Source organism: Geotalea toluenoxydans JCM 15764, from assembly GCF_001311985.1.
Lineage (GTDB): Bacteria > Desulfobacterota > Desulfuromonadia > Geobacterales > Geobacteraceae > Geotalea > Geotalea toluenoxydans.
The window spans coordinates 57,672-113,291 of the sequence record NZ_BBCJ01000004.1; the positions used below are offsets into that span (position 1 = coordinate 57,672).

54 protein-coding genes, 2 tRNA genes and 14 pseudogenes (2 of these 70 running past the window's edge) are annotated in these 55,620 nt (G+C 54.6%); 28 read left to right on the forward strand and 42 right to left on the reverse strand.

Annotated elements, in window-relative coordinates:
• From JCM15764_RS21585 to JCM15764_RS03400, 3 genes are all read left to right on the forward strand, one after another.
• Positions 1-1,993: the 3' portion of a CxxxxCH/CxxCH domain c-type cytochrome gene (locus JCM15764_RS21585; RefSeq protein WP_243688279.1), read on the forward strand. 20 nt of this gene lie to the left of the window's left edge; 1,993 of the gene's 2,013 nt are visible here — the last part of the coding sequence; its start codon lies off the left edge, out of view; its stop codon occupies positions 1,991-1,993.
• A gap of 485 nt (positions 1,994-2,478) precedes the next feature.
• Positions 2,479-2,736, forward strand: a complete 258-nt coding sequence (locus tag JCM15764_RS03395) for a type II toxin-antitoxin system prevent-host-death family antitoxin (protein ID WP_243688280.1) — start codon at positions 2,479-2,481, stop codon at positions 2,734-2,736.
• Positions 2,723-3,049, forward strand: a complete 327-nt coding sequence (locus tag JCM15764_RS03400; protein WP_054692622.1) for a type II toxin-antitoxin system RelE family toxin — start codon at positions 2,723-2,725, stop codon at positions 3,047-3,049. Before JCM15764_RS03395 ends, JCM15764_RS03400 begins: the two co-directional genes overlap by 14 nt.
• Positions 3,050-3,060: 11 nt before the next feature.
• Here JCM15764_RS03400 and JCM15764_RS03405 read toward each other — a convergent pair whose 3' ends face one another.
• The 7 genes from JCM15764_RS03405 to JCM15764_RS03430 all read right to left on the reverse strand — a co-directional run bounded on the left by JCM15764_RS03405 (position 3,061) and on the right by JCM15764_RS03430 (position 5,795).
• A complete protein-coding gene (locus JCM15764_RS03405; RefSeq protein WP_054692624.1) occupies positions 3,061-3,261 on the reverse strand; it encodes a hypothetical protein in 201 nt (66 codons plus the stop codon).
• A gap of 3 nt (positions 3,262-3,264) precedes the next feature.
• The gene (locus JCM15764_RS03410; RefSeq protein WP_054692627.1) at positions 3,265-3,477 is read right to left on the reverse strand and encodes a hypothetical protein; all 213 of its coding nucleotides are present in this window, start codon (positions 3,475-3,477) and stop codon (positions 3,265-3,267) included.
• The gene (locus tag JCM15764_RS03415; RefSeq protein WP_054692633.1) at positions 3,471-3,716 is read right to left on the reverse strand and encodes a hypothetical protein; all 246 of its coding nucleotides are present in this window, start codon (positions 3,714-3,716) and stop codon (positions 3,471-3,473) included. Before JCM15764_RS03415 ends, JCM15764_RS03410 begins: the two co-directional genes overlap by 7 nt.
• 27 nt (positions 3,717-3,743) lie before the next feature.
• Positions 3,744-3,866, reverse strand: a complete 123-nt coding sequence (locus tag JCM15764_RS29265) for a DUF1653 domain-containing protein (RefSeq protein WP_439645249.1) — start codon at positions 3,864-3,866, stop codon at positions 3,744-3,746.
• Positions 3,867-3,980: 114 nt separating this feature from the next.
• Positions 3,981-4,301 carry a TFIIB-type zinc ribbon-containing protein gene (locus JCM15764_RS21590; RefSeq protein WP_243688281.1) on the reverse strand — a complete coding sequence of 107 codons (321 nt, stop codon included), beginning with the start codon at positions 4,299-4,301 and terminating at the stop codon, positions 3,981-3,983.
• Complete coding sequence (locus JCM15764_RS21595; RefSeq protein WP_243688282.1) at positions 4,298-4,675, reverse strand: TFIIB-type zinc ribbon-containing protein; 378 nt, start codon at positions 4,673-4,675, stop codon at positions 4,298-4,300. The genes JCM15764_RS21590 and JCM15764_RS21595 overlap by 4 nt, the downstream gene beginning before the upstream one ends.
• Before the next feature lie 16 nt (positions 4,676-4,691).
• Positions 4,692-5,795: an SPFH domain-containing protein gene (locus JCM15764_RS03430; RefSeq protein ID WP_054692636.1), complete on the reverse strand. Its 1,104-nt coding sequence runs from the start codon at positions 5,793-5,795 to the stop codon at positions 4,692-4,694.
• Positions 5,796-6,093: 298 nt separating this feature from the next.
• Here JCM15764_RS03430 and JCM15764_RS03435 point away from each other — a divergent pair, with 298 nt between their 5' ends.
• Positions 6,094-6,444: a hypothetical protein gene (locus JCM15764_RS03435; RefSeq protein ID WP_012648799.1), complete on the forward strand. Its 351-nt coding sequence runs from the start codon at positions 6,094-6,096 to the stop codon at positions 6,442-6,444.
• Positions 6,445-6,567: 123 nt separating this feature from the next.
• On the opposite strand, the gene JCM15764_RS03440 is transcribed toward JCM15764_RS03435, so the two are convergent.
• Both JCM15764_RS03440 and JCM15764_RS03445 read right to left on the reverse strand, forming a co-directional pair.
• Positions 6,568-7,122, reverse strand: coding sequence for a PHP domain-containing protein (locus JCM15764_RS03440; RefSeq protein WP_054692638.1), 555 nt, complete (start codon positions 7,120-7,122; stop codon positions 6,568-6,570).
• 92 nt (positions 7,123-7,214) lie between these two features.
• Positions 7,215-7,931, reverse strand: a complete 717-nt coding sequence (locus tag JCM15764_RS03445; RefSeq protein ID WP_054692641.1) for a uracil-DNA glycosylase family protein — start codon at positions 7,929-7,931, stop codon at positions 7,215-7,217.
• Between the two features lie 191 nt (positions 7,932-8,122).
• On the opposite strand from JCM15764_RS03445, the pseudogene JCM15764_RS03450 reads away from it, so the two are divergent.
• A pseudogene (locus tag JCM15764_RS03450) lies at positions 8,123-8,616 on the forward strand (MogA/MoaB family molybdenum cofactor biosynthesis protein).
• 3 nt (positions 8,617-8,619) lie between these two features.
• On the opposite strand, the gene JCM15764_RS03455 reads toward JCM15764_RS03450, so the two are convergent.
• From JCM15764_RS03455 to JCM15764_RS27760, 9 genes and pseudogenes are all read right to left on the reverse strand, one after another.
• Entirely contained in the window at positions 8,620-9,078 is a 459-nt protein-coding gene (locus JCM15764_RS03455) for a response regulator (RefSeq protein ID WP_054692644.1), read from the reverse strand.
• Between the two features lie 153 nt (positions 9,079-9,231).
• Positions 9,232-9,699, reverse strand: coding sequence for a methyl-accepting chemotaxis protein (locus tag JCM15764_RS21600; protein ID WP_243688283.1), 468 nt, complete (start codon positions 9,697-9,699; stop codon positions 9,232-9,234).
• Entirely contained in the window at positions 9,681-10,940 is a 1,260-nt protein-coding gene (locus JCM15764_RS03460) for a methyl-accepting chemotaxis protein (RefSeq protein WP_243688284.1), read from the reverse strand. Before JCM15764_RS03460 ends, JCM15764_RS21600 begins: the two co-directional genes overlap by 19 nt.
• A gap of 134 nt (positions 10,941-11,074) precedes the next feature.
• A pseudogene (selB, locus tag JCM15764_RS03465) lies at positions 11,075-12,983 on the reverse strand (selenocysteine-specific translation elongation factor).
• 49 nt (positions 12,984-13,032) lie between these two features.
• Positions 13,033-13,704, reverse strand: coding sequence for a four helix bundle suffix domain-containing protein (locus JCM15764_RS03470; RefSeq protein WP_054692647.1), 672 nt, complete (start codon positions 13,702-13,704; stop codon positions 13,033-13,035).
• A 152-nt stretch (positions 13,705-13,856) separates the two neighbouring features.
• Positions 13,857-15,682 (reverse strand): annotated as a pseudogene (locus JCM15764_RS03475) (ABC transporter ATP-binding protein).
• Positions 15,682-16,509 (reverse strand): ABC transporter ATP-binding protein, encoded by an 828-nt coding sequence (locus tag JCM15764_RS27750; protein ID WP_369412229.1) that lies wholly within the window; start codon positions 16,507-16,509, stop codon positions 15,682-15,684. Before JCM15764_RS27750 ends, JCM15764_RS03475 begins: the two are co-directional and overlap by 1 nt.
• A gap of 103 nt (positions 16,510-16,612) precedes the next feature.
• The gene (locus JCM15764_RS27755) at positions 16,613-17,155 is read right to left on the reverse strand and encodes an ABC transporter transmembrane domain-containing protein (protein WP_369412230.1); all 543 of its coding nucleotides are present in this window, start codon (positions 17,153-17,155) and stop codon (positions 16,613-16,615) included.
• Positions 17,152-17,538 carry a 6TM ABC transporter family protein gene (locus tag JCM15764_RS27760; protein WP_369412231.1) on the reverse strand — a complete coding sequence of 129 codons (387 nt, stop codon included), beginning with the start codon at positions 17,536-17,538 and terminating at the stop codon, positions 17,152-17,154. Before JCM15764_RS27760 ends, JCM15764_RS27755 begins: the two co-directional genes overlap by 4 nt.
• A gap of 246 nt (positions 17,539-17,784) precedes the next feature.
• On the opposite strand from JCM15764_RS27760, the gene JCM15764_RS03485 reads away from it, so the two are divergent.
• From JCM15764_RS03485 to JCM15764_RS03515, 9 genes and pseudogenes are all read left to right on the forward strand, one after another.
• On the forward strand, positions 17,785-18,369 hold the full coding sequence (locus tag JCM15764_RS03485; RefSeq protein ID WP_054692650.1) for a 4Fe-4S dicluster domain-containing protein: 585 nt from the start codon (positions 17,785-17,787) through the stop codon (positions 18,367-18,369).
• On the forward strand, positions 18,366-19,256 hold the full coding sequence (locus tag JCM15764_RS03490; RefSeq protein ID WP_054692653.1) for a CoB--CoM heterodisulfide reductase iron-sulfur subunit B family protein: 891 nt from the start codon (positions 18,366-18,368) through the stop codon (positions 19,254-19,256). Before JCM15764_RS03485 ends, JCM15764_RS03490 begins: the two co-directional genes overlap by 4 nt.
• A gap of 82 nt (positions 19,257-19,338) precedes the next feature.
• The gene (locus tag JCM15764_RS03495) at positions 19,339-21,051 is read left to right on the forward strand and encodes a CoB--CoM heterodisulfide reductase iron-sulfur subunit A family protein (protein ID WP_243688285.1); all 1,713 of its coding nucleotides are present in this window, start codon (positions 19,339-19,341) and stop codon (positions 21,049-21,051) included.
• A complete protein-coding gene (locus JCM15764_RS30585) occupies positions 21,048-21,332 on the forward strand; it encodes a hypothetical protein (protein ID WP_243688286.1) in 285 nt (94 codons plus the stop codon). The genes JCM15764_RS03495 and JCM15764_RS30585 overlap by 4 nt, the downstream gene beginning before the upstream one ends.
• 486 nt (positions 21,333-21,818) lie before the next feature.
• Positions 21,819-22,319: a hydrogenase iron-sulfur subunit gene (locus JCM15764_RS03500; protein ID WP_054692656.1), complete on the forward strand. Its 501-nt coding sequence runs from the start codon at positions 21,819-21,821 to the stop codon at positions 22,317-22,319.
• 29 nt (positions 22,320-22,348) lie between these two features.
• On the forward strand, positions 22,349-22,741 hold the full coding sequence (locus JCM15764_RS21610) for a hypothetical protein (RefSeq protein ID WP_243688287.1): 393 nt from the start codon (positions 22,349-22,351) through the stop codon (positions 22,739-22,741).
• Positions 22,678-23,295 carry a ferredoxin family protein gene (locus tag JCM15764_RS03505; RefSeq protein WP_243688288.1) on the forward strand — a complete coding sequence of 206 codons (618 nt, stop codon included), beginning with the start codon at positions 22,678-22,680 and terminating at the stop codon, positions 23,293-23,295. The genes JCM15764_RS21610 and JCM15764_RS03505 overlap by 64 nt, the downstream gene beginning before the upstream one ends.
• Positions 23,296-23,368: 73 nt before the next feature.
• Positions 23,369-24,371 (forward strand): annotated as a pseudogene (locus JCM15764_RS03510) (4Fe-4S dicluster domain-containing protein).
• 151 nt (positions 24,372-24,522) lie between these two features.
• Positions 24,523-25,367, forward strand: a pseudogene (locus JCM15764_RS03515) (FAD/NAD(P)-binding protein).
• Between the two features lie 180 nt (positions 25,368-25,547).
• On the opposite strand, the gene JCM15764_RS03520 reads toward JCM15764_RS03515, so the two are convergent.
• Both JCM15764_RS03520 and hemG read right to left on the reverse strand, forming a co-directional pair.
• Positions 25,548-26,432: a zinc-ribbon domain-containing protein gene (locus JCM15764_RS03520; protein WP_054692659.1), complete on the reverse strand. Its 885-nt coding sequence runs from the start codon at positions 26,430-26,432 to the stop codon at positions 25,548-25,550.
• A 214-nt stretch (positions 26,433-26,646) separates the two neighbouring features.
• A pseudogene (gene hemG, locus JCM15764_RS03525) lies at positions 26,647-28,000 on the reverse strand (protoporphyrinogen oxidase); the annotation flags it as partial.
• Between the two features lie 228 nt (positions 28,001-28,228).
• Here hemG and JCM15764_RS03530 point away from each other — a divergent pair.
• Positions 28,229-29,126: pseudogene (locus JCM15764_RS03530) on the forward strand (DnaJ C-terminal domain-containing protein).
• A gap of 42 nt (positions 29,127-29,168) precedes the next feature.
• On the opposite strand, the gene JCM15764_RS03535 reads toward JCM15764_RS03530, so the two are convergent.
• The 5 genes and pseudogenes from JCM15764_RS03535 to mfd all read right to left on the reverse strand — a co-directional run bounded on the left by JCM15764_RS03535 (position 29,169) and on the right by mfd (position 34,667).
• Positions 29,169-30,131, reverse strand: a complete 963-nt coding sequence (locus JCM15764_RS03535; protein ID WP_054692662.1) for a peptidylprolyl isomerase — start codon at positions 30,129-30,131, stop codon at positions 29,169-29,171.
• Between the two features lie 82 nt (positions 30,132-30,213).
• A complete protein-coding gene (locus JCM15764_RS21620) occupies positions 30,214-30,405 on the reverse strand; it encodes a hypothetical protein (protein ID WP_243688322.1) in 192 nt (63 codons plus the stop codon).
• A pseudogene (locus JCM15764_RS21630) lies at positions 30,401-30,898 on the reverse strand (peptidylprolyl isomerase); the annotation flags it as partial. The pseudogene JCM15764_RS21630 and the gene JCM15764_RS21620, both read right to left, overlap by 5 nt.
• Positions 30,811-31,137: a hypothetical protein gene (locus JCM15764_RS21635; RefSeq protein ID WP_243688292.1), complete on the reverse strand. Its 327-nt coding sequence runs from the start codon at positions 31,135-31,137 to the stop codon at positions 30,811-30,813. The gene JCM15764_RS21635 and the pseudogene JCM15764_RS21630, both read right to left, overlap by 88 nt.
• 54 nt (positions 31,138-31,191) lie before the next feature.
• A pseudogene (mfd, locus tag JCM15764_RS03545) lies at positions 31,192-34,667 on the reverse strand (transcription-repair coupling factor).
• A 223-nt stretch (positions 34,668-34,890) separates the two neighbouring features.
• Here mfd and JCM15764_RS03555 point away from each other — a divergent pair.
• The 3 genes from JCM15764_RS03555 (at position 34,891) to JCM15764_RS03565 (ending at position 36,364) form a co-directional block, all read left to right on the forward strand.
• The gene (locus JCM15764_RS03555; RefSeq protein ID WP_054692667.1) at positions 34,891-35,205 is read left to right on the forward strand and encodes a hypothetical protein; all 315 of its coding nucleotides are present in this window, start codon (positions 34,891-34,893) and stop codon (positions 35,203-35,205) included.
• A 95-nt stretch (positions 35,206-35,300) separates the two neighbouring features.
• Positions 35,301-35,660 carry a hypothetical protein gene (locus JCM15764_RS03560; RefSeq protein WP_054692669.1) on the forward strand — a complete coding sequence of 120 codons (360 nt, stop codon included), beginning with the start codon at positions 35,301-35,303 and terminating at the stop codon, positions 35,658-35,660.
• Positions 35,657-36,364: a CheR family methyltransferase gene (locus JCM15764_RS03565; RefSeq protein WP_054692671.1), complete on the forward strand. Its 708-nt coding sequence runs from the start codon at positions 35,657-35,659 to the stop codon at positions 36,362-36,364. The genes JCM15764_RS03560 and JCM15764_RS03565 overlap by 4 nt, the downstream gene beginning before the upstream one ends.
• On the opposite strand, the pseudogene JCM15764_RS03570 reads toward JCM15764_RS03565, so the two are convergent.
• Both JCM15764_RS03570 and JCM15764_RS03575 read right to left on the reverse strand, forming a co-directional pair.
• Positions 36,351-37,327 (reverse strand): annotated as a pseudogene (locus tag JCM15764_RS03570) (beta-ketoacyl-ACP synthase III). The gene JCM15764_RS03565 and the pseudogene JCM15764_RS03570 sit on opposite strands and share 14 nt — an antisense overlap.
• A 122-nt stretch (positions 37,328-37,449) precedes the next feature.
• Positions 37,450-37,764, reverse strand: a complete 315-nt coding sequence (locus JCM15764_RS03575; RefSeq protein WP_054692819.1) for a hypothetical protein — start codon at positions 37,762-37,764, stop codon at positions 37,450-37,452.
• A 60-nt stretch (positions 37,765-37,824) separates the two neighbouring features.
• On the opposite strand from JCM15764_RS03575, the gene JCM15764_RS03580 reads away from it, so the two are divergent.
• Positions 37,825-38,316: a HEAT repeat domain-containing protein gene (locus JCM15764_RS03580; protein WP_369412232.1), complete on the forward strand. Its 492-nt coding sequence runs from the start codon at positions 37,825-37,827 to the stop codon at positions 38,314-38,316.
• 19 nt (positions 38,317-38,335) lie between these two features.
• Positions 38,336-38,404 (forward strand): hypothetical protein, encoded by a 69-nt coding sequence (locus JCM15764_RS27765; RefSeq protein WP_369412237.1) that lies wholly within the window; start codon positions 38,336-38,338, stop codon positions 38,402-38,404.
• 27 nt (positions 38,405-38,431) lie between these two features.
• Here JCM15764_RS27765 and JCM15764_RS03585 read toward each other — a convergent pair whose 3' ends face one another.
• From JCM15764_RS03585 to JCM15764_RS03595, 4 genes are all read right to left on the reverse strand, one after another.
• Positions 38,432-39,808 carry an HD-GYP domain-containing protein gene (locus tag JCM15764_RS03585; protein WP_054692674.1) on the reverse strand — a complete coding sequence of 459 codons (1,377 nt, stop codon included), beginning with the start codon at positions 39,806-39,808 and terminating at the stop codon, positions 38,432-38,434.
• Positions 39,801-40,097, reverse strand: coding sequence for a HEAT repeat domain-containing protein (locus JCM15764_RS21640; RefSeq protein ID WP_369412238.1), 297 nt, complete (start codon positions 40,095-40,097; stop codon positions 39,801-39,803). Before JCM15764_RS21640 ends, JCM15764_RS03585 begins: the two co-directional genes overlap by 8 nt.
• Complete coding sequence (locus tag JCM15764_RS03590; protein ID WP_243688293.1) at positions 40,067-40,351, reverse strand: HEAT repeat domain-containing protein; 285 nt, start codon at positions 40,349-40,351, stop codon at positions 40,067-40,069. The genes JCM15764_RS21640 and JCM15764_RS03590 overlap by 31 nt, the downstream gene beginning before the upstream one ends.
• Positions 40,352-40,487: 136 nt before the next feature.
• Complete coding sequence (locus JCM15764_RS03595) at positions 40,488-41,246, reverse strand: hypothetical protein (RefSeq protein WP_054692680.1); 759 nt, start codon at positions 41,244-41,246, stop codon at positions 40,488-40,490.
• A 336-nt stretch (positions 41,247-41,582) separates the two neighbouring features.
• On the opposite strand from JCM15764_RS03595, the gene radA reads away from it, so the two are divergent.
• The 7 genes from radA to JCM15764_RS03625 all read left to right on the forward strand — a co-directional run bounded on the left by radA (position 41,583) and on the right by JCM15764_RS03625 (position 47,227).
• Positions 41,583-42,971, forward strand: coding sequence for a DNA repair protein RadA (gene radA, locus JCM15764_RS03600; RefSeq protein ID WP_054692822.1), 1,389 nt, complete (start codon positions 41,583-41,585; stop codon positions 42,969-42,971).
• A 54-nt stretch (positions 42,972-43,025) separates the two neighbouring features.
• Positions 43,026-43,382, forward strand: a complete 357-nt coding sequence (dksA, locus tag JCM15764_RS03605) for an RNA polymerase-binding protein DksA (protein ID WP_054692684.1) — start codon at positions 43,026-43,028, stop codon at positions 43,380-43,382.
• Between the two features lie 56 nt (positions 43,383-43,438).
• A complete protein-coding gene (locus JCM15764_RS03610) occupies positions 43,439-44,734 on the forward strand; it encodes a GAF domain-containing protein (RefSeq protein WP_243688294.1) in 1,296 nt (431 codons plus the stop codon).
• Positions 44,683-45,264 carry a two-component system sensor histidine kinase NtrB gene (locus tag JCM15764_RS21645; protein ID WP_243688295.1) on the forward strand — a complete coding sequence of 194 codons (582 nt, stop codon included), beginning with the start codon at positions 44,683-44,685 and terminating at the stop codon, positions 45,262-45,264. Before JCM15764_RS03610 ends, JCM15764_RS21645 begins: the two co-directional genes overlap by 52 nt.
• Before the next feature lie 51 nt (positions 45,265-45,315).
• A tRNA-Ala gene (locus JCM15764_RS03615) sits at positions 45,316-45,391 on the forward strand.
• 286 nt (positions 45,392-45,677) lie between these two features.
• A complete protein-coding gene (locus JCM15764_RS03620) occupies positions 45,678-46,352 on the forward strand; it encodes a DUF4062 domain-containing protein (RefSeq protein ID WP_054692687.1) in 675 nt (224 codons plus the stop codon).
• Entirely contained in the window at positions 46,349-47,227 is an 879-nt protein-coding gene (locus JCM15764_RS03625) for an ATP-binding protein (protein ID WP_054692689.1), read from the forward strand. The genes JCM15764_RS03620 and JCM15764_RS03625 overlap by 4 nt, the downstream gene beginning before the upstream one ends.
• Before the next feature lie 449 nt (positions 47,228-47,676).
• Here JCM15764_RS03625 and JCM15764_RS21650 read toward each other — a convergent pair whose 3' ends face one another.
• From JCM15764_RS21650 to JCM15764_RS03645, 5 genes and pseudogenes are all read right to left on the reverse strand, one after another.
• Positions 47,677-48,249: a DEAD/DEAH box helicase gene (locus JCM15764_RS21650; RefSeq protein WP_243688296.1), complete on the reverse strand. Its 573-nt coding sequence runs from the start codon at positions 48,247-48,249 to the stop codon at positions 47,677-47,679.
• Between the two features lie 122 nt (positions 48,250-48,371).
• Positions 48,372-48,962, reverse strand: a complete 591-nt coding sequence (locus tag JCM15764_RS29270) for a DEAD/DEAH box helicase family protein (protein WP_439645251.1) — start codon at positions 48,960-48,962, stop codon at positions 48,372-48,374.
• Between the two features lie 324 nt (positions 48,963-49,286).
• Positions 49,287-50,101, reverse strand: a pseudogene (locus JCM15764_RS29275) (TOTE conflict system archaeo-eukaryotic primase domain-containing protein); the annotation flags it as partial.
• Between the two features lie 38 nt (positions 50,102-50,139).
• Complete coding sequence (locus JCM15764_RS03640) at positions 50,140-51,705, reverse strand: hypothetical protein (RefSeq protein ID WP_054692695.1); 1,566 nt, start codon at positions 51,703-51,705, stop codon at positions 50,140-50,142.
• Positions 51,706-51,799: 94 nt separating this feature from the next.
• Entirely contained in the window at positions 51,800-52,084 is a 285-nt protein-coding gene (locus JCM15764_RS03645) for an SWIM zinc finger family protein (protein ID WP_054692698.1), read from the reverse strand.
• 185 nt (positions 52,085-52,269) lie between these two features.
• Between JCM15764_RS03645 and JCM15764_RS21660 the strand changes: the two genes are divergently transcribed.
• Positions 52,270-52,335 (forward strand) — tRNA-Ser (locus tag JCM15764_RS21660).
• Positions 52,336-52,426: 91 nt separating this feature from the next.
• Here the strand turns inward: JCM15764_RS21660 and JCM15764_RS03650 are convergent.
• The 6 genes and pseudogenes from JCM15764_RS03650 to JCM15764_RS03670 form a co-directional block, all read right to left on the reverse strand.
• Positions 52,427-52,690, reverse strand: a pseudogene (locus JCM15764_RS03650) (sensor histidine kinase); the annotation flags it as partial.
• 235 nt (positions 52,691-52,925) lie between these two features.
• Complete coding sequence (locus tag JCM15764_RS03655) at positions 52,926-53,135, reverse strand: histidine kinase dimerization/phospho-acceptor domain-containing protein (RefSeq protein WP_054692701.1); 210 nt, start codon at positions 53,133-53,135, stop codon at positions 52,926-52,928.
• A gap of 28 nt (positions 53,136-53,163) precedes the next feature.
• Positions 53,164-53,574 carry a PAS domain S-box protein gene (locus JCM15764_RS03660; protein ID WP_243688298.1) on the reverse strand — a complete coding sequence of 137 codons (411 nt, stop codon included), beginning with the start codon at positions 53,572-53,574 and terminating at the stop codon, positions 53,164-53,166.
• Between the two features lie 89 nt (positions 53,575-53,663).
• A pseudogene (locus JCM15764_RS27770) lies at positions 53,664-53,807 on the reverse strand (ATP-binding protein); the annotation flags it as partial.
• Positions 53,808-53,837: 30 nt separating this feature from the next.
• A pseudogene (locus JCM15764_RS03665) lies at positions 53,838-54,925 on the reverse strand (protein-glutamate methylesterase/protein-glutamine glutaminase).
• Positions 54,926-54,932: 7 nt separating this feature from the next.
• Positions 54,933-55,620, reverse strand: partial view of a CheR family methyltransferase gene (locus JCM15764_RS03670; protein ID WP_243688299.1) — the 3' portion only. 185 nt of this gene lie beyond the right edge of the window; only the last 688 of its 873 coding nucleotides appear in the window; the start codon falls outside the window, past its right edge — the gene reads right to left on this strand; its stop codon occupies positions 54,933-54,935.

Below are 55,620 nucleotides of genomic sequence, written 5' to 3' on the forward strand. Positions count from 1 at the left end.
CCGTACCAGTACCAACAGTGGTCCCATTGCCATGGTCCACCTGAAGCCGTCAGTGACTTCCGAGGTCGCCACAGGGGTGCCGGTCACATTCACCTCACAGAATGTGGTCTTCACGGCCAAGGCGGCTGCATCCAACTGGGCCAAGACAAGTGCTCCGTTTAACGGCATCTGCAACGTATGTCATACCTACAAAGTCGATGATCCAAACAAGATGGTCCATTATACCGCCACCAGTTCCGATAGCCACAGATCGACGACCCTCTGTACCCAGTGCCACACCCACAGTCCCGACACCACTTACGACGGATTTGCCTACAAGGGGGAGCCGAAGGTTTGTGACGGATGCCATGGCGGCAACAACAACGGCAATCTTTCGGTCGGCACTACCGTCGGCCATGCCGTCCACTATAACCAGGCAACGGTCTTCAACAACCTGACCGGCAGCAACAAGACAACCGCCACGGCCTTCGGTTTTGCCTGCAAGAACTGCCATCCCACCAGCCTTCACAACGAAGAGGACGGCAGGGCAGATATTGTGGCAGGCGCCAATTACACCTATGGCGGCACCACCTCTACCGATGCGGCCGGCTATACCTACACCACCGGGGGCACCTGTGCCACCAACCAGTGCCATCAGGATGGTCGCGGCGGTGCGGCCCGTACACCTAGCGTTACCTGGACCGCAGCCAAGTCAAGCAACAACTGCGGCATCTGCCACGGCAATCCTCCCCTTTACGGCATCTCGTCGTCGGCCCACCGGGGTCAGACCCCGACTACCTCCTGCAACGGCTGTCACAACAACGTTTCTGCGACAGGGACCATATTGAATTTCCTCCTGCACTTGAATGGCAGCATCGAGGGGCCTGGCTGCGTGTCCTGTCACAGCAAGCCGATCACCCGCAGCAAAGGAAGACCTGGCAAACAGCTTTCCCAGATCACCGGCACAGGGGGTGAGTTTGGCCTGGCCTGGGGTCACAAGAAGTCCACTCGCGGTGCGGTGACCGACGCCGACTGTATCGTCTGTCACCTGGAGGGGTCCTACGCGACCGGCAAACGTTCGACCTATCATCAGGACGGCAACATCGATCTCCGCGACCCGGACGGCTCGGATGAGACGCCGATTACCAACATGTCGGGAGCAGGCTGGACCTTCCAGCGCTTCTCCACTTCCTATGCCGCCGGTACGCGTACCACCAGCGGCCATAATGCCAATACCATCGACAACATCATCACCCAGAAGTTCTGCCTCAAGTGCCACGACAGCAACGGGGCAAGCAATACCACGGCCCGCTCCGGAACCGGCGCGACACGTTATATGCCCTTTGGCGGGGTTTCGCTGGGCAGCAACTATAGCCCCACTAACGGTGCCTCTACCCAGGACGGCCTGATTAACGTCTTCAGACAGTTCTCGACTGCCAATTCGTCGAAACACCCGGTCAGAGGGCCGCGTAAGGCGGGTTATCCTACCAACGCCCGTCTGGCTCAGCCATACAACAACTTTACCAGAACGGCTGGAACCATAGCCAACAGCGTCGTCATGAACTGCTTCGATTGTCACAACAAGCCGACTCCGCCGTTGACCCTGAGGACGGTTGCGGCCCACGGCGCCGATGCCACCAACTACCTGCGGGGGGTGCCTACCATTCCCAGCACCGCCAGCAGTCCAAGCGCCAGCAACAACGTTACCTTGTGCAAGGTCTGTCATACGGGCTACGCTCCAGGCGGCACGACCAGTCACCACGGTACCGGCTCGGCCTATCGGCGAATACCAACAGCGGGATGGTTTCCTATATCCAGTACGGGTGCAATATGTGCCATTCCAGCGGCTATTCTACCGCAGTCCTCAGACCGGTACGCGCACAGGATGTGCACGGGGTTAACGTGCTGCCGACAAGCGGCTTGCAGAAATCGGTACGTTGGGCGGGCAATTCAACCGGTTCACCGTCACGTGTCGATGCAAGGCCGTATGCATTCATACGGAACACGCAGGTAATGAGCGATCATAGTCCGAAGACCATATCGGGAAGCACCTATACGCCGAACTGCAACATGGCCAGCGGCAGTCCGATCAACTGCAACCAAAGTGTTAAGTCTTATAGTGTTGGCGGTACTTACTAAAAAATGGCTGGATTAGCGGCCTTAAAGCGTCCACTTCGGAAAGGAGAGCAGGGAATGAATAAAAGATACGTACCACCCAGGATAACAGGCAGTGCAGTCATCCACCCCTGCTGAGGGAGAAGGAAAAAGGGTGAGGCCGGAAGGTCTCACCCTTTTCTTTAGGCATGTCTGATGGCTATTGAAACTATTTGCCGTAACCCGCCTTTTATCCTGTCCCGTCCGGCCGCTTGGTTGTGCATTTGTCCTGGTATCAGTTCATTGCCTCATTCCCGGCAATTTCATGCCGACCGAACAACTTTGTGAAAGGGCTTGAAAAACGCCGGAAACAGCTCTATATTTAGAGCTGAATAAGGAGGTAGTATGCACATCGATACCATTTACGCTGATCTTTCTGTTAGCATGTCGGAATTCAAAAAAAATCCTGCCCAGGTACTGCGTACCGCGGGCGAAAAGCCAGTAGCTATCCTTAACCACAACCGTCCGGCATTTTACATGGTAACACCAAAGATTTTCGAGGCTCTTGTCGAAGCCCTTGCAGACCGGGAATTGACGGAGCTTGTTCGCCACCGGCTTGCACAAAAAGATCAGGCGGTCGAGGTCGATATTGACACCGTCTGAAGCCGGCAAGGGGAAAAACAAATATTCCCTCAAGTTTGTGCCCGAAGCACTTAAGGAATGGCAGGCTCTTGACGGCAGCATAAAAGAACCTCTGCGCAAGGCGCTGAAAAAACGTCTGGAACAACCACACGTGCCAGGTGCGGAGCTTCATGGCAACCTGCGTGGCTGCTACAAGATAAAATTACGTAAGCAAGGGTACCGCTTGGTCTATATCGTCGAGGATGACGTTCTTGTCGTTCTCGTGTTGGCCATCGACCGCAGGGAAGATCTGGCTGCATACCATGCCGCAATGGTCAGACTTCTTGAAAAATGATGTGCCTCATCTTAAGTAATGTGCAGAGTACCTATACCAGCAATCACTTCACCCCCACACCCCTCACACAGCTCCACCCCGATATCCAACCGGCATCCGCAACCGGCGCAGGCGTTGTCCCATTCGGGATGCCCCGCTTCTGCTGCGCGTTTCTTTCCCTCCAGCCGCCTCACTTCCGCTTCCATTTCCTCGTTATACTGATTTTCGAACATTGCTTAACCTTCCTGACAGCACGAGCATGCTTTGCTGCCTTGCCGTTTCTGCCACCACATGGAGGCGCCGCAGAGGACGACGGTCAGGAGGGCGATGAGCCATTTGGGAATTGCCAGGGTGCCGGCACCGAAGATGCCGGCGTAGACGGCCAGCATTGGTGAGCCGCAGCAGCCGGTGAGGAAACAACCGGCCGCGGCCAGACCGGCGGTCAGCACGTGCCGCCAGCCGCCCCTGCTGCCGAGAATGCCGAGCGACAGGCCCAGAAGCGCTGGAACGACCAGACGGAAAAGGCGGCACCGAAGGCATAGGCAAAGCCGAGAAAGATATCGCCGTTGGCGAGGTAACCAGAAAGGCTCGGGGCCGGGCCGCAGCCCGGCTCCTTTATTTTGAGCAGATAGATGATATGGATGGCAAAAACAATGGCAAAGACGGCAGGCGACAGGCAGCGTTTCATGGTTTCAGAAAACCTCCTTGGTTCCAGTTATTGATCCTCACAGCGCCGGAAACGGGGCACCTCTTTCCCGTCGATGGTGACGGTATCGACAAACCGGGAGATGGGACGAATCCAGAGGGAATAATCGCCATAGAGGCAGCGGTAGACCACGAAGGGCTCTTCGGTCTCACTGTCCCTGCGATGCCGATCACTTCGTAATAGTTGCCCTTGTAGTGCCGGAACCGGCCGGGCGTTATTTGGGTGGTTTTATCGGGTGCCATTTGTTTACCTGGTAAAGAAGATAACAGCTTTTTTCAGCAGCTCGAAAAGATCATCAGTATCATTGCCATCATAGTTTCTGAAGCCGCCATACTCGCTGAATTCTCCGCCGGCTGACGTTATGGAACGTTGCTTCAGCAGTTCCCGCTCGGCTTCCGCCTCTTGCCTTTTCCGCTCTTCCTGACGCTCCTGGTCGAGCAGTTTTCCGCCTGCCTTCATCCATTCGGCCAGATGCCGCAGCTCACCGCCGTCGAGCCAGACGCCGTGGTCTTTGCAGACATCGACGACGACTCCGCTCTTGGCCCCGAAGTTGACCCGGTTCATCATCTTGCTGCAGATGGGGCACTTGAGTAGGTAATAGCGTAGTCTTCGGCTCTTCTGGTTGCATTGATGGCATTCAGCCTGCTTCGGTCGATGGCAAAGACATTGGTTACCGTGGCCTGGAGAAGCGCTTCCAGTTCCCCCGGATCAAAGAACAGCCCCAGGCACTCATCGCATCTTTCGACGAGGAATTTCCCTTCCACCTTTAGGTCAATGGTCTTGAGCCTTACGTTGCATCGCGGACAGATCCGCTCCGACTCCGGTTCGTTGGTCGTGTAGTAGTTGATCCCTTTGAGATCGATATCGTTGCGGCTGCCGCAGTATTCGCACCTTATGGAGCCAGAGGGGAGGGGGGCGGAACAGTTGGAACAGTTGGCCATGCTGTGTTTTCTCCCTTTATTCGAACAGAGGTGGCGGGGTTGATTTCATTTCGCCGGCAAACTCGGGAAATAATTCAGCTGGCTGCCACTTGTCCATCCCCTCTTTCCACATCAGGGTTTCCCTGGTGATGGAGCCCTTTCTTATGTAAGCGATGATGGCATCCCTATCGAATGGTCCGGCTTGTTTACCATTTTTCCCCACGTAGTACTTGCAGCTCTCTGCTTCAGGAAGGGGGGGCGGGACAGTCTGCGCCGCTGCCTGGGGAGCGGCGACTGCCTTTCCCATCTGGTTGGCCATGGCAAAGCCCATCCCCATGCCGATGCCTGCCGAAGCGTCGCCGCCGGGGTTCTGTGCTGCAGCTTCCATGGCATTGGCCGTCTGGAAGCGGGTATAATCGTCCAGATTGCCGATGATGCCCATGCTGCTCTTTTTATCCAGCGCCTCCTCAACCTCTGGCGGCAGGGAAATGTTCTCTACCAGGAGTTTGGTCACTTCCAGCCCGTATTCATTGAATTCGGGAGCAATCTTTTCCGTGAGATAAAGTGAGAGTTCATTGTACCTGGCGGCCAGATCAAGAACAGGTATGCGGTGCTCACCTATCATGTCCGAGAATCTTGTCACGATCAGGTTTCGCAGCTGGTCCGACACATCGTTGAGGGTGAAATGCCCGCTGGTGCCGACAATCTCCCTGATGAATTTTGCCGGATCGCTGGACCGGATCACATAGGTGCCGTAGGCCCTGAGTCGTACCGGGCCGAATTCGGGGTCCCGGAGCATGATCGGATTTTTGGTGCCCCATTTCAGGTTGGTAAAGCTTCTGGTGTTGACGAAATAGATTTCCGCCTTGAATGGGCTTTGAAAGCCGTATTTCCAGCCCCTCAGGGTGCTCAGCACGGGCAGGTTTTGTGTTTCCAGCCGATACTGTCCAGGCATGAATACATCGGCAATCTCTCCCCTGTCGACGAAAACCGCCGCCTGGGCCTGCCTGACCACCAGCTGAGCCCCATACTTGATCTCGTTCTCATAGCGAGGGTGTCTCCAGACCATGGTGTCGCTTGAATCGTCGGTCCACTCGATAATATCGATAAATTCCGCTTTAGCTTTTTCCCACAGAGTCATTGTGTATCCCCCCTATTACTGGTTTGTCGGCTGATCAGAAAAACCTGCTGCTTCTGCTCCACTTCTCTGAACATGGCATTTACCTTCCCATCAGGATCTAATCAGGCTACATCATCAGATTAATGAATTCAATTGAAATATCAGGATATATCCGTCCCCTTCTTTTCTCCATTTCTGGCAAAATTCAGGCTGCAGAAATCGCAAATAAAGGATATCCCTTGGCCGAGACGGGAGTATAATTAATGCAGGTGGGGATGTAAATCCCCGGAAATGATGACAATGGGCAAGGAGGTGTGCCATGACAGGACTGGAAGCTGTAAAAGCAGTGAAGGAACGGCGTACCGAAAAAGATCGGTTCGTAAGGTGGTGGCGCAAAGAGGAGGATTTCCTCGACTACGACCTGATTGAACGCTTCGAAGCCGAGAGCTCAGGCACCGAGGAAATCGGCGGCCTTGACTTGTTGAGCATGGAGGACATGTGGTCGGTGGTGAAAAAGGTCGGTGGCACGCGGGTTAATCTGGTGCACGATACCGGGGGCGACCGGATCAAATGGGCTCACAAGGGCAAAGAGGATGTCTGCAGTTTCACCCCGGAAAATCTGCTGACCATATTGGATGCCGAAACTCGGGGCAACCCGGTCGACTCATGATCGGCAATTCCAGGGAAAGACACTGTGGCCAGGGCATGCGACAATACCCTGGCCTTTCTTTTTTCAAAAGGGGATTGTTGCTGACTCGGCAAAGTTTCCCACGAGCAGAAGGAAACTTCTTTGTCAGTGTTCAGCGTATTTGCCGATCCGGGGAGAAATTCGGCCTGCTTTGATGCAGGCTACCAACTCTTCGATCCTTCCTATCTGGCAGTCAAACTGTACCGGATAGAATTCGCTGAAGTCGATTCTGTGAATATCGGAACCGCTGCTGGCCCGGTATTTCCATCGCTGCCAGTCCGAAACGGCTCGGTAATTTTCCTCTTCGGTGTGGTGAGGATTGACAATTTCTATGGCGTCGAAATCTGTATTCATAAGCTCCACAGCGGTGGGAAGATGGCCGTAACGGTAAGGATGGGCCCAGACCAGTGCCACATTCGGATGGTCTTTCCTCAGTGCGGCAAGGGACATGCCATGGGGGATGGATCTGGCAGCTCCATAGACGAGCACGTCACCATAATCGGCTGTAAGTACCTCCTGGCCTGACAGGATCATGAAGTTGCCTGGCAAGCGGCTTTCTCTTTTCAATTCTGCAAGTTCCTCTTTCGGCCACATATAATGGTGATCGGTGATGACCAGGCCGTCGCTCCCCCTGTGCCTGACAGCGGCAGCGAGCTCCATGGCTGGTACCTGCTGCAGGGGGAATGTTCCTTAGTGTGACAATGAAGCTCAATTATCATGGTCACCTCTGGACAGGCTGACAAACAAGGTGGCTACGGCTGGAATCCAATACCCGCTTCAGACAGCTGCCGTAGTGCAACCTCACTCCAGCCCCGGTTCGCAGCAGGACTGGAGGGGCTTGGGTGGAGGATTTTAGTCACATTTACCGGCAGCCCCTGTAAAGCGGTTTCTGCCTGAATTGCAGCAAAATTACCAACTCCGACAACATATTCAGGTTTGAGATATTCGATCATATGGCGAAGTGCCCCGTTGCAGGTATCCTCAAGCGCATGACGTTCCACAGTCGGAAGCTTGTCCGGGGTCAGGTTGGTCCCTTGGGCATCTAGAAAGAGCAGCGGACAATAGTTAAGGACCAGGTAATCCTTGAAAAACTGCGCAGGTGTCTCAAAGCGCTCACGGATCATGCCCCATAGACGCTTGCCGCTCACCTCACTGCGGGGGCAGTTCAGTCCCTGGACCGGCTTTTTGGGGTGTTCAAGACCTGGCCTTTCTACAGGTTCGACTATTCTCAGCCAGTCCCGCACCACCGCCACCTCGCCAAACGGCACCCCGGTCTGGGTCATGCCCCACGGCCCGGGATTCATCCCAATCAGCACCGCTTTCTTTCCTGTTCCTCCATAGCGGTTCAGGTACTCCCTGTGTGGCCGCCAGGCATAACGCAACGGGTTGTACACATGGGCAACCGGACAGGAGAATTCCAGCCGGTCAAGCTTTTCTGCCAGAGCTTCGCTTATGCTTAAAAGATCCATTATCGATAAATACCTTTCAGGGGGCGACAGCTGATTCTGCCCTTGATAATTTTACCATATTTCCCCGGCCGCTATTGTCGCATCACCGATTTGAATAGCCCATCCATTCGTCATAAACGGTGCTTGAGACTTACCTTCAGGGCATGTTATGGTATCACAAGAAGATAAAAGAATCAGCTTAGGAGGCGTGAATGAAGGCGGCAGTTTTGACTTTAAGCGACAAGGCGCCCGCGGAGAACGTGAAGACGGCAGTGGACCGGCGCTGCAGAACTGGTTGGCGGAACATGGGGTAGCCGTTGTTAAAAGCGCCATTGTTGCCGATGAGCATGACGAAATTGTGACCATATTGAAGGAATGGGCGGACAGCGGTGGGGTTGACCTGATTCTGACCACGGGAGGAACAGGCGTTTCGCCACGGGATGTGACTCCCGAAGCAACCATGGCCGTTTTGGATAGGGTCATACCCGGTTTTGGTGAGGTAATGCGGGCAAGGAGCCTGGAAAAGACGCCGCATGCCATGATTTCGCGAGCCATAGCCGGCATCCGGGGCAAGAGCCTGATCATCAATCTGCCCGGCAGCCCGAAAGGGGCGGTGGAGAATATTGACGCTGTTTGGCCGGCAGTACCGCATGCTGTGGAAAAAATCCAGGGTAGTACCAGGGATTGCGCCGCCCCCCCCAGGTGACGGTCAGATCAGGGATGATGGCCGTGGAGCCGGAGCTGGGATGCAGCTGGGCAAGTTTATCTGGAATCCCAGTTCCTGTAGTGTTTCGGCCAGCTCTCTGGCATCCAGAGGCTTGTTAAGGTAGCCTTTAACCCTGAGGGTCCGGCAACGGTTAACATCCTTATCATCTTTGGAAGAGGTGACAATAATAACAGGGATGTCCTTGGTCCTTTCATCAGCTCTGATTGCCAGCAGGCATTGCAGGCCATCTATCTTGGGCAGCTTGAGGTCAAGCAGAATGAAGCTGGGTTTCACCTTGACGGAAAGGCCATCGGCATCGACAGCTGAAAATAAATAATCAAGGGCTTCTGCTCCGTCACGGGTCACTACCACGTTACGGATATTGCATTTCTTGAGGGCCCTCAAGGTAAGAAGTTCATCGTCAGGATTATCTTCAACCACCATAACATGATGCTCGTACATTAAAACCTCCGTTGTCAGATTCGAGTAGGTTATTACGGAATAGTTCCTTGTGGGGGCACCTCCCAAGTATGCCGATCTACTAACCTTTTGATATAATTAGCTGAAGTACCTTTTATAACACTAAGTTCGCATTTGTCAATGAATTGATTATAATTATTTTCCCAATTCTATTTTAAAGATCGACATTTCCTTGCTCAGGACCCCTATCTGCTGGGAAAGACCCGCGGCAACGCCATCCATTACTCTGGTGGCATCCACTGTCGTTTTCGTGGACTCGGCGATATCTTCAATTGCCTGAACGATACGACAACTGCTTTCCGCCTGCATTCCGCACGCTTTTTTGATGTTTTCTATCATAGAGGAGATACCCTCAGTAGAGCGGACAATAAGACTACTTGAGCTGCTTTGTTCCTGAGATGATGATTTAACCTGGCTGGTCAGGGTTTTCATGCGCTCTGCGGCAGACATGATCAGCTCGCTCCCCTTGCCCTGCTCCCTGGTGGCCTTGGCAATCTGCTTGACCATGTCGGCAACACGGTCCATTGCCCCGCTGATTTCTTGGCTCCCTTGGGACTGTTCCACCGTCGTCCGTGCGATCTGGTTTACCTGTTCCGTAGCCATCTGGCTCCAGAGACGATTTTTTCCAGCATTTCACCAGAACGCTGGGAAAGCTTCTCGCCTTCACCGATGCGCTGCTCAGCAAGGTTGAATGCCTTTACAGCCCGCTGGGTCTCTTCCTGAACCCCTTTGATGATATCCGTGATCTCCCTGGTGGAATTGCCGGTACGCTGGGCAAGTTCTTTTATCTCTCCGGCAACGACGGCAAATCCCTTGCCGTGCTCACCGGCCTGGGCAGCGATGATCGAAGCATTGAGAGCCAGCAGGTTGGTCTGTTCGGCGATTTCGTCTATCACCTGGATAATTTTGCCGATGTTGCCCGCCCGCATTGCTAGATTCTCTATGGATTCAAAGGAGGTCCGGGAAGCGCGGCGGATTTCTTCGATCCCGGAAATGGTCGCCTCCACCGATGCACGCCCCGATTCGGCATCGTTGCGCACCTCTTCGGAAATGGCCGCCGTATTCAGGGCATTTCTTTCCACCTGTTTGATGGAGTCTCCCATTTCCGTCACCAGCTTGGCCGTAGTCGTGGAATCGGACATGAGACTGTTGACGCTGCGGCCAATCTCCTTCTCAGCAGATGCCATTTCTATGATGGAGCTGCTTACCTCTTCGACCGCCTCAAAAAGCGCCTCCACATGCTTTGCCACCTCTTCGATGCTGGCCGACATCTCCAGGATGGATGACGCATTTTCCGCCGAGGATCTGGAAAGGCTTTCCACTCCCTGCGCAACGTCATTTATGGATTGATTAATCTCCTGGACGGCAATGGTAGTCCCTTTGACCCCTTGGGACTGAACTTCGGCGACGGTGACCCCACGCCTGGAAACTTCCTTGATATCCACCGCCATCCTGCTCAGTTCGTGGATGGTAATCTTAACCCTTCCAGCCATCCCCGACAGATTTTGTAGCATGACATTGAAGCTGCTGCCGAGAATTCCGAGCTCGTCCCCTGAATCCACCTGCACCCTGGCGGTCAGGTCCCCGTCTGCCCCACGGTTCATGGCATCGGCTATGATATGTACCCTTTTGACCATTTTTCGGGCGGCCAGCATCAGGAACACAGTCAGCGCAACCAGGGCATTCACGGAGAAAGCAACGCCGGCAAGAATGGCATATATATGAGAAGCTGAAGCTGACCGACCCATCTTCATGCTGATATAAATACCGGACAACGAAGCAACAAAACCGCAAATCAGTGAAAAACGGATAAAGCTGGAGCCGAACCTGAGATTTCTAGCCATATTGTTTTCCTTGACAAACATAAATATGAAACTCATTGCATATTAGATGAAGCATTGGGAGCCCGCAAGGGGAAAATAGCAAAAAAAGAACAGGGTTCTATTATTTTGCATTAAAGCTTTCAACAGGTTGGCTGTTAACCTTTGCGCAGCACGCGCTTATCTCCAACACGGATGGTCAGCTTTTCCTGATCAAAATACTCCAGAAGGGGGATCATGAATTTCCGGGAAAGACCGGTAAGTTCCCTGAACTCAGGTGGGGCGATTTCCCCCTTGTCCTTGAGATAAGCAGTCAACTTTTCCCGTATTGTCACAATGGGATCAGGCGCGTAAAAAACATCACCTTTGATTTTCACCGCCTTATGATCCCGCACCAGGAGATTCAGAAGCTCGAGCACCTGTTTCTCTGTGCATTTGCAGTCATTGCATAATTCTTTTATGGTGGGAGGCTCCATTGCACCCTTCTGCAGGGCAGCCGCAATCTTTGCCTGGATGGCGGCCTGATCGATGGTAGCCTCCCCCTTGCGCCCCGGCAGCCTGATAATATCCCTCTCCGAGACCGCCTTTCCTTCCTTCTCAAGGGCAGCCAGGATCGGGCCGAAGAAACGGGGGTCACTGCGCCTGGGTATGCGAGACTTGAGTTCTTCCTTGTTGATGCCGTCTTTCATGGGATTGTCGCGGAGATAGGTCTGCAGTTCCTCCATCAACTTCGCCTTCAGCCCTTCAAAGGCAGCTTTGCCGAGAAAAATCCTGGGTTCGCGTACCACCTGCAGCACCTCTCCAGAGGTAAGAAGGGTTGCCAGAGCTGCATCGATTCTTTTTACCGACATGCCGGTACGGTTGATGATTTCATTGAGAGGGAGGCCTGACAGGAGGCTGGCGGCGACCATCATCCTGACCTTATCCGCCTCGTTGCCCGCTTCAATGGCCTCAAGGAGTGCAATGGCCTCTTCGGAACGCCGGCGACGGCGAGGTGGATCCGGATCGAGGATGCTACCACCCCCAAGGGTAGCCTGGGGCGAATAGGTTCGCAGGACGAATGGGTCACCGGGAAGAAGCAGTACCGGATTAGCAAGACGCAGCTGTGCACAGGCGGTATCTCCCGGTTTGAGCGTGTCCCGATCCAGAAGAATGACCTGTGCCGGCACCTCATAGGTGGCCGAATGGAGACGCAGGGTGGCACGGTGCTTCAGCTCTCTCGGTGCCGTACTCAGGTAGTTGAGGCGTACGTCCACGACCCGGGTCGGCCGGTACAGGCCTTTGGGCACCACCACGTCACCCCGCAAAACCTGGTCATGGTCCACCCCCTGCAGGTTGACGGCAAGCCTTTGACCGGCCAGACCACGGTCGGTTTTTGCGCCATGGGCCTGGATGCCGCGGACTCTGCATTCGCGACCGGCCGGCAGCAATTCAACCTCATCCCCAACCTGGACCTCACCGGAAAGGAGCGTTCCGGTGACAACCGTTCCAAAGCCGGTCACGGTGAAAACCCGGTCTACCGGCAGGCGAAAGGGGCCATCATGCCGTTTCTCCTCCACCTCCAGTGCCAGCCGTGCCAGCTCCCCCTTCAGCTCATCAAGTCCTGCACCGGTGCGCGAGGAAACCGGGACTATGGCGCTTCTTCCAGGAAGCTGCCGGACAGGTATTCCCGCACCTCTTCCGTCACCAGACCAAGCCATTCGCTGTCCACCATATCGGTCTTGGTCAGGGCCACCAGCCCCTTCTTCACCCCGAGAAGCTGGCAGATCTCCAGATGCTCCCTGGTCTGGGGCATAATCCCCTCATCGGCGGCAATGACCAGCATCACCAGGTCCATGCCGCGACCCCGGCCACCATGGCCCTGACAAACCGTTCGTGACCCGGTACATCGACGATGCCGAACTGTATCCCTTCCGGCAGTTCCAGATGGGCAAAGCCAAGCTCGATGGTTATGCCCCGCGCCTTCTCTTCCTTGAGCCGGTCGGTGTCGATGCCGGTCAAAGCCTTGACCAGCGAGGTCTTACCATGGTCGATGTGTCCTGCAGTACCGAGAATGAGATGTTTCATGATTTAGGTTCCATGATCATAATTTGGTTTTGGCGCTGGTTTTGAAACCTCACTTCTTGTTTGATTTGCTGGATGACGTAGATCTTTTATTGGCGCGCACCCGGTAGAGGCGCTCGGTGAAGCCGCCTTCGGTTTCAAAGGCGGTTGCCTGGGCTGCAATCTGCTTGTCCAGCAGGCTGCACGCCACTGCCAGCAAGGTCAGGGCGGCGTTTGCGGCGATTTCAGCATAAGAGCTTGTGGACGACGTGGACTGTATGGACGAAGTGGACAAATCAGCTTTTGGTCCATGTAGTCCACTGTTTTGTCCACGAGGTCCATGGTTTGCGCTTTTTTGTTCCTTCACCCAGGTCGACACCTCATCCACCGTTTTGCAACGTCGGGCAATCAGCCCGGCTCTGCGGGGATCTTGCCGGTCCCAAAGCGGCAGACCGCGTTGCCGCAGGAAATCCTCATAGTCCAGTTTCAGCTCTTCAAGACTCGCTCTGGCAACGTTCGTCAGCTTGAGTTCTGTTTTCTTTGATGTTCCTGAAGCCTGGCTTCCTTCGGCGATATTTTGAACGCCGGACCTTGCCGCCTGCACCATCTGGTCATTGGTACGACTGAACCTGGAAATATATCGTGCACAGAAACGGACGGTCAGGTCATAGACCAGCTGCGCCACCTGAAAACTCTTCAGGCTGCGGTAGCCGCCATGCTTCAGGATAAGCTGTTCGTCTGCCATGTGTAAAGCCTTTACATGAATTGATTGAGTGATACGTAATCCTTGATGTACTCGGGGATGCGACCGCGCCATTCCTGGGGCACCCCCTTGAAGTCGGCCATGCCGAAGGTCGGGTTGACATTCAGTCGAGTAAATCAATTGTTTAACCAAGCTCAATCCTTGAACTGCAGCTGGTGCAGCCGGTAATAGAGCCCCTTGGCTGCCATCAGCTCCTGGTGGCGGCCCTCTTCAATTTTCTCTCCCCGATGGATGACGGCGATCCGGTCTGCATCCTTGATGGTCGAAAGGCGGTGGGCCACCACCAGTGAGGTGCGCCCGGAGAGGAGTCCTTTCAGGCCTGTTTCTATCAGACGTTCCGCTTCGCTGTCAACACTGGCGGTGGCCTCGTCAAGGATCAGGATCTCCGGATCAAAGGCAACGGCCCGGGCAAAAGAAATCAGCTGGCGCTCGCCCGCGGAAAAATTAACCCCGCGCTCCCGTACTTCCTCGTCAAAGCCCTTTGGCAGCTTGCGGATAAATCGATCGGCGCCGACCACCGCCGCTGCCTGCTCCATGCGTGCCTCTGCAGCAGGATCGCCAAGGGTGATGTTGTAGGCAATGGTGCCGGTGAACAGGTAGGGATCCTGGAGCACTATGCCGATCTTGCGCCGCAGGGTGGCCAAGGGCAGGGTGCTTATATCAGTGCCATTAATTCTTATGGAGCCACGATTGATCTCGTAAAGCCTGGACAACAGGCGCGTGATTGTCGTCTTGCCGCCGCCGCTCTCTCCGACTAACGCCACCTTTTCCCCCCGCCTGAGCTGCAGAGTGAAGTCCTTGAGAACATAGTCGTCCCCCTGGTAGGCAAACCAGACATTTTGGAAATGGATGAACGGTTGGCCCTTCCCCTTCCCCCCTCCCATGAAGGGAGGGGGAGTTTCAGAAGCAGAATTCTGATTTAAGGCACCCTCTTCCCTTGTGGGAGACGGTGAAACCTCCTTCTCCGCATCCAGCAACAGAAAAATCCGTTCCAGGGCCGCCATCGCCCCCTGCATGACAGAATACTTGGCCGACAAGTCGCGGATGGGGGAGAAGAATTTCTCGATATACTGAATGAAGGCCACCAAAGCACCGAAGGTCAGGGTGCCGCGGCCGATCTCCCCCCCTCCATACCAGATGATCAGGCCGACCGCCACGGCAGAAATCGCCTCTACCCCGGCGAAAAGGGAGGCATCCCAGGTGATTACCGGCAGATTGGCGTCCCGGTATTCCCTGTTGAGGCGGCGGAATTCTTCCTGCTCGCCACGCTGGCGGTTGAAAAGTTGCACGATTGCCATGCCGCCGATACTTTCGGCAAGAAAGGTGTTGAGGTTGGCCAGCCGGGCCCTGACCTGGCGAAAGGCGGTGCGCATCCGGTTGCGGAAGGTGAAGGCGACCCAGACCAGTACCGGCAGCACGGAAAAGGTGACCAACGACAGGCGAAGGTTCATCCAGAGCATGATGCCGATGATGCCCGCCAGAACCAGGATGTCGCCGACAATTGTAATGATGCCCGCAGCAAACATTTCCCCCAGGGCCTCCACATCGCTGGTCAGCCGGGTAACCAGACTTCCCGCCGGGGTCCGGTCAAAAAAACGGGTGGAGAGCCGCTGGACGTGGCTGAATAACTCAATGCGCAGGTTGAACATGATCCGCTGCCCCAGGTACTGGAGCAGGTAAACCTGGATAAAGGTGAATGCGGCCTCGGCAATAATCAGCCCCAGATATGAGGCGGCGATGACCGGGAGCCCCTCCATCTTGCCGGCGACGATGTGATTATCGATGGCCACTTTCAGGAGCCATGGCTGGGCTAGCCTGCAGGCAGCCACCAGAGGCAGCACGATCAGCGTTCCTGCCACCAGCCGCCGGTATGGCAAAAGATAGCGCAGAAACCGCCCCATCAGCTTTCGATCATAGCTTTGCCGACTATTTCGTCTTCATAGATGCCGCCGAAGTGCATCAATACCCCTCTATTTCCATGCGCAGCAGCTGCTCGCGGTGGATGGCCGCATATCGCCCCTGTAATGCCAGGAGTTCTTCATGGCTTCCCTGCTCGATGATGCGCCCTTCATCCATGACCAGGATCAGGTTGCATTTCCGCAGGGCCGAAAGACGGTGGGAGACGATGATAACCGTCCGCTCGCCATAGTAATCCGCCAGGTTGGCCAGTATTTCCTCCTCGGTGCGGGCATCCACAGCCGACAGTGGATCGTCCAGGATGAGGATTGCCGGATTCTTCAGCAGCGCCCGGGCGATGGCGGTACGCTGTTTCTGCCCGCCGGAAAGGGTTACCCCCCGCTCCCCGACCAGCGTTTCATAGCTGTCGGGAAAGCGCAGAACGTCCGGGGCAATCCCTGCCAACCGCGCGCTGTTCTCCATCTCCTCCCTGGTTGCCCCTTCCTTGCCATAGGCGATGTTGGCGCCGATAGTCCGGGAGAAGAGAAAACTTTCCTGGGGAACGAAACCGATGGCCTCACGTAACTGCTTGAGCGGAATGTGGTTGATGTCGGTGCCGTCAATGAAGATCTTGCCGTCGGCCACCGGATAAAGGCGCGGTAGCAGCCGCACCAGTGAGGACTTGCCGCTCCCGATGGGGCCGACAATGCCCAGGCGCATGCCTTTATTAATATGGAGGCTGATATGGGAGAGGGCTGGAGAGAGGGAATTGTCATTATAGCTGAAGGAAAGATCCCTTATTTCGATGTTGCCGGTAATTGTCACCGGTGTCGGCTGCGCCGGTTCCCTGACGGTCTCCTTTGCCTCCAGCACCTCGTTTAGCCGTGACATGGAGCCGCTCCACGCTGCAGCAGGTTGAGAATCCAGGCCAGCATCAGAGTCGGCCAGACCAGCATTGCCAGGTAGCCGTTGAAAGCGACGAAGTCTCCCAAAGTCAGTTCCCCGGAGATGACCCGCTGCCGCCGACAAAAAGCACGATCAACGTCCCCATGGCGCCACTGGCGGCCATGATCGGTATCATGGCGCCTCGAATCCTGGCCATGCCCATGTTGCTTTCCAGATAGCTGCTGCTGATTTCTGCAAATGAGCCGGTTTCAGCATCTTCCCGGCAGTATGACTTGATTACCGTGGCAGCAGAAACGTTTTCTTCCACCTTACTTGTCAGTCGCGACAGATCCTCCTGAACAGTCTGGGCTCGCGTGAACATGGAGGCACTCATACGCTTGACGATGAAAATGGTCAGAGGAAACGGGATGATGGCACAGAGCGTCAGGTGGATGCTGATATGCCCCATCAGGGAGAGGGCCGCTACATAGACGATGGCGGTATTGATGACATTAAGCATGCCGAAACCAAGAAGCATGCGGACATTGGTCAGGTCGTTGGCAAAGCGGGACATGATGTCGCCGGTACGCTCACGGGAAAAATAGGGCAGATCCAGAGTGAGGAGCTTTGCATAGAGGTCTTCGCGGATCATGTATCGATGCGGCGGCCGGCGTGGAGGAGGGTAGTCCTGGAAAAAATGCGGATCACCCCCTGGAGCAGGGCCGAAACCATGATCAGCAGCGCATACCAGGCGGGGCTGTGCATGGATGTTCCCTGTTTGCCCAGGCTGTCGATGGCCAGTTTAAGCAGCCACGGAATGAGCAGAGCAAAGCCGTTGGTGCCGAAAAGCCAGAATAACCCTGTAAAATAAGCACCGCGGCAGGTTGCTACATAACGGTATAGTCTGGAAAGCTCGCTGATACAGACCTCGGAAGATGAAAAATAGTGGAAGGGTTCATTTTTATTCTTTTTTACTCCGGCTGTCAAAATGAGTTTCAAGCCGAAACAGATGCAGTTGCTATTTCCCAGGCCCATGAACTATACTCGAAGCTCCTGATCCGCCTGATTGCTGTCGATAGCGGACGCTGTTTTATTTTTATCAAGGCCATCATGCCATTAATGTTGACAAAGCGCTTTCCAGTATGTTATTCAATTTTTACCTAAATTAAATTTTATAAGCTAACTAGTTATTTTATAAGGCTCTTGCCTGTCGAATATTTTAACTTTGCTAAAAATGCTCTCTTTTAAAAAACGATTTGAAAGATAAAAAGAGGTGGAGCGGTGAAACGCAAAAAAATGCTCCTTTCCAACGAAACCATGAACATCGGTTTCGTCAATAAAGTCGAGGCCCTCTCCGGCACCTCGGTCCGCCGTTGTTTCCAGTGCGGTAAATGCTCGGCCGGATGCCCCATGGCCAGCTTCATGGAACATCCCCCCAACCGGGTGGTTCGCCTGCTTCAGCTGGGCCAGTGGGAGCGGATACTGGCCGGGCGTTCCATCTGGTACTGCGCATCCTGTGAGACCTGTGCCACCCGCTGTCCCAACAAAGTCAATCTGGCAGCCATCATGGATGCCCTGCGCAAGCTTTCGTGGGATGCTGACGGACCCTCAAAGGAAAGCTTCGTTCAGCTGGCCAACCGGCTCTTCATCGATAACATCCGTACCTATGGCCGCCAGTACGAGATGCGCCTTGGCGCCGTCTTCAATGTCAAGAGCGGCCAGTTCATGAAGGACCTGCTGCTCGGCCCCAAGCTCCTTTCCCGGGGCAAGCTGAAAATGTTCCACTCCAAGAACAGGAATATCAGTGAAATAGAAAATATCTTCAGTCGCATCGAAGAGATGCGGAAAAAAGGGGAGGCGCCGTGACCCCCGGTAAAAAGATTCTCAGTTACGCCTATTATCCCGGCTGTTCCCTCCATGCCTCGGCCAAGGAATATGATATCTCCACTCGCGGTGTCTGCAAGGCGCTGAAGATCGGACTGGAGGAAGTGCCAGACTGGTTCTGCTGCGGCGCGACTCCGGCCCACAACGTGGATGAACTGCTCTCCCTCTCCCTGTGTGCCAAGAATCTTTCTCTGGCCGAAGGGGTAAAGGGGGACTTGGCCGTCGCCTGTGCCGCTTGTTTTTCGCGGCTCAAGACCACCCAGCATCATCTGAGGCACAACGATATCCAGCGCAAACAGGTGGAAAAGGCCATTGCCGCCCCGGCGCCTATGGAGAAGAAGGTCAAACACCTGCTGGAGATCCTGGCCAGAGATTTTGGACTGGATAAACTTGAACAGGCTGTAACCAAACCATTGAACGGCCTCAAGGTCGCCTGCTACTACGGTTGCCTGCTGACCCGTCCTCCTGAGGTGCCGGAACTGGATGACTGTGAAGCCCCGAGCATCATGGAAAACGTCCTGGCTGCTCTTGGAGCCGAACCTGTCTCCTGGTCGCACCGTCTCGAATGCTGCGGCGCCAACTTCACCCTGTCGCGACCCGGCGTTGTCCTGCAGCTTTCAAATGCCATACTTGCCTCGGCCAAGGCTGCAGGCGCCGACTGCGTCATGGTCGCCTGCCCGCTTTGCCATGGTAACCTGGACATCCGTCAGAAGGAGATCGAGGAAGGCTATAAGGTCCAGTATGGCATGCCCGTCTTTTATATCACCCAGATGGTGGGGCTGGCGGTCGGTGTATCCGCCAGCCGCCTGGGCCTGGAAAGCATGATGGTCAATCCGCAGCCGCTTTTGAAGGAAAAGAATCTGCTGTAGGGGCAGGCCCGTGTGACTGCCTGAACGGTCGACCACATGGGCAGGGCGACCACACAGGGTCGCCCCTACGAGGAACGTGTAAATGTCAAGAATCGGCGTATTCATTTGTCACTGTGGAGAGAACATCTCCCGAACTATAGACGTGGAGCGGGTTGCAGCTTATGCAGGCAGGCTGCCAGGTGTTGCCTGCGCCACCGAATATAAGTATATGTGCTCCGATCCGGGGCAGAACCTGCTGAAAAAGGCCGTGGCCGAGCACAAGCTCACCGGCATCGTAGTTGCGGCTTGCAGTCCGCGCATGCATGAGAAGACCTTCCGCAAGGCGGCCCAGGCAGCTGGCCTCAACCCGTTCATGTGCGACATGGCCAACATCCGCGAGCATTGCTCGTGGGTTCATGAGGACCGGGAAGAAGCGACGGCCAAGGCGAGCGATATCGTCAGGTTGATGGTGGAACGGGTCAGGCGTGGAAAAAACCTTGAGCCGATCACCGTCCCCGTGACCAAGCGGTCGCTGGTCATCGGTGGCGGCATTGCCGGCATCCAGGCTGCTCTGGACATCGCCGACGCCGGACACCAGGTGGTGCTCGTGGAGCGGGAACCCTCCATCGGCGGCCATATGGCACAGCTTTCCGAGACCTTTCCCACCCTTGACTGTTCCCAATGCATCATGACCCCAAAGATGGTCGATGCCGCCAATCATCCCAACATCAAGCTCTACACCTGGTCGGAGATCGAAAGCATCGACGGCTATATCGGCAACTTCTCCGTCACCATCCGCAGGAAGGCCCGCTCGGTTGATGAGGATGCGTGCACCGGCTGCGGTATCTGCATGGCCAAATGCCCGCAGAAGAAAATCCCCAACAAATTCGACCAGAACCTGGGCCTGCGCTCTGCCATTTATGTCCCCTTTCCCCAGGCGGTACCCAATACGCCGGTCATTGACCGGGAAAACTGCCTCAAGTTCAGGACCGGTAAATGCGGCCTCTGCGCCAAAGTATGCGGACCTCAGGCCATAGATTTCGAACAGCAGGACCAGCTTGTAACGGAGCCGGTCGGCGCCATCGTCGTTGCCACCGGTTTCGACCTCTACTCCATCGACAGGAAGCCTGAGGGAAGCCCCATCGAGGGTTACGGCGAATTTGGTTATGGCGCCATCCCCGATGTCATCGACGGTTTGACCTTCGAGCGCTTAGCCTCGGCCTCCGGCCCTACCGGAGGCAAAATCCTCCGTCCTTCAGACGGCAAGGAGCCGAAACAGGTGGTGTTTATCCAGTGCGTTGGCAGCAGGGCCAGGGAAAAGGGCATTTCCTACTGCTCCAAGATCTGCTGCATGTACACCGCCAAGCATACCATGCTTTACCACCACAAGGTTCACGACGGCCAGGCTTACGTCTTCTACATGGATGCCCGCACCCCCGGCAAGAGCTATGACGAGTTTTGGCGGCGGGCGGTGGAGGAAGAGGAGGCGGTCTATATACGCGGCATGGTTTCCCGGCTCTACCAGAAGGGGGACAAGGTGGTGGTTATGGGGAGCGATACCCTGGTGGGGGTCCAGGTGGAAATCGAGGCCGACCTGGTGGTATTGGCGACGGCAGTCCAGGCCCAGCCTGGCGCTGACAGCCTGGCCCAGAAGCTTGGTATCTCATACGACAAATACAACTTCTATTCGGAAGCCCATGCGAAACTCAGGCCGGTGGAGTGCGCCACGGCCGGCATCTATCTGGCCGGAGCCTGCCAGGGGCCGAAGGATATACCCGATACGGTGAGCCAGCCTCGGCAGCAGCGGCCAAGGTGATGACTCTCTTCGCCAAGGATCAGCTGGAGCGGGAGCCGATTGTGGCCCGGGTCAACGAGAAAAATTGTGTCGGCTGTTTTACTGTAAAAAGTCTGCCTTATGGCGCCATTGAAGAAAAGGAAATCAGGGACCGCCAGGGGAACCTGATAAGGGTCGTCGCCTATGTTAATCCCGGCGTCTGCGGCGGCTGCGGCACCTGCCAGGCCACCTGTCCGTCCAAATCGGTCGAGCTGGATGGCTACACGGATGAGCAGATCGTAGCGATGATAGAGGCACTGTAAGAAGAAGCAATCCACCACTAAGACACTAAGAGCACTAAGGAAGGCGAAAGACGCAAAAACAAGAGACTCGATTGCTTTAGCGTTGCCCCCAAAGATCTTGGTTTTCTTAGCGTCCTTAGTGCCTTAGTGGTTAAAGGTTTTAAGATCGCCATTGTCGAGGCGTTGTAAGAAAAACAGGATCCACCACGAAGGCACGAAGAGCACGAAGGAAGGCGAAAGACGTAAAAACAAGAGACTCGGTTGCCTTAGCGTTGCCCCCAAAGATCTTGGTTTTCTTAGCGTCCTTAGTGTCTTAGTGTTTAAAGGTTTTAAGATCACCATTGTCGAGGCAGTGTAAGAAAACAGGATCCACCACGAAGGCACGAAGAGCACGAAGGAAGGCGAAAGACGGAACAAAAAGCTGGATAGATCCTAGGCTTGGCTTTACACCTAAAAGTTTTTGATTTCTTCGTGTCCTTCGTGTCTTCGTGGTGAAAGGTTTTAATCATGCAACCAGAAAAACAACATCACGACTTCGAACCAAAAATCGTCGCTTTTGTCTGCACCTGGTGCACCTATGCCGGGGCCGACCTGGCTGGGACCAGCCGCCTGCAGTATCCGGCCAACGTGCGCGTCCTCAAATTCCCCTGCACCGGCCGCATCGATCCGGTCTTCATCTTGAAGGCCTTTCAGAAGGGAGCAGATGGCGTGCTCGTCTCCGGCTGCCATCCCGGCGACTGCCACTACATGGCCGGTAACTTTCACGCCCGCCGCCGCTTTGCCGCCTTCCGAAAACTGTTGGAGTTCGTTGGCGTCGATCTGAACCGCCTCCAGTTCTCCTGGGTTTCCGCCGCCGAAGGGGGGAAATGGGTGGAGGTGGTCACCGAGCTCACCGAGCGGGTCCGCACCATGGGACCCATGACCCAGTTCAAGGAGTTGGAACTGGAAGAACACTGGTCGGGAAAGCTGGATACTCCGGAATTGAAAGAGGCGTATGGCAGCATCTAAGCTGGAAAGACTCGCACTGAAGGTTATACATGAACAATACGGCAGAAAAAATCGTAGCAACCCCCTCCATCGATACCACCGGGTACGCCGCCACCAGCGAAACCATCCGGAAGGAAGCGGCCAAACTGCTTGCCGACGGCAGCGTCACCGCCGTCATCGGCTACAAGGCCGGCCGCCGGGCCGGCACCGCAATCCCCTATATCATTACCGATCCGGCTAAGGCCAGTGAACTTATCTTCTCGCCGGCTTGCGTCAACAACCTGGCCCTTTACCTGACCAAGGCCAAGAAAGAGATCCGCCGAGCCGGCAAGATAGCCATCGTCGCCAAGGGATGCGATATGCGGGCACTGGCAGGCTCTTGGGTGAATCACAGCTCAAGAGGGAGGATCTCTATATCATTGGCGTCGCCTGCGCCGGGGTAAAAGGGAACGGACCTGCGAACAGTGAGCAGCTTACCGCCGGAAACATTTCCCGCAAGTGTCGCGAGTGCCCCGTCCATACACCCGAAGGGGCTGATCTCATTGTGGGAACAATCCCTGACCTTCCGGAACTGACCCCGCTGGAGGGCGAAGAACTGGCACGGCTGGAGGCGATGACCCCTGGGGCGCGCTGGGCCTTCTGGAAAGAGCACTTTTCCCGCTGCATCCGTTGCCTTGCCTGCCGCCAGGTCTGCCCTTTCTGCTACTGCGAGCAGTGCATGTGCGACCGTAACCGCCCACAGGCAGTGGAGACAACGCCGCGTCCGGCAGGGAACACAGCCTGGCACATCGTCCGTGCCATGCACCTGGCAGGACGCTGCGCGGGTTGTGCAGAATGCGAACGGGCCTGCCCCATGGATATTCCCTTGAACCTCCTTAACCGTAAAATGGCCAAGGAGCTGAAGGCACTCTATGACTTCGAGGCTGGGCTCACTCCAGTGGAGAAGGGGCCGCTAGCAGAATACAAAGATAATGACGACCAGAGTTTCATCAAATAATTTAGTAAGGGCGGCTCTCCGTGGCCGCCCATCATCAGGGCAACCACAGGGGGTTGCCCCTACAGGAAACAAAATGCAGAAAACGATCACTGACCAGAACCTCTGTATCCTTATCGACATCCTCATCAAAGAGGGGACACGCGTTGTTGCGCCCAGGCAGAACGGCAGCATAACCCTTTACGAGCCGCTTGACAGTGGCGAGCAACTGGCCCTTGGCACTCTGCCACGACGCTCGGCCAAGGAGACCTTCTTCCCCCTCTGCGAAACCATCCTCACCTATGAGAAAAACTGCGATGGAGTAAAGGTGGCAGATGTGGATGTGGCGGCTTTTACCGAGACCGTTCTTGTTGGGGCGCGCCCTGCGATGCTGCTGCACCTTCCATTCTCGATGCCGTTTTCTCCTGGGATTACAACGACGAGTTTTTCCTTGAGCGTCGCCGTAAGACCACCATCATCGGGTTGGCCTGTGCCACTGCCGACGACGCATGTTTCTGTACGGCTGTAGGACTCTCTCCCCAGGACAGCAAAGGTCGGATCTTTTTCTTACCCCCTTGACCGAAGGAGGCTATGCCTGTGATGGTTTCACGGAAAAGGGGAAGGCTTTTCTGGGTCGATATGCATCGCTTTTCGATGAGCAGGGTGAAACAAAGCCGCTGCCTGTGTCGGAACCTGTGGCAGCTCGCCTGGATTTGGCCAAGATCAAGACCTGGCTCACAGAAAACTTTGAAAGCCCTCTCTGGCAGGAGATCGCCGACCGCTGTGCCGGCTGCGGCGCCTGTGCCTTTCTCTGCCCGGTCTGCCACTGCTTCGATATTGTTGATGAGGGGACCGATGCCAAGGGAGCGCGGCGGAAGAGCTGGGATGCCTGCGGCTTCGGCAAGTTCACCAACCACGCCTCAGGCCACAATCCCCGCGATATCCAGAACAAGCGCTACCGAAACCGGATCATGCACAAGTTCAAGTACTACGGTGACAAGTTTGGTCAGACCCTCTGTACTGGTTGCGGCAGATGCATCCGGCATTGCCCCGTGGGGATCGATATCAAGGCGGTCCTGGAGAAGATTCAAAAACAATAAATCCACCACGAAGACACGAAGAGCACAAAGGAAAGATGAAAGACACAATTCAGGACAATCAGGATCAAAGGCAAAAACAGTTTGGCATATGCTTTTGTCCTGAGATGATTTACTTAGTGTCCTTCGTGGCTTCGTGGTGAAAAGGCATCTTATGTGCGATCACAATAAAAATATCTATAAACCGCATCTCGCTACCATCGAATCGATCATCGATGAAACCCCGGACGTGCGTACCTTGCGGCTGGTGTTCCAGGACGAGCAGGTAAGGGATACATTTTCATTCCGCGCCGGCCAGTTTGCCGAGTACTCCGCCTTCGGTGCAGGCGAGTCCACCTTCTGCATTGCCTCTTCGCCCACCAGAAAAGGCTATATCGAGTGCTGCTTCCGGGCAACCGGCCGGGTGACCGAGGCACTGCGCAGGTTGGAGGTGGGTGAGACCATCGGCGTGCGAGGACCCTACGGCAATTCCTTTCCCATTGAATCCTTCTTCGGCAAAAACCTGGTCTTCGTTGCCGGAGGCATCGCGCTCCCCCCCTTGCGCACGGTGATCTGGAATTGCCTGGACTGGCGTGACAAGTTCGGCGACATCACCATCGTCTATGGTGCCCGCACCGAGGCCGATCTTGTCTATAAGCAGGAATTGCAGGATTGGCAGGAGCGGGGGGACGTGAAGCTGGTGAAGACGGTGGATCCGGGGGGAAATGGCCCTGAATGGGACGCAAGGTCGGCTTTGTGCCCACCATCCTGGAAGAGGCCGCCCCTGCCGCAGAAAACACGATCGGCCTGGTCTGTGGCCCGCCGATTATGATCAAATTTACCCTGCCGGTGCTGGAAAAGCTGGGCTTCAAGGATGACGCCATTTATACGACCTTGGAAAATCGTATGAAATGCGGACTGGGGAAATGCGGCCGCTGCAATGTGGGCAATGTCTACGTCTGCAAGGATGGACCAGTATTCACTGCTGCCCAGGTCAAGGCCATGCCCCAGGAGTTCTGAGGCTGGTGACTCAGAGTTTGTTGGAGGGGTTTGGGTCCGGGAAGTTTCCGGACCCTTTTTTTACAGGTTACGGTTACCGATGTCTGGCTTTCTCCTTATACCTGCAGTAGATAAAAAAACGGCCAGGGCTGATGTTTACTTCCTGACCGTCTGAAAACATCATCGACAGATGTTCCTTCTTCACATGTTGATGCCGGTAACTATCTGCAACTGCCGGTTTGCCGGATCCTCTTTCTTCTCGCCTGCATAAAGGCCACGAATCTTGCACAGCATGTCGAGGCCCATCATCCTGGTCGTCCAGTCGGGTTTTTCCACTCCTTCAACATACTTGACCGCCTGACAGATTTCCTGGACCATCTGCACCACATAGTCGTCGTTCATTCCATGGGCATCCAGCTTTGTCATGATGCCCTTCACCGCTCTGTTGGAGATCTGATTAGCAGGCGGTTGCCCATCGACAGATGTTACCACCTCGGGTACGCGGGTAGCAGACATCGCCTCTGCAGCTGCTTTCGCGGGCTCAGGGTCTTGTTTGTGCCGTTCGACAAAGGTGGCAAAGGCATCGTATTCAGACTCCGGCTTACCTGCCATGGCGGGCTCTTTGGAAAAAGCATCCGCCAAACCTTCGGCACCTTGAGTTTCAGTTTCGTATATTTCTGTCGCGTCATCAAAACTGCCATTGTCAGTTATTTCGACGACAACATCCCCTTGTCCATCGGTGTCTTTGACCGGCTTTGCTGCAGTTTCCGCTGCAAACCTTGAGAAAAAAGGCCCGCCGCTGCCCATGAGCGGGCTTTGCCTTTTGGCCCTTTCCGGAGCTGCATCGTTGAACATGGAAGCATCAAATCCGGTAGTGCCGCCTGATTTAGCCTGTGCCTGAACGGGTTCTCCCTGGGCCAGTCGGTCGGCTGTCCCAGGTGGGGAGGCAGATGTGGTCACAACAGGCTCTTTTTTCAAGACAAATGCGTGTGAGCAAACTGAGCAGCGGGCTTTGATGCCCGTATCGGGTATTTTTGCGTCATCAACCTGAAACTTGCTGTTGCACTTTTCGCAATAAACGATCATCCACGTTCTCCTGAAAAACAACTAATCCCTGCCGCCTCAATCACTTATATTCGAACTATTTTTATAGCAGAAGGGGGACAAGAGTGTCAAATATTCCATCTTTACAGCAATGGATGGCCATCTGAGAGACCTGAAGCTTACTTTACCGTTGCAGGGATGAAACGGTCATGTGGGAAATCCTCCATGGCCGCACGTGCTCTGCCCCAACCGGCAGCTATCTTTTCTGCAGATGTTCCATAACCTCGTTGCTGCTCCTCTCGGCTGCCGCCACACAGTCATTGAGACCGATGCCTCGGTAGCTGTTGCCGGTAAGCAAAAGCCCCTGGTGATTCCGTCCGGCATCCAGCAAGGCCTGCAGCCTTTTGCCGTGCCCGACGGTGTACTGGGGGATTGCTTTTTCGTGGCGGAAGATCCTGACAAAATCTGGTGGCGCAGCTATTCCCATGATGGTCTTCAGGTTGTCACATACCCTGCGTTGCACCTCCTCATCGGATAGCTTGATGTACTCGGGAAAACAGGCTCCGCCCATCATGCTTCGCAGCAGCACCCTGCCTTGGGGCGCCCTGTTCTCGAAGATGCTGGAATCCCAAAGGGTACCGAGGATATTCATTCCTTCTCCCTTGGGAATCAGATAGCCGAACCCGTTCAGGTCATGGCTGATCTTATCCTGCTCATAACCGAAGCAGACAACGCTCATCGTTGCATAGGGGATCTGACCAAGGATGCCGGTCATGGCACTGTCCAGTCCTTCCAGCATCTTCCCCGTAGCGTAGGCCGGGGTCGCCAGCACGACCACGTCGGCATCAAGATCCCTGCTGGCTGTCTCGACCCGGTACGGTACCGAGCTTCCCTTGCAGATCCTGACAACCTCTTCACCGACAGAGAGCATTTCGCAACCCAGCTGGCCGCGGATGATTTCGGTCAAGGTCTGGAGACCATCACGGAACGAGGTGAGAATGCCGCCCGGCCCTGCCGCACTTGCCACCGCTTTACCTTCGGCAAGTTCCTGTTTTTTCTTTTTCGCCAGCTTGACCATGGCCATGACCAGTCCGCCGTATTCACGTTCCAGTTCGGCAATCCTCGGGAAGCAGGACTGCAGGGACATGGTCTCAGGATCACCGGCAAAAATGCCGGAAACCATGGGCGCTATCAGCTTGCGTAGCGCTTCGTCACCAAGTCGGCGTCGGCCGAAGGCAGCCAATGTCTCGTCCACTCCATCAGGCGCTTTGGTGATTAAGGGGGTGGGTTCCAATGCGAGGCGCAACTTTCCGGGCCAGGAGATAAGCTTGCTTTTGAAGAAAGAGGGACCGTTCTCAGGCAGTTGGTGCAAAACGCCTTCAGAGTAGATGAAACGTTTTCTTGCATTATCATTGCTGCGCAGAAGCTGCGAATCAGCCTGCAGGTCCCGGCACAGGTCCAGAGTCTGGGGCTTGTTGTCGAGAAAACCGTTGGCCCCATTCGCAGAGATAACCATCTGCTTTAATGCTCCTGATCTTTCCACCGACCCGCTCTTCTTTCTCCAAAAGGGCTATTTCCAGTTCCATCCCGGCGTTTTTTGCCTTCTCCCGCAGGAGCCAGGCTGTTGCAAGACCGGAAATGCCGCCGCCTACAATTATCGCTTTTTTCATTTTGTGCTCTCCCTGTTGGGCTTTATGGGGCTGGAACAGCTGAATACTAAGCCCTTCTAACCTTTCTTGTCAAGGCATACGCTGGTGTTACAATGGTTGACATAAGAACTTTGCGCCATTACATTGGCTGTTCCGAATTGAAATTGAATATATGGCGAAAGGACATTCATGGCAACCACCGACTATTATCAGGTGCTTGGGTTGAAAAAAGGGGCATCTGCCGACGAGATCAAGAAAGCTTACCGAAAGCTGGCCGTCAAATATCACCCGGACAAAAACCCTGGCAATAAGGAGGCTGAGGAAAAATTCAAGGAGATAAACGAAGCCTATGCGGTTCTCTCCGATCCCCAAAAAAAGGCACAGTACGACCAGTTCGGCGATACCGGCTTTCACCAGCGCTTCTCCCAGGAGGATATTTTCCGCGGTTTCGATGTGGGGGACCTTTTCAAGGACAAAGGCTTCGGCACCGACGACATATTTTCCCGCATCTTCGGCGGCGGTTTTGGTGGCTTCCAACAGGGGGGTGGTCGGTTCGCCCAGAGACCCCACAAGGGTGACGACTTCTCCATGGAAGCGAACGTGTCCTTTCGCGAAGCGTTCAGCGGCTGTGAAAAACGCATTGCCTACATGAAGGACGGCCAGCGGGAGGAGCTTTCGGTAAAGATCCCTGCCGGCATTGAAAACGGTGCCAAGCTGAGGCTGCAGGGTAAGGGGGGCAGTGGCATCCATGGCGGGCCTAACGGCGACCTTTATCTTACGGTGAAAGTCGGAGGAGATCCGGTACTGCAGCGGGAAGGTGATGACATCGTCGTCTCCCAGGAGGTGAGGTTCACGGAAGCGGCCTTGGGTGCCTCCCTGGATGTGCCGACCATGGATGGGACCAAGAGGATCAAGATCCCGGCAGGCATCCAGCCGGGCACGAAGATCCGGCTGAAGGGGCTTGGATTCCCGCGCCTGGCAGTCCGGACGCGGTGATCTCTTCGTCAGGGTCGGGGTAAAGGTGCCGGAACAGCTGACCGGACCACAACGGCAGTTGCTGGAAGAACTGTCGAAGAAAGGCTTGTAAAACTACTGCAAATGCTAACTACCTGGAATGCAGCGCCTTTTGTCACTGCTTTATTTCAATGGCGGCCTCTTTGCGAAGATCGTTGACCCACTGGTTGAATCGCTCTTCCGATTTCTTTTTATAGAGAAGATCTTCGATTTCCGCCTTTACCTCTTCAAAGGGCCGCGGTTTGCCTTTGCTGCGTTCTTCCAGCTTGATGATATGGAAACCGGCGGCAGTCTTGACCGGATCGCTGACCTCTCCGGGTTTCATGCCGCTGACTGCGGCTTCGATCTCCCCTATCATGTCCCCTTTTTTAAAGGTACCAAGGTCTCCGCCATCCTTTTTTGCCGCAGGGTCGTCCGAGAACTGCCTGGCCAGCTCGGCGAAATCCTTGCCGCTCCGAGCCTCCTGCAAAACCTGCGTTGCCGTCGTCATTACCTTTGCCGCTTCACTCTCCGGCGCATTTTTGTCGACCTTGAAGAAGATGTGGCGGGCGCGGAAGAACTCTTCCTCGCCGTAACGGTTGTGATTGGCTTCGTAATATTCCCTGATTTCACGCTCCCCAACCTGAATCTTTGAGCGCACTTCCTGGCTCATCAGCCTCAGGCGCTCAAGTTGTTCCCTGAGTTGGGTCTTGTACTGTTCAAAAGAAAGTCCTTGTCCTGCAAGGGCAGCGACTAAAGCTTCCTGCGTCAGGTTGTTCTGTTTCTTTACATCCTCAATGGACTGTCTCAGTTCCTCTTCGGGAACCTTGATATCCAGCTCTTTGATCTTTTGCTCAACCAGCTTTTTGTCTATCAGGCGGTCAAGTGCAATTTTGCCTAATGCAGCCTTGTCCGGAGTCTCGGCAGTTTCTTTTTTCTCCATCTCCTTGATTATCTGGCCAGTCTCTTTCTGCACTTCAAGGGTGGTAATGATATCGTCGTTGACAATGGCGGCAACTGCAGTGATCAGCTCCCCTTTCGCAGCTGCGGGATAAATGAAGAGGACACCGACGGCAAAATAAAGCAAGAACTTGTTCATAATGGCTTCCATGGGCTCGGGTTAGTGCAAAAAAGCGGCCGGACGAAACGCCCGGCCGCAGTTCCAAAAGTAAAAAGGGTGGTTATTTCTTGTCCGGTGCTGGCGGCTGCGCGTTAGATTTATCTGCAGGTTTTTCACCGTCCAGTGTCTTGAGTGCATCTTCTTTCACCGTGACCTTGGCGCCCTTTTTCAGATCTTCCTTTAGCTTCTTGAACACTTCCTGCTGTTTCTCGGGAAGGATGGCCGCTTTAATCTGCTCTTTCACCTCATCCAAAGGTCTGACCCCTGCAGGACGTTTTCCCGTGAGCTTGATGATGTGGTAACCGTACTTGGTCTGGACTATGCCAGAGGTTGCACCTTCCTTGAGGCTGAAACTACGTTCTCGAATTCGGGGAGCATGGACCCTTGCCGAACCAGCCCAGGTCTCCTCCTTTTGCAGCGGCTGCATCGATGGATTGTTTTTTCGCCAACTCTTCGAAGTTGCCCCCTGCCTTGAGCTGCTTGAGGATTTCCTGCGCCTCGGGCTCGGTTTTCACCAGAATGTGGCTCGCCCTTACCTGTTCGCCAGTGCGGAACTTTTCCTTGTTCTTATTGTAAAAATCCTGAAGCTCAGCGTCGCCTATATTTGCCTGCTCCTCGACTTTTTTCTTCAGGAATGCCTCAACGATAATCCGGTTTTTCAACTCTTCCAGCTTGTCGGCCACAGCCTGACTCTTGTCGATACCATCCTTCTTCGCCTGCTGGAGAATGAGCTCCCGGACCACCATGGTATCGAGCAGCTCCTTCTTGCCTTCACTGTTTCTGCCATTGGCTTCAGGTATGGGGGAAGCGCTTCCACCTCTTTATTGAAATCACTGCCGGTAATGGTCGAGCCATTGACCTCTGCCAAGACCGGCCCGGATTTCTTTTCTTCCTTGGCTCCGGTACCTGTTTGCCCCTTGCAGCCGAAAACTGCGGTAAAGCAGAGTGCGACAAAGAATAGCTTTCCAGTTTGTCTGTAGTTCACGCCATGACTCCTTAGATTATATTAATATTTTCTCAGTCTTTTATAAGTAGCACATCACCCTAGGGTTTTCAAGAGATTTCCCGCCTCCTTGAGTACGCCATCAAAGGAGGTGTCGGCAAGTTCGGCGCAAAGACGGAAATCGGGGGTAAACTGGTATTTTTTCGGTTGTTGACGGATCAAGCCAATGATGGTGTCTGGTGAAACGGGAGTCTTCTGGTGGAAGGAGAGAACCAGCTTTTTGCCGTCGAATTCTATCTCCTTGACCAGCATTGCCTTCAGCGCTACCCGCAGCTTCATGACCTCAACCAGATAGAGGGCCGCCAGCGGCAGTTTGCCGAAGCGATCGACAAGCTCGCCCATTATCTCCGCCACATCCTCCTCTGAAGTTGCCTGGGTAAGGCGTTTGTAGATGATCAGCCGCTGGTTCGGTTCTCGGACATAATCCTCGGGGATAAACGCCGGAATACGCAGCTTGATCTCCGGCTCCACCCGTTCCGCAAGCTCTTCACCCTTCAACTGTCTGATTGCTTCTTCCAGCAACTCGGTATAGAGCTCGAAACCTACCGCAGCAATATCGCCAGATTGACGTGCACCCAGCAAATCACCGGTACCCCTGATCTCGAGATCGTGGGTCGCAATGCGGAATCCGGCTCCCAGCTCGGTCAGCTCCTGAATGATCTTCAGCCGCTCCCTGGCATCTGCCGATATGGCACCCTCGCCGGGTATGAGCAGGTAAGCGTAGGCGCGCTGCTTGGAGCGCCCGACCCTGCCGCGCAGCTGGTAGAGCTGAGAAAGCCCGAAGGTGTCGGCCCGGTTGACGATGAGGGTATTGGCAGTGGGAATGTCCAGGCCGGATTCGATGATGGTCGTACAAAGCAGCAGGTTGCTTTCCCCATGCATGAACGAAAGCATCACCCTTTCCAGCTCCTTCTCCTCCATCTGTCCATGCCCGACGGCTATCTTCGCTTCGGGGACGATCCTTTGCAGGTGCTCCGCCATGGCGCCGATGGTCTGTACCCGGTTGTGGACGAAAAAAATCTGTCCCCCCCGGCGCAATTCCCTGAGCACCGCCTCGCGGATCAAATCATCGGAAGTGCGGGCAACGAAGGTTTTAATGGCAAGCCGATCCACCGGAGGGGTATCGATGATGGAAAGGTCCCTGATGCCCATCAGCGACATGTAAAGTGTCCGGGGAATAGGGGTGGCGGTCAGGGTCATGATGTCGACCACCGCCCGGTATTTCTTCAGCCTCTCCTTGTGGGTCACCCCGAAACGCTGCTCCTCGTCGATGATGAGTAGCCCCAGGTCCTTGAATACGATGTCCTTCTGCAGGAGACGATGGGTGCCGATAACAACGTCCACCGTCCCGTTTTTCACCCCCTCGATGATCTCCTTCTGCTCCTTGGGGGTGCGGAAGCGGGAGAGCATTTCCACCTTCACCGGGTATGATTTCAGACGCGCAGAAAAGGTTTCCATGTGCTGCTGGGCGAGAATGGTCGTCGGAACCAACACAGCCACCTGTTTGCCGTCCATGACTGCCTTGAAGGCGCCACGCAGAGCAACCTCGGTCTTGCCATAGCCAACATCGCCGCAAATCAGCCGGTCCATTGGCTTCTTGCTCTCCATGTCGAGCAACACGTCCTCGATTGCCGCCTGCTGGTCAGGGGTTTCCTCATAGGCGAAGGCCGCCTCGAATTCCTGGTAAAGCTCATCGGGAGGCGAAAAGGCGTGACCTTCTTCCACCTGGCGTGCTGCATATATCTTCAACAGCTCGCCGGCCATTTCCTGGATGGCTGCCCGGGCTTTGGCCTTGGTTTTCTCCCAGCCGGCCCCACCCAGCTTGTCCACATGGGGTTCAACTCCCTCGGCCCCCACGTAACGCTGCACCAGGTTGATCCGGTCCACCGGCAGGTAAAGCTTGTCGGCTCCGGCGTATTCCAGGAGCAGGAAATCACCTTCCATGCCGGAAAAGGTGAGATGCTGCAGTCCCCGGTAGATGCCGACACCGAAATCGATGTGCACCATGTAATCGCCGGGCTTCAGTTCGGCCAGGGAAGTAAGAAGCTGCTTCCTTCTCGCCTCGGAAACGCCACGGCGTTTGATCCTGACGCCGAAGATCTCCTCCTCGGCAATAACTGCCAACTGGTCTTCATCTAGCTGGAATCCCCGTGAGATATCCCCGACCATGATGCGCAACTGGCTGTCGGAACGCCCCAACTCACCGGGAAAATCCCGTTCCGAGAGAGCCAGCGGCAGATTGTAATGGGAAAGCATCTCATAAAGGCGCTGGGCCTGATTGCGCTGGTGGCAAACCATGAGCACATGTTTTTGTTCGGCCTGCCGGGCAAGAAGCTTTTCCACCAGGGGTTTCAGCACTCCTTCACCCTCGGCCGTAACATCCAGCTTGAAGCAGCTGTTGTCCTGCACCTGAAGTCGGATGGTCTGACCGGCGTCCCTGCCGCCGGCTATCTCCAGGAAGGGGATGGATAGCGCCGCCCCCGGTCAAGGTAGCTGCCAAGCTGCTCTTGATCCAGAAAGAGATCATTTCTCTCACAGACAATGCTGTCCCTTTCCAATGATTTACGTTCACCATCCGCAAGTTCTTCGGCAAAACCATTCTCCGCTGCTGCCATGGCTGCAGGGTCGTAGATGACCTTGAGGAAATCTTCACCGCAGTAGTCAAAAAGGTTTTCCAGGTCAGGGTGGAACAGGGGTTGAAGGTACTCGACCCCGGGGGGGTAGATGGCGCTCTGCAGCTGCTCCAGTAGTTCACGACGTCTGGTAGCAGGTATCTCAAGGGCGTCGCACCTTCTTTTCAGCCGGGGTGCAAAAGCTGTCAGGACTTCTTCGGAGATGACCACCTCGCGTGAAGGGAGAAGGATCAACTCCTGCAACGGCTGCAGGGAGCGCTGGGTAACCGGGTCAAAGGTGCGGATGGTGTCGACGAAATCGCCGAAGAACTCGATACGGACCGGTGTCGGCAGGTCCGGGGGGAAGATATCCAGTATTCCTCCCCGGATGGAAAACCCACCCCGATCCTCCACCAGCGGCACGTGAGAGTAGCCTAACTTGACCAGTTTCTCAAGCAGCAGATCCCGCTCCGCCTCTTCACCGGCGACGATATACTGGGAAATTTGACCAAGGGTTTTTCGCGGCAGGACCTTCTGCATCAGTGCGGGCAGGGGAACAATCACAGCGCCGGCCCTGCCGTCCATCATGCGGAACAAGACGTTGAGCCTCTGCCCTACGATATCGCCATGGGGAGAGGCCGTGTCGAACGGGGTCGTATCCCAGGGGGGGAAATAGAGAACCCGCTCATCGCTGCCGGAATAAAAGCGCATCTCCCGGTACAGCTCCTCTGCTGTGTCGGTGTCAGGTGTGATTATGAAAAGAAGCCGAGAGTGCTCATCCCACAGGCGGGAAAGAATGTAGGCGGGAGCAGAGCCTTTCAGTCCGGCAAGGGAGACACTGGCATCGTCTGGTGCAATGGCGGCGACAATTTTTTTTTGGCTGGAGATAAAAGCGGTCATGGCAACGGTTGCAGCAATTGGAATAAACGGCATTGAACCTGAAAAGCATAACAAAAAAGCAGTTGTTTAGCCACAATTATGGCAAGAGCAGCTTGCTGCGCTCTTTTTCCGGCCGGACATTATTCCTTAAAGAAAAAAGGTCCATCGCCGAAAAGTTTTTTAAGCCGCCAAAAGCACCTGACTCTGGTGCTTGGCACGACAACATCCATACGGGATTATAATAATGACAGATGAGACAAATGTTTATGGAACAGTGTTGACTTACTTTTCCAATGAATTTACGACTATCAAGGAACGTCTGAAAACCGGGCAGTTTGAAAACTATCGGGAGCGGGTGGTTGTCAGTCAACTGATATCCGAGGCAATCAATCTGCTGGCGCCATACGTGCGCAGCGATGCCCGTACCCGCATACTGGTAAGAAACGGAGAGACGCTGAAAAAGGATCTTCTTTCGGTTCGTGATCTCATCACCAGGAAATCATCCCCTCGCCCTGAAAATCCCTCCCTGCTCAAGGCCCTTCTGGACAAAAAACAGTAACTGCCGCTTGAACCAGCGTTGACAAAATCCGCTAAAGTGTATAAAGAGGGGTGCCCTTTGGCATTGCCGTACGTCATTGCAAGGAAAACTGATTCATGCAGATGCCTTTCAGTGTTCATCCCAGCCTTGCCTCAAAAGTTGCAGAAGAACGTCTCGCCCACCTGCTGGTGCCGGGGAAGATCGAAGATCATGACCTTGACCTACGCATTTCCCGACTTGACCGTTTATTTCACTGCTATGCCACGAGCATTACCCATGGCCTGTGGGTGCCGGGACTGGTCATAACCCATGAAATGCAGGCCTTTGCCGAGCTCCTGTTTCCTCTTGATCGAATAATTCCCGTATTCAATCGATTTTTTGCCAAGCAACCTTATTCACACCGTTCCTTGGTGCTTCGGCCATTCACAGCGCTCCCAGCTGGCCCGATGCCTTGCATGAGCTTCAATCTCTCGTGACAAGTGCCAACCCTGCCGAGCTGCTGCGCAGCCTCCTCGCCGACGAGAAAAAGAGGCGCCATTTCTTCTTTCTCAATTTTCTGCCGCCACGATACGGGGGCGGTTTTAACCGTTATCCGAAGCAGTTGGACTTCCTGAAGGACTGGCTCAGGGAAAACAGGCGCAGATTCAACGATGGGATTAACTGCCTTGATGCTGCCTGCGGCTGCGGTGAAGGGACCTATGAACTGGCGGCACTGCTGCTGGATTGCGGTCATTGCCCGGAAACTTTCCACATCTGCGGTTCAACCATTGAACCGTTCGAGCTGTTTGCCGCCGCCCATGTCTTTTTTCCCCATGATCTGCAGCGTCAGGCTAATTACCAACGTCATGTGGCGCCATTGTTCAGCGATGAAATCTCCAAGAGAATGGCTTTCCGTTTGGAAGACATTGTCGGTACACCGGCTACAGCCGAACGATTCCACGCGATCCTCTGTAATGGCATTCTGGGAGGTCCTTTTCTCCACGAAAAAGTGGCGCTGGAAAAGGCGGTCGCAGGACTGGCGGCGAGATTGAACCTGGGAGGTATTCTGCTCGCCGCCGACAAATTCCATGGCGGCTGGAAGAAAAAGGCGCCGGCAACACTGCTGGTGGAGATTTTTACGAAGGCTGGTCTTGAGGTGTTGAAATTGGAGGAAGGGCTGGCGGGTATTAAAACTGGATGAGGATGCCCCCCCAGGAGAGTCCGCCACCGAAGCCCATGATCAGGACCAGATGGCCCGGTTTGATCTTGCCGCTGGTCACGTTCTCGTCCAGTGCCAGGCCGACGGAAGCAGCTGCAGTATTGCCGTAACGGTCAAGATTGAGCAGGAATCTGTCCTTGTTGATGCCGGTCTTTTTGGAAATGAAATCGATAATGCGGACATTTGCCTGATGGGGAATGATATGGTCGAGCTGGTCAGGGCGGATACCGGCCTTGGCGGTGACTTCCCCGATGATTTGCGGAATGACGTCCGTGGCAAAGATGAAGACGCTTTTCCCGGCCATCTTGAAGGTATTTTCCTTTGCCGCTATGGTCTCGGCGGTTATTGGTTTCCTTGACCCGGATGATGGCACCTGGATCAGCTCCCAACCGTTGCCGTCGCTTTTGACAATGCTCTGCAATATGCCCTTTTTCTCCTGAGTGGATCCGAGAATCAAGCGCCGGCGCCGTCACCGAAAAGAGGGCAGGAGGTCTTGTCCTGCATATCAAGTATTTTGGAATAGGTATCGGCGCCAATGACGAGGACTTTCCCATACTTGCCGGACCTGATGAAGTTGTCGGCCGTCTCCACTGCGTAGATGAAACTGCTGCAAACTGCATTCATGTCGAAGGCAAAGGCGTTTGCTGCCCCGATATTCTTCTGCACCATGCAGGCTGTAGGCAGGATCATATCGGGAGTCGATGTTGCAACGATGATGCAGTCAATGGATAGCGGGTCTATCTTCCCCTTTTGCAGGGCATCTTTTGCAGCTGAAGTGGCCAGGTCAGAGGTGGATTCAGTTGCAGAGGCAAATCGCCGCTCCCTTATTCCCGTCCGCGAGCGTATCCATTCATCAGCGTCCTCCACCAGATAATCGAAGTAACTATTAGCTATGGCGTTTACCGGGACGAAGCCGCCGGTGGCAAGTACTTGTGAATATAACATCATCTCTCCCATCTGCCTGGCAAATTTGCCTGCAAATCCAAAACAGCGTTAGTTTATCGCACATTTGAGCTGCATTTGTCAAACCAATAACTCCGTTGGTTGCGTGTACAAAAATCTTCCGGCTATTTCCTTCTACCCAGAAGGGCATCGGCCACACCATAGAGCCAAAGGCCGAAAAAAGCAGCCAACAACCATCTGGCAGCAGGGGTATCATTCCTCATTGTTTCCAGCACCTGTCGCATATCCGGTGAGCCGGGCATTTTCGAAGAAACGATTATTTTTGCGACTCCTTTAAGGGCGAACAGGAGCGCTCCGATGAGAAAGATGTTCACCAGCGCGATCATTATGGAACCCTTGATTTTGCACCCCTTATAGAGCTGGCCCAAACCGGGGAGCACCAGGCCCGAAAGCAGGGCTGCCTTTAGATTCATACCCATGAAAAAACTCCCAAAATGAAATTTATTGTCCAACGTGTCCTTTTTTGATAGAAATACCCAATGGATTCAAAAGCCCTCAACAAACGACGTCAAGCTCTTATTGCCGCACTCAAGGATTCAAGTGAAGCGGTGCGCGCCGCTGCGGCACATTCTCTGGAATGCCTGGAAGGGCTCGGTAGCCGGGAAGAAATTCTCGATCTGTTGAAAAAAGGGAACCGCTCTGCAAAGATAAAGGCCATTTATGCACTGGGGCAATTAGGGGGAGAGAAGGCTATTCCTCCGCTTCTTTACTGCATCTCCCGTCCGGAAGAAGATATAAAATCGGCAGCCATTGAGGTGCTGGGCAAACTGGCCAATCCTTCCACGTTAATGCCGCTCGTCGACAAGCTGAAGGAGCCGAATTCAGCCATCAGGCAAAGGCCATCGCGGCATTGGCCAACTTCAGGGATCCATCCCTGGTCCCTATCCTGTTGCCGTTCCTCGATGCGGGCGATGGACTTCTTGATGCAGAAGCGGCCCGGACACTTGGCTGATCGGGAACCTGCAGCTTGAGGAACGTCTGATTTCGCTGATGCAGTCACCTCACGCAGCGACCAGGGAAGCAGCGGCTTCTGCCCTGGGGCGGCTGGCGCTGTCATAGCAGGTTTTTTGCCTGCCGAAGACCGACCTACCTTGCTGAAGACATGTTGAGACAGCCGGCAATATCGATATTTTTCACTAGAGGATCTACTACCGCCACAATTCTGGCGTAGGTATTTCCCTTTTCGTCAACCAGCTTCCTGCGCAGAGGTATAGCAAGTCTTTTGCCGGCAGCATCCATTACAATCTTCACCTTCGGTGCTTCAGACACCTGGAGATTCGGCCGGTAGACAATGGCGATTTCATTATTATCCAGCCTCACCACCGTTCCTACCGGGTACGGCCCCATCATCTCTTTGAACTTATCCACTATATCGCCATTCAAATAAGAACCCGCTATCGTCTGCAGGTGGGCAATGGCCTCTCTGGGGTTGTATGACTTTTGGTAAACGCGGACCGTAGTGATGGCGTCATAACAATCGGCAGCGGCAACAATTTCGCTCATTGAGGTGAATGGCATTTCCCTTGCCCACTCGGGGTAACCCTTACGATTATAGCCGATGTGGTGTCCAAGCACGGCCTGTGCCACCTTTGGATTGATTCCTTTCATTTTAACGATGATTTCAATGCCCGATTCGGTATGTTTCTTCATCTCTTCGTATTCAATTGTCGTCAATTTTCCTGGCTTGTTAAGGATGCTCTTTTCTATGCGGACCTTTCCCACATCATGGAGGAAACCGGCCATGCCGACCGTCTCTATTTCCTCCCGCCCAAGATCCATATGGGAGGCGATGGTCATGGAAATTACCCCCACATTGACACTGTGATTGAAGGTATAGTTGTCGTAGTCCTTGATCATCGATAACGCCAGCAGTGCTGCCGAATCCTTGACCGCCAATGAAGCCATTTCCCGGACCACGGTTGATATTCTGTCGCTGCCGGGAATTCTGCCCAGCTCAACTTCCCTGAAGATCTGCTCCACCGTTTCGAGGGCTTCATGACGAGTCCTGAGGCAGGCTTCCTCCTGCTGAATCTCTTCCTGGTCCTCATCCATGGCCGTGATGATGGAGAGACCCGTTATCCCCTGGGAGCTGATTTCGGTGTTGATCTGTTCAGCCTTCAGTTGATTCTTTCCCAGGAGGGTAACGAACCGGGCAAGTCCGCTGACGTTAATACCGGGACTGAGGATGATGCCGGTGATTTCCTTCTCCTGCAGGCGGGTTGCCAGCTCTTCAATGCTTGTGGATGGTGCGAAAAACAGCTGCTTCTCGACAAATAAGACCCCATCCACAACTCCCAGCCTGACCTCGGGGTGAGCTCGCAGGGCTGTCTCAACAATGGTCACAATTTCCTGAAGCGGGTTGAGAATGGCTGGATGGCCGGAGGGGTAAAAGCCGACTCCCTTGATCGAACCCGACAGCAGTGTCGCCATGCGCTGGGCGATTTCCTGGCTGATTTCACTCATAGAGACCTTCCGCCACCCTCTCGATATTGTCAACCGCGTCACTGCAGGCTTTCCCCAGAGATCCGCCCCTTGCCGCACAAGCGTTCAGAGAAGGGAGCGCTGCTTCATCTCCGAGTCGGCCAAGCGCCGTAGCGGCCACAATCTTCATTTCGTCCCACTTACTCCATGGCAGCCAGCTGTTTGATCCAAGCAGGCTGAGCAGTGGGGTGACGGCCCGTCTGTCACCAATCCTGCCAAGGGCGATGATCGCTTCCTTCTTTACCTTGATTTGCCTGGAGAAAAATCCGATTTTTCAATAATCTGGATCAGCAGTTGCACGGCGGCATCGCTCTTTAAAAGACCCAGAGACATTATGGCATGAAGGACAATGGCCGGGTCTGCATCTTCAATAAGCTCGATAATCATGGATTCGGCATCTTTGCCGCCGATTTTTACCAGCGCATGGATAGTTTCCTTCCTTACCCGCTGATCGCCATGATAGAGCGCCGGCCTGAAGGCATTGGCGCTGTCCCTGCAGCCGATCTGCCCTAAAATGGCCACCATGTTCCGGACCACATACCATCTCTCGTCCTTGAGCATGGCGAGAAGCGGAGGAACCGCCGGCTGGCCGATGGCGAGCAGTGCTGCTGCAAGTGATTTTCGGGCATGAAGCCGTCAGCCAGGCAGAGCCTCTGAATGATCACATAGCAATCTTTGCCCCCAGTTTTTTAAGTATGGGATAAATCTTTGCCGTCTCCAGCGGACTCTTGCTCTCCATGTGCTGCAGAAGAAAATCGATCGTAACCCCTTCAGCAATTTGCTCCAGGGTAAAAACAGCATAATCTCTCTGCACTTGGGACCGGTTTGTATCTTCATTATGCTGCAGGAGCGCATGCAAAACCAGAAAAAGAGGGGCGCAAACAGCTCTTTCTTTGAAACCTTCTGCCTTGCTGGCCAGATTGCGGGCCAACTGCTGGTAGCGGTTGTCGTCGGTTTCCCGGTCCATTCGGGCAAGCAGTTCCATCAAGGTATCTGTATCAGTGTTCCCACTGTCTGCGGGATAAGAACCTTCTTCCTCCGCAGCCCATTCAGGTCCCTCTTCGTCCGTTTTGGCCAGCGCATCTCCAGACTCCATTTTCTCTTCAAGCGCCTGCCGCTTTTCCCAGATCACCGACAGATCTATCTCATTGGCCCATATTGTTCGTATGCCCCTTGCCGGCATCAGCTGTGCCATCCCCCCGGAAAGCGCAAGATTCTTTTGGTCCATGGACAACAGGTGCAGGAACGCACGCAGGTCATCGAGGGACAGATCCGGGAGAAATGTAAGCTGCTGAATCCTGCGGATGAACAACTCAGCGGCAAGGCTGACAACCATCTGGTTCAACTCTGCCTTTATCGGCTCACCTGCGTAGGAGAACCCTGCCCGGCTGATGGTCAATGCCAGTTCTTTTTCCTGCACAAAATGCCCTAAGGTATTATAGACATTGGTGACTATCTCCTCGCGCTTCGGGTGCTTCGGGATAAAAGCCGATGGCTCTCATTGCCTTGTAAATATCTGCCAGAATAGGACCGGGGTTTCCAGGCTTTTCTGTCTTGGGGCGTACCAGCTTCAATATGGATTCGGTGCCTAAATTCATCGTTTCCCTGTTTACGCAGGATAATGGTAGAAAAGGAATTTTATATTAATGTCAAAATCATTGTCAAACTAATACACCGATAGCCGCCACAAGGGTCGCTGTTGACACCCCTGGAGAAAGGGACTACTATCCGGGCCAGTACAAAGAGGGATAAGACATTGAAAACAAAGACCCTTTACAGTTGCCAGAAATGCGGCTACCAGTCCGCCAAGTGGCTTGGCCGATGCCCCGACTGCGGGGCATGGAATACCATGGAGGAAGAAGTTGCCATTAAATCCGGGGCAGCCGCCAGCAGGTCACTCCCCGGAGGCCCCCCCTTGCCGATCAACCAGGTCGGTGGGGAAGCAGAGATGCATCTTCCCACCGGCATCTCAGAGTTCGACCGGGTGCTGGGGGGAGGGCTGGTGGCAGGTTCCCTGGTCCTTATCGGTGGTGATCCCGGTATCGGTAAATCTACCTTGCTTCTGCAGGCCATGAACCACGTGGCTAAGGCCGGCGCCGTCCTTTATGTTTCCGGAGAAGAGTCCGCCCGGCAGATCAAGTTGCGCGGCGCGAGAATGGGAGTCAATGCCCCTGGCCTCTACGTCCTGGCCGAAACGGCCCTGGAAAACATCCTTGCCCATATTGCCAGGATGCAGCCGAAGGCGATAGTTATCGACTCCATTCAAACTATCTTCACCTCAGGGCTGGAATCGGCACCCGGCAGCGTCAGTCAGGTGCGTGAGACAGCCGGCCGGCTGATGATAATGGCGAAAGGGAGCGGCATTCCGGTCTTCATTGTCGGCCATGTGACCAAAGATGGCGCCATAGCCGGCCCACGAGTGCTGGAACATCTTGTTGACACCGTCCTCTACTTTGAAGGGGACAGCGGTCATCCGTTCAGGATTCTGCGTGCGGTTAAAAACCGGTTCGGTTCCACCAACGAGATCGGTGTCTTCGAAATGAAGGAAGGAGGGCTCTGCGAGGTCAGAAATCCCTCCGAGCTTTTCCTTTCCGAACGGCCCATCGGGGCTTCCGGCTCTGTGGTCGTGGCGTCTCTGGAAGGGAGTCGCCCAGTCCTCGTCGAGCTGCAGGCCCTGGTCAGTGCCTCTTCACTTGGTGTTCCTCGCCGCACAACCATTGGCGTCGATCATCACCGTCTGTCCCTGCTTGTGGCTGTTCTTGAGAAAAAAGTGGGGCTGTCGCTGGCGGGCCAGGACATTTTTCTGAACGTGGCGGGCGGGGTAAAACTGAATGAGCCTGCCGCCGACCTGGGCATGGTTGTTGCCGTCGCTTCAAGCCACCTTGACAAGCCCATAGCCGGCAACACCCTCCTTTTGGGGGAGGTGGGTCTGACCGGAGAAGTGCGAGGTATTACCCAGCCCGAGCTTCGAGTCAAGGAAGCCGCCAAGCTGGGATTCAGCCGCTGCATCCTTCCAGCCGGCAATCTGAAACAGGTTAAAGCAAAGGGTCTTGAACTCATTGGCGTGAAATCGGTAGACGAAGCCTGGACAAGGTCTTTTAGGTCACTCCTCGGCAGGCTTGACCACAAAATTTTCCTTTACTAAATAGTTAAATTCCTTTTTAATATTATAATGATTTAGCAAAGGATGGTGAAGTCCATGGATTCAGAAAAGCTTGAGTATTTTAAAAACGTGCTGCTGGAAGAGATCCGCGTCCTCAGGGAAGAAGCCGGCAGGACCGTATCGGAAATGACCTCGGACACGACGAATTTTCCCGACCCAAATGACCGGGCTACCCAGGAATCGGATCGCAACTTCGAATTGCGCATCAGGGACCGGGAACGGAAACTCATCAACAAGATCAAGGAAGCACTTCAGCGTATCGAGGACGGCACCTTCGGCATCTGCGAAGTATGCGAAGAAGACATCAGTGAAGCGAGACTCAAAGCACGCCCGGTAACCACCCTTTGCATTGACTGCAAAATGGATCAGGAACAGAAAGAAAAGCTGCGATAATTTTCAGTATGCTCTGACTTTTCACCCTCCACTACACATCCCGCCGGAGTTTTGCCATGACCTTTCGGGACAGGTACAACCTCTTGAGTTATGCGGTGCGCATAGCCGACGCCCCAAACCGCACTTCTCTCCAGAAGTTGAAATCTCTTGTCAAACGTCTTGCCGGTTCACTCCAGCTAACATCCGTCACCATTTATCTCCATGATCAGTATCAAGGATGCCTGTCCAGGAAAATAAGCAGCGCCGATCCGGGCACCATGACTCCATGCAATATCCCACCAGGACAGGGCGGCGCCGGAATTTGTGCTGCCAGAAGAATTCCGCTCTCTATCCCTCCGCAGGCTCTCCATGCCGACGAAACCAGGCATGGTAGTGAAGTCGAATTTCTTTGCGAACCCATCTCACGCAATGACCGATTTTTTGGCGTTCTCGCCATCGGCCTGGGGCCAAACGAGAGCCTGACCGCTACCAGGAAAAAGGTCCTGGAGCAGGTGCAAACCATTGCCCTTCAATTGTTGACCAACCTTTCTGCTGAAAATGACAAAAAACTGAAAGACCTGTCCCTTCTCTACCGTGTCAGTAATACCATCCTTTCCACCATTGAACTGAACAAGCTGATCCACCTTACCCTGACGGCGCTTACTTCGGGGCCGGCTCCCTTTTTCGACCGGGCCATGCTTTTCCTTATCAACAAAAGGTCAGGAATCATGCAGGGAATGCTTGGCGTGACCAGGGAAACAGCAGCTCGCTGCACCGATCCCTTCAACGAGTCTGAGGATATCCTGGCCAGTCGCTGGGATATCTCCGATGATAGCATGGTCTGCCAGCGACAATCCGACTTCAATCAAAAGGTAATGGCCAGCCGTCTGGAGTTGGACAAGTCACTGAACCTGGCGTCCCGGGCCGTGCTGGAAAAACGGCTGATCTATGTGCCCGTGGCCGCCCGCGAAAAGCAGGCGGATCATACTTTCATCAAGCGCTTCGGCATCAGCTCCTTCGCTGTCGCCCCCCTCATAGCCCGTGAAAAGGTGGTAGGGGTCATCGTGGTCGACAACAGCCTCGAAGGAAGGCCTATCAGCAAAGATAACCTGCGCTTTTTACAACTCTTCACCAATCAGGCCGGCATGGCCATCCAGAATTCCATCCTCTATAATCGGATCGAAGATACCAATCGCGATCTGTCGGAGGCCCAGGACCGGCTCATCCAGGGAGAGCGTCTGGCGGCCATAGGTGAAATGGCTGCCGGCATTGCCCATGAGCTCAAGGGCCATTGGTTGCCATCGGCGGATTTGCACGGCGGTTGGCAGGCAGGCTGGCCAAGGCATCCGACGAGAAAGAAAGTGCCGACCTGATCGTCAGAGAAGTGCTGAGACTGGAGAAGATGCTGACCGATATCCTTTCTTTCTCCAAGAAGACAACAATCTGTTACACCCCCTGCAATATCTCTGAGATAGTTAAGGACGCTCTGGCAGTGGTCCGGCCCTCCTTGGAAGAGAAAGGCATCCGGGTTACGACCCGCTTTCCCCGAAAGATCGAGGCGCTTCTCGGCGACTGTCAACAACTGAAACAGGTGTTCATCAACCTTTTCTTCAACGGACAGGAAGCGATGAAAAATGGCGGTGAGCTTGCCATTCGTGTCGGGACCTCAACCATCGACGGACAGAAAGCCGTTGCCGTCAAGGTCAGGGATACCGGCGGAGGCATTCCGCTGGAAACTCTTCACCACATCTTCAATCCCTTTTACACCACAAAAGACACCGGCACCGGCCTTGGTCTTCCCATAGCAAACCGCATTATCACCAACCATTGCGGCAAGATCCATATCAACAACCGCCCCGGTATCGGGGTGGAATTCAGCGTCGTCGTGCCCATCCAGAACTGAAAATTCCTTTTCAACCGGTACAATTTGCGGTATACATTGAGAAAATCATCAGGGGATGTAGCTCAGTTGGGAGAGCGATGCGTTCGCAACGCATAGGCCGTCGGTTCGATCCCGATCATCTCCACCAATAATAACGAGGGGGTAGGCGATACAGCCTAGCCCCTCGTTGCATTTCAATCTGTTAGCGTGTCCTCCAGCATCTATGCTTGAAAATGAAAAAATCCCCCTCCGGGCAACTCCTTTTCCCTTGATCATATCTGTCCACCCTACGTCTCATCGAAACTTCATTGGGTGAATCACTTCCCGGTGGCAATTGCGCATGCCAGTCAAACAGCTGGTAAAACCTCAAGAAATCTGGTATGTTTCAACAATTTCTAACACAAGAGAGTCCCATAAGAGACAGAGGATCGCACGTGGAGAAACTGAGGATATTCGTCAGCTCGGTTCAGAAAGAGCTCGAAAACGAACGCATTGCCATTACTGAGCTCGTTTCGTCCGATCCCTTTCTCGGCCGGCATGTGGAGGCAATTCTGTTCGAGGAGCTTCCGGCGGCGGCCATTTCTGCTGAGGTAGCCTACCTTAGCGCCCTGCGTTCTTGCCACATATACATCGGGATTGTTGGCTTCGAATACGGTCGCAAGGGGGCTGATGGCCTTTCCGCGACTCACCGGGAATACACCGAGGCCAAACGGCTGGGAATACCCACCTTCTTCTTTGTCAAAGGCGACAATACGCAGGATGAGCGCCGTGATGAGGAGATGAAGGCCCTCTTTGCCGAAATCCGCGACGAACAGCACGGCCATGTCTATAAGCGCTTCACCCACTACCAGAGCCTGAAATCATCCGTCCGGGCTGTGTTGCTCACGGAACTTGGAAAACAGGGCATGCGCCCGACCTCCGAGGAGACGGCAATTGCCGAGCAGACCATTGCCCAGGCCTCCGATTTCGACTCCCGTCTCATGGAACGCGCCGATATAGCCGAGTTGGACAAGGCTCTGTGTCGCCGTCTTGTCGCGGCATGCACCGGCATCCCGGAGAGAGACCTGGAGGAGGACAGCATTCGCAAGACATTGATGAACCGCGGTTGATCTGGCAGAATGAAGAGTCCAGGGCCATCCACCCGACGGCCGCCGGTCTGCTCTTGCTGGGGAGAAGTCCCGAGACCTTCTTCCCGCAGGTTCGCATTGCCGCCAACGCTTTCGGAGGGAAAGAACGGGGCGAACCGATTGACCGCGAGGACATTCGTGACCCCCTGCCCATCGCGATCGAGCGTACGTTTCAGTTCCTCAAGCGCAATATGCGGCACACCACCCGCATCGAAGGCTTCTCCAAGGTCGAAATTCATGAGTACCCCTATGAAGCCTTGCGGGAAGCCGTCGTCAATGCCGTTGCCCATCGTGACTACGATCTTGCCGGTTCAAGCATACGGGTGGAAAAGTATGCCGACCGCATCGAGATTGTCAGCCCCGGCCTCCCACCTGAACCAATCACCCTGCAGAAGATCGAGCGGCTCGATTACATTGCCTGTTCCCGTAATCCGAATCTGGCCCGAGGGCTTTCCTTTTTCGAGCGCATTGAAGAGCAGGGAGACGGCTTGCGCCGGATCGTGCGCGAGTCGGAAGGAATCGGCTTGTCACGTCCTCAGTTTCAGTTCCGAGACGGACACTTCAAGGTCATCTTCTTCGCCCCGGAGGACATTCTGATGCTGAAGAGCCAGGGTGCCAGGCCGGTTTTCGAAGTGCCTGGGCATTTGCTTGCCAATCTTAGCGAGACGCAACGCACTATTATTAAACAATTGATTAAGCGGCAAACAGTGAAAGTGCCGGAACTTGCGGTTGAACTGAACGTAACGCCTCAAGCCATTCGTAAAGCTATCATGCCACTTATTGAGGCCAGGCTGGTTGTTCAGGAAGGTAAGGCGAGAGGCACGACCTACTCTCTCAAGGAAGGCTTACCGGAATGAAATCCGCAACTATTCGCAACCTGTTTACGCCGTATCCGCAACCATCGGCGGATATTGGTATCAACCAGAGAATCCGCAACTATCCGCAACCGGATTAGTGAGTATCCGCAACCGACTTTACGTCGGCCACCATTGGGGTATCTGCTACCATCCGCTACCGATTATAGCGGTATCCGCTACCAGAAAATGCCGCAACCGTTTTGCAACCGGATTTGGATGATTCCGAACCCAAGTTATGAGGCATCGGGGACTTGGCAGTGCACTTTGCAAGCTTGGCGCGGAGTCCGATGATATCAGGAGGTTGAATGCCCCCAGGAGGATTTGTCTGCCAGCAGGTGCGGCCATTGCTGTCTTAACCTCGGCGCGTTGGCATTTGAAGCAATCATTAAGCAAATCATGATGCAAAGATGCTGGTTTGCATCATTGTTTGCTTCAGTGTAGCAAAGGAGTTATGAAGCACGCTGTGGCGTGGCCTGCAAATACCCCATCGCCTTGAACCCCTTCATCCGCTTGTCATGCATCTTCGCCAGCATCGGCACTGAACTGTCCACATAGTCGTAAACCTGCACCTCACCCTTGCCGGGGTGGATTCGATGCAATCTGCCGGCGTATTGCACAAGCATTCCCTTCCATGAAAACGGCAGCGCCAGAAAGAGGGTGTCCAGCCGGGCATCATCAAAACCTTCGCCGATATAGCGTCCGGTGGCAAGGATCAATCGTTCCTCGTCATCGGGAATGGAAGCCAGATGATCCATGACCTTGCGCCGTTGCTTCACTCCCATCCCTCCCTGGAGCACCACCAGATGTTTCACCGAGTCACGTAGTTCCCCGGCAAGAAATTCCAGATGGTCTTTTCTCTCAGTCAAAAGGATAGGCGATCTTCCTTCGGCAAGTGACTGCCGGATATCATTGATGATGAGTCTGTTCCGCTGACGATCAGCGGTCAATAGGGCATAGATTTCCTGGATTGTCTTTTCACTGTTCGTGTCCGGCAGGCTGAAGCTGGTTTCCCGCAGGATCAATCGGCGAGTAAATTCTTCGTCTGTCGCCAGTTGTTTCCGGTTCAGTGAAAATCTGGTCGGACCGCACTGTAGGTGAATGATCGGCTGATGGCCGTCCCGCCGGTACGGGGTAGCTGTGAGTCCTACACGTATTTTGCCTTGACCTCGGCCAGCACCCTTTCAAAGGAAAATGCCGGCAGGTGATGGCATTCATCCACGATGATCTGGCCATAGTTGGCCACCAGGTCGGCGACCTCTTCTTTTCGGACCAGACTCTGCATCATGGCCACGTCAAGGACACCGGTAGCCTTGCTCTTGCCGGAGCCGATAGTGCCGATCGTCTTTGGCGGGAGGTCAAGAAAGCGGGAGAGCTGTGACACCCACTGGTCAAGGAGCGGTTTACGATGGACCAGGACAAGAGTTGAGCAGTTCCGGGTCGCAGCCAGCCATGCACCGATCACCGTCTTGCCGGAACCGGGTGGGGCAACGAAGATACCGATGTCATGCGGCAAAAGCTCATCAACTGTCTGCTGTTGGATGTCGGAAAGCGTGCCGTGAAAGGTGAAAGTGGTTGTTGTGCCGGTTTGTCGTTTGTCGTCAAGGTGTAACGCAATACCATACTCGTCCATAAGAGACTGGAGGACATCTCGACAGCCCCTCGGCAGGGCTACATGCCCTGGCAACTCCTCGAAACAGGCAATTACCCTTGGGGTGTTGTGGGTGGAAAGCCGCATCTTCTGCTTCTTGAAGAATTCCGGATTCTGGAAAGCGGCCAGCCGTTTGATCCGGTTCAGCAGTGCAGAGGGAATTCCTTTCGTCTCGATGAAGATCCGTTGCGCGAGAATGGCGGCGATCTTTTTCGGCAGTTTCCCTTTTATCCGTTGTTCCGGCAATCGGCCTGACGGTGAACGTTCCCACGGGGCCTGTTCCTCGTCATCATCGGATGGCAATTTCAAGCCGATCACCTGGCCCTTTCGGACAGCCCGGTCGGCGATTATTTGCACTTCTTGCGGAGAAAGGTGCTTGAGCGAGGCCAGATAGCCCCACTGATCGGCATATGGAACAAAGGATTCATCGACAAAGACCGAGTTTTCCAGCTTACGGGGCTCCCCTTGCATCGGCAGGGCGATCAGGTTGCCAAAGCCGCCACGGGGCATGGTGTCCTGGCTGGGGAAAAGTCGATCATAGGATTCCATGCTGAGTTGATGACGTCGGGACATGGTCTCGGTGATGAGGTAACATCCCATGACTCGGGCAACCGAGGCCATGACCGGATTGGTAAAAAAGAACCAGACATGAGCGCCATTGCCGGAACGTGAGCGTTCCACGGCCACAGGGAGGTCAAGAGAGGAACATGTTGCCCGGAAGGCCGCTACGTCCTCCTGCCAGGTAGACTTGTCAAAGTCCACGGCCAGAAATCGGCAGGTGTCGTCCGGCAGCAGCGGATAAACGCCTATGGTCTCTTTGCCTTGAAGATGCTCGCGAAGTACCGCATCACCGACCGGGATATAGGCCTGGTGGTCACAGTCGCTACACTTGATGCGGGGAAACTTACGTTTTCCGCAGAGCGCGTATTTGCCGTCATTGGCGCAAGCGGCATGTAACCTTTGCGGTCATCTTTCTTGCTGAGCCAGAGTTTTGGGTATACATCTTCCCTTCCCCTGAAGAGGGAACGGAACAGGGCAATCTTTGCTGTCGGGGATAACGTGGTATTCCCCTGGGTTGGGGAAGGGTCTATATCAATGCCTGACAGTTGCCGACGCAGGTCAAGAAGACGTTCAAGTATCGTCTGCCGCTCAATATCGAGCCGGGCAAGTCGACCTTCCTCCTGAGCGATTGTTTCACTAAGCCGATCTTTGATAGTCTTCGCCAAAGTTTTATCCGTGTGGTCCTGAGTGAATTATCTCGGCTTCAGCCGGTAATCTTTTTCCCCGACAGGCTATCGAGCACCTCCATCAGTCGCCGCTTTGCCTTGTGGTCCCTCCGCAGCTCAATGAGCAGGTTCTGCCAGTCAGAAATGCGCCTGGTCTCCTGGTAGACTTTGCACATGCGTCGCAGATAAATAGCAGCCTCTTCGTAAGCCTTCGGTTTGACCTGCCCGATCAGACTCTCCGCGATGGCCCGCCAGATGTCGAGGGCGATCTGGGGGTGGGATTCGGCGACTGCCTCGGCAACGGCCTTGTCCGTATCCCAGCCCCAGCGTTTGGTTTTCCGCAGCTCCTGGTACAGGGCAACCACGTCGTCGAAACGCCTCTCCAGGATGGCGATGTCGATAAGCATGTTGAGGTTCGGGAACCTTTCGTACCGCATTTCTGCTTTGTTTTGGGGTCTCATGACTTCCGGCTGCGGCAGTGGCCACTCCTTTGATCTCTTTTCCTTGCCGGACGGGTCGGGACGCTGACCGGTCTCAAGATAGCGGAGCACGCAGCCTCTGACCGCAGGCCAGACCCTGGCCTTCTCCGCAGCCTTACGCAGCTCCGTGTAACTCTTGCGGGAGGCGCTGACAAAGAAATCCTCAGCCCGGTAAGCGGCGGCCAGATCATATTTCTTTTCTTTTTCAGCCATTTCCCGCAGCCTCACCTGCAGTTCGGCAGCAATGCCGGAAGCATTTTCCACGGTGCGCTCAAAGCCCCGAACGCACCACTGCCGCGCCTTTTCCTTTTCACCGGCGGCAAAGAGTGCGTCGACAAGTTTCCCATAACATCGGCAGGCATCCGCTTCCTTTTCAAGGAGAGGAATGATGTCTTGCCGCCGGCCGCTCCGCTCAAAGGCGTCAAGGAGCATGTTCAAGATCCCGTTCCGCTGGTAGGTTTCGGAGAAGGCGGCGGACGCCGGCCTGGCTATGGATTTCAGGCGGGCTTCAAGAATATCCGCCACTTCACGCCAATTGGCTTGGGTGTATGCCCCGCTCTCCAGCATCTTCCCGTCTGATTCCAGAAGGCTGTATTCGTCCGCCAGCGTATGATCGATCACCCACAGAAGCTGCTCCGACGGGGTCATGGAGGATTGAGGCACGGCGGCCAGCACAATCTCCATGCATTCGGCGATCGCCGTGGCAGTATCTCCCTCATCGTGGGACTGTTCCACCTGTTCGTTCCCCCTGGTCCAGAGCTCCTCTCCCAGTTGGAGCACCGCATCGGCATGGCCGTTGGTGAGGAGCGCCTGCAGTTGCTTCCGCACATGGGTATAATCGGGGAGGTTCCCTTCGTCTTCCCAGTGGCTGTGCCAGGCGGGCTCGGCGGTGATGTTTCTGATCTCCCGCCGCAGGGAACTCACGACTTTATCGACCCGGCCCGTTGCGAGTTGTTCCTTTTCCAGCATCCCACGCTCAATCTCAGGATAGCGGCCGCTCAGGTCCATCAGCAGCGCCACCAGCTCTTCCTTGTCCATCCCCTCAAATATCTTCCGCAGTCGTGCCTTTCCCTTTCCCGTTGCGGGCGTGGCAATGAATTCAGACTCTTCATCTTCCTCCCCCATTCGTCATCATCCCCGTAATCGTCGGTCGAATCGTCGAAGAGGGCCTGGAATAGATCATCATCCTCGGCGAGCAAAGGTATCGTCTTCTTTTGCTTCACGTGCTCCGCCGCCGCCAATACGACCGACACCGTATGCTTGCACGGACCCAGTCATAGGGGCAGGTGCAGAAATAGTCGAAGTCACCGTGTGAATCCAAGTGGACGGAGGTGGCGTACTCCTCGCTTCCCGACACCCATGCCGCCAAGGTGCCGTCTTCCGTGCGTGAAAGCCCTTTGACGTTGCTTACGTAGGATTTGCCGCGACTCAAAATCTTTGCGCCCGCCCATTCCCGAAGGTCATCCAGGGTCAGATTCCGGAGAATAGCGTTGATTTTTTTCATTTTCTGCCTCCGTAGTCAATGGGGGAAACAGTCGTGCAGTACTGTCAATTTCAGGCTATGATCCCGAGGTCGGTGTGAGAGCCTTCCAAGGATAACAAAAAGGCGCAAATGATATGGCAAAACATATTGAAAGTAAAGGGTAATTTGATAATTAAAGAATCAGACGGGCACATTTTGAAACATCGGGAAAACGGTAAAATTATGCGTTCGCAACGCATAGGCCGTCGGTTCGATCCCGATCATCTCCACCAATAAAAGAAGAGGTTGTGCTGGGGGCATAACCTCTTCTTGTTTGACGGTAGTTTTTCAACAGATTCTTACCCTTCTTCATTTCCTGTCCCACTACAGAATAAAATAAAAGGTGGCCCCTTTCCCCACCTGTCCTTCTGCCCAGATCTCGCCACCATGGCGCTGAATGATGCGACTGACGGTGGCGAGGCCGATGCCATGGCCGGCAAACTCCCTGTCGCTGTGCAGCCGTTTGAATGGGCTGAACATGGTTTCGGCATACATATTGTCGAAACCGGCACCCTTATCCCGGATAAAGTAGCAGTTCCTCCCCTTCGATTCGGTTCTCCCCAACTCGATGAAGGTCTCCTCCTTCTTGCTTGAATACTTCCAGCATTGCCGATGAGGTTCTCCAAGGCGATTTGCAGAAAAATGGCGTCACCGTCAACTCTTATGCCGTCTGCAATTATGCATATTACCCTATGATCGGGAGTCTTCATTCTCAGGCTGTCGGTGATTTCCCTGGCAATCATGCTCAGATCAACCTCTTCCCTCCGCAGTTCACATCTGGACAGTCTGGAAAAGCAGAGCAGGGAGTCGATGAGTTTTCCCATCACTCGGGTGCCTCCTGGATTCGCTTCAGGTAATCCAGATGTTCTCCTTTCAGCAGTGGACCGCACTGTTCCCTGAGCAGGTGGCAGAACCCGCCGATAATGGTCAGCGGGCCGTTGAGGTCATGGGAGACCGTGTAGTTGAAGGCCTCCAGTTCGCCGTTTGCCATTTCCAGTTCCATCTTCCTTGCCATAAGGTCCGTATTCAGCATCTCTATCTGCTCTTCGAGATGTTTCCGTTCAGTAATGTCCGTTATGAAGGCAAAGATGCATGGCTCGCAGTTTATCTCGATGAGCTCGGCAGAAAAAAAGTCCGGCGAAGATATTATTGTTCTTATCCCTGAAATAGATGTCCTCATTTTTCAGCTTGCCCTTATCTATGAGTGAGCTGATTATGCGGACCCGGTCGTTGTAATCCAGCCAGATGCCGATTTCGGCGGAAGTAAAACCGATAACCTCCTCTCGGCAATAGCCGCTCCTGTCGAGGAATTCTTCATTCACCTCGATGAACCGTCCGGCCAGGGTGGTAATACACATGGCAACTGGTGCAGCATGGAAAAGCCTAGCGAAATCAATCTGGGAGGCCACGGTACTTTGCCGTTCAAACTCGTTTTCTTCCTGCTCCATGTGAGACATTTTCACGTTAAGCATATGCACGGTGCTGCTCCCTCTATTGGTTCCGGCTTACCAGAGCCAGTATTTTTTCACCAATTTTTTTCCGGACGGTCCCTGTGGGGAATTCAGACACCAACCGGCAGAGTGAACCAAATGGTTGTCCCGTTGCCGGGTTCCCGGCTTTCCACCCAGATATTCCCATTGTGGTGCACCGCTTTTCTGCAGATGGTGAGGCCAAGACGGACGTGGTCACTGTGGTCATGGGTCCTTTGTTCTCGAAAAGAAGGGGAGAGGGCTTCTTAAACCCTGAAATTACGCCGGCCTTGGGCTGAAAGCCAGTCAAAGAGATGGCTGGAGAGTTCGGGCAGCGGCACCACCCGGTCAACTCCTCCCCTGGCAATGGCCTCCTTTGGCATGCCGAAGACGACGCAGCTCTCCTCGTCCTGAGCCAGGGTAAAAGCACCGTTGTCGTGCATCTCCTTCATGCCTGCAGCACCGTCATCTCCCATGCCGGTCATGATGATGCCGATGGCATTGCTGCCGGCACAGTTGGCGGCGGAACGGAAAAGCACGTCCACAGAAGGGCGGTGACGGCTGACAGGAGGCGCGTCCGACAGTTCGGTGACATAGTTGGCGCCGCTTCTCTTGAGCAGCAGGTGCCGGTTTCCCGGAGCGATATAGGCATGTCCCGGCAACACCCGTTCACCCCCTTCCGCCTCCTTTACCGAAATTTTGCACATGCTGTCGAGCCTCCTGGCAAAGGTCATGGTGAAGGTTTCAGGCATGTGCTGGGTGATGAGAGTGCCCGGGCAATCGGGAGGCATGGTGGTCAGATAAGCCTTCAGTGCCTCGGTGCCCCCCGTCGAAGAACCGATGACAACGACCTTTTCCGTGGTGGCAAACCTGCATGGTGCGCAGGAAGGACGACATCGGCCGAGTTTTTTGACTCGATCGTCCTGGCGACCGTATCTCGTAACGGCCGGTGCAGGCGGCATCTTGCCGCACCACGGATCTTGTCGGTGAGTTCGTCGGTATAGTCCTGAAAGCTGTTGCAGATATCGATCTTCGGTTTGGTGACAAAATCGAAAGCCCCCAGCTCCAGGGCCTGGAGCGTAACTGCCGAATGCCGTTCAGTCAACGATGAAACCATGATCACCGGCGTCGGCCTCAGTCGCATCAGCCTTTCCAGAAAGACCAGCCCGTCCATGCGCGGCATTTCCACGTCCAGGGTAAGCACGTCTGGATTGAGCGCCCTGATCTTCTCCCTTGCCACAAGTGGATCCGGGGCGGTCCCCGCCACCTCCATGTCGGGCTGGCGGTTGATGATGTCGGAGAGCAGGCTGCGTATCAGTGCCGAATCGTCTATGATAAGAACCTTGATAGCCATGGCGGATTCAGCTCCTCAGGGCGTAAACGGTCTTGCCGCAGAGCCGGAACAGGTCGGTGGCATGGTGGAAGCTTTCAGAGTGGCCGGCAAAGAACAGGCCATGGGGATTAAGGTAACGGGCCAGGTTTGTCAGCACCCGCTGTTGGGTCATCTTGTCGAAGTAAATCATGACGTTGCGGCAGAAGATGGCGTCGAATCTTTCTGACAGCCCCCAGTCCGTGCTGAGAAGGTTGAGCTGCCGGAAGGTGATCATCCGCTGCAATTCCGGTTTGACCTTGGCAAAGCCGTCGTTTTCTCCTCTTCCACGGAGGAAGAAGCGTTTCATCCTCTTCGAAGAGAGCATTTGCAGCTGTTCAAGGGGATAGATGCCTTTGCGCGCCCTCTTCAGAACATTGGTATCTATATCCGTGGCAAGGATGCGCACCGGAGCATTGAAACTGTTGAACTGCTCAATGGCGGTAATAGCCAGTGAATACGGCTCTTCACCGGTGGAAGAGGCACAGGTCCAGATGGTAATCGGCCTGTTGAATTTGATACTTCCCAGGTGGCGGGCGAGAATGGGGAAATGATGGGCCTCGCGAAAAAAGGAGGTCATATTGGTGGTCAGCGCATTGATGAAAGCTTCCCGCTCAAGATTATTGCCGCTTTCCAGGATGCCGATATAGTCGGTGAAAGAGGTGAGCCGTCTGGTGCGC

Coding starts and splice junctions, on each gene's coding strand:
- JCM15764_RS03660 (WP_243688298.1), bottom strand. CDS start 53,574: ATGCTTAACGTGAAAATGTCTCACATGGAGCAGGAAGAAAACGAGTTT.
- JCM15764_RS03610 (WP_243688294.1), top strand. CDS start 43,439: ATGACCTTTCGGGACAGGTACAACCTCTTGAGTTATGCGGTGCGCATA.
- dksA (WP_054692684.1), top strand. CDS start 43,026: ATGGATTCAGAAAAGCTTGAGTATTTTAAAAACGTGCTGCTGGAAGAG.
- JCM15764_RS27750 (WP_369412229.1), bottom strand. CDS start 16,509: ATGTCACGGCTAAACGAGGTGCTGGAGGCAAAGGAGACCGTCAGGGAA.
- JCM15764_RS03580 (WP_369412232.1), top strand. CDS start 37,825: ATGGATTCAAAAGCCCTCAACAAACGACGTCAAGCTCTTATTGCCGCA.
- JCM15764_RS03405 (WP_054692624.1), bottom strand. CDS start 3,261: ATGTTCGAAAATCAGTATAACGAGGAAATGGAAGCGGAAGTGAGGCGG.
- JCM15764_RS03590 (WP_243688293.1), bottom strand. CDS start 40,351: ATGGTGGCCATTTTAGGGCAGATCGGCTGCAGGGACAGCGCCAATGCC.
- JCM15764_RS21595 (WP_243688282.1), bottom strand. CDS start 4,675: ATGGCCAACTGTTCCAACTGTTCCGCCCCCCTCCCCTCTGGCTCCATA.
- JCM15764_RS03520 (WP_054692659.1), bottom strand. CDS start 26,432: ATGATCGTTTATTGCGAAAAGTGCAACAGCAAGTTTCAGGTTGATGAC.
- JCM15764_RS03460 (WP_243688284.1), bottom strand. CDS start 10,940: ATGGCTAGAAATCTCAGGTTCGGCTCCAGCTTTATCCGTTTTTCACTG.
- JCM15764_RS21590 (WP_243688281.1), bottom strand. CDS start 4,301: ATGATGAACCGGGTCAACTTCGGGGCCAAGAGCGGAGTCGTCGTCGAT.
- JCM15764_RS03470 (WP_054692647.1), bottom strand. CDS start 13,704: ATGGCAGACGAACAGCTTATCCTGAAGCATGGCGGCTACCGCAGCCTG.
- JCM15764_RS03440 (WP_054692638.1), bottom strand. CDS start 7,122: ATGGAGCTCGCTGCCGCTGTCAGGCACAGGGGGAGCGACGGCCTGGTC.
- JCM15764_RS21610 (WP_243688287.1), top strand. CDS start 22,349: ATGAACAATACGGCAGAAAAAATCGTAGCAACCCCCTCCATCGATACC.
- JCM15764_RS03455 (WP_054692644.1), bottom strand. CDS start 9,078: ATGTACGAGCATCATGTTATGGTGGTTGAAGATAATCCTGACGATGAA.
- JCM15764_RS03555 (WP_054692667.1), top strand. CDS start 34,891: ATGACAGATGAGACAAATGTTTATGGAACAGTGTTGACTTACTTTTCC.
- JCM15764_RS03535 (WP_054692662.1), bottom strand. CDS start 30,131: ATGAACAAGTTCTTGCTTTATTTTGCCGTCGGTGTCCTCTTCATTTAT.
- JCM15764_RS29270 (WP_439645251.1), bottom strand. CDS start 48,962: ATGCGGCTTTCCACCCACAACACCCCAAGGGTAATTGCCTGTTTCGAG.
- JCM15764_RS03585 (WP_054692674.1), bottom strand. CDS start 39,808: ATGAGTGAAATCAGCCAGGAAATCGCCCAGCGCATGGCGACACTGCTG.
- JCM15764_RS27755 (WP_369412230.1), bottom strand. CDS start 17,155: ATGATCCGCGAAGACCTCTATGCAAAGCTCCTCACTCTGGATCTGCCC.
- JCM15764_RS03655 (WP_054692701.1), bottom strand. CDS start 53,135: ATGCTGAATACGGACCTTATGGCAAGGAAGATGGAACTGGAAATGGCA.
- JCM15764_RS03560 (WP_054692669.1), top strand. CDS start 35,301: ATGCAGATGCCTTTCAGTGTTCATCCCAGCCTTGCCTCAAAAGTTGCA.
- JCM15764_RS21600 (WP_243688283.1), bottom strand. CDS start 9,699: ATGGCTACGGAACAGGTAAACCAGATCGCACGGACGACGGTGGAACAG.
- JCM15764_RS03640 (WP_054692695.1), bottom strand. CDS start 51,705: ATGGGGGAGGAAGATGAAGAGTCTGAATTCATTGCCACGCCCGCAACG.
- JCM15764_RS03495 (WP_243688285.1), top strand. CDS start 19,339: ATGTCAAGAATCGGCGTATTCATTTGTCACTGTGGAGAGAACATCTCC.
- JCM15764_RS03500 (WP_054692656.1), top strand. CDS start 21,819: ATGCAACCAGAAAAACAACATCACGACTTCGAACCAAAAATCGTCGCT.
- JCM15764_RS03395 (WP_243688280.1), top strand. CDS start 2,479: ATGCACATCGATACCATTTACGCTGATCTTTCTGTTAGCATGTCGGAA.
- JCM15764_RS03575 (WP_054692819.1), bottom strand. CDS start 37,764: ATGGGTATGAATCTAAAGGCAGCCCTGCTTTCGGGCCTGGTGCTCCCC.
- JCM15764_RS03645 (WP_054692698.1), bottom strand. CDS start 52,084: ATGAAAAAAATCAACGCTATTCTCCGGAATCTGACCCTGGATGACCTT.
- JCM15764_RS03445 (WP_054692641.1), bottom strand. CDS start 7,931: ATGGATCTTTTAAGCATAAGCGAAGCTCTGGCAGAAAAGCTTGACCGG.
- JCM15764_RS03415 (WP_054692633.1), bottom strand. CDS start 3,716: ATGAAACGCTGCCTGTCGCCTGCCGTCTTTGCCATTGTTTTTGCCATC.
- JCM15764_RS03430 (WP_054692636.1), bottom strand. CDS start 5,795: ATGACTCTGTGGGAAAAAGCTAAAGCGGAATTTATCGATATTATCGAG.
- JCM15764_RS27760 (WP_369412231.1), bottom strand. CDS start 17,538: ATGGGCCTGGGAAATAGCAACTGCATCTGTTTCGGCTTGAAACTCATT.
- JCM15764_RS03435 (WP_012648799.1), top strand. CDS start 6,094: ATGACAGGACTGGAAGCTGTAAAAGCAGTGAAGGAACGGCGTACCGAA.